This window comes from Achromobacter semiaridum, assembly GCF_053543755.1.
This window is the reverse complement of the sequence record NZ_JBLVOL010000137.1, coordinates 105,764-151,611: the sequence shown is the minus strand read 5'-3', so window position 1 is coordinate 151,611 and position 45,848 is coordinate 105,764. Positions and strand designations below refer to the sequence as shown.

Below are 45,848 nucleotides of genomic sequence, written 5' to 3'. Positions count from 1 at the left end.
CCCCCCCGCGGCTCATCTACAATCCGGTTCGCCATGAACGACATCATCCAAACCATTGCGGTCTACGCGATACCGGTCATCTTCGCCATCACGCTGCACGAGGCCGCGCACGGTTACGTGGCCCGCATGTTCGGCGACCCCACGGCCTATGAAGCCGGCCGTGTCAGCCTGAATCCCGCCCGGCATATCGACCCGATCGGCACGCTGCTGGTCCCGATGGCAATTCTTCTGGCGTCCAAACTGCTGGGCAGCCCCGGCATGTTGTTCGGCTGGGCCAAGCCCGTGCCGGTGGACTTCGGCCGCCTGCGCCGTCCCAAGCGCGACATGCTCTGGGTGGCGCTGGCCGGTCCCGCCGCCAACCTTTTCATGGCGATTTTGTGGGCCTTTTCGCTGCGCCTGATGCTGGAATCCGGCATGCAGGAATCGTTCTGGTTCCAGATGGGCGTGGCGGGCGTGAACATCAATCTGGTGCTGATGGCGCTGAACCTGCTGCCCATCTTGCCGCTGGATGGGGGACGCATCCTGTTCAGCCTGTTGCCGAACCGTCTGGCCTGGCAATACTCAAAAATAGAGCCGTATGGGCTGGTCATCGTGATCGTCTTGCTGGTCACGGATGTGCTGTGGCTTTTGATGCGCCCGGTGTATGAACTTGGAACGACTATCGTCCAGTGGTTTCTGTAGGATTTCATCCAATATCCGTTAAACTCAGCGGTTTCTTTGATTCTGGCCCTGGGGCATCCTGCCACGGGGCGTTGGAGCCCTACATCTATGGCATCCCCTGCATCCGCCGCAGGCGTTAATTTCCAGGGCAGCTTGGTGGCCCTGGTCACTCCCATGCAGCCCGACGGCAGCCTGGACTACGCTGCCTACCGGTCATTGATCGACTGGCACGTCCAGGAAGGAACCGACGCGCTCGTGGTGGTGGGCACCACCGGGGAGTCGCCCACGGTCTCCATGGAAGAACACGCGGAACTGATTCGCGTAGCGGTGGAACATGCCGCGGGCCGCATCCCGGTCATCGCCGGCGTGGGCGCCAACTCCACGGACGAAGCCATCCACCTGACGAACCACGCCAAGGCCGTGGGCGCGCAGGCCGGCCTGTCGGTCGTTCCGTACTACAACAAACCCTCGCAAGAGGGTTTGTACCGTCACTTCCGCGCTATCGCGGAAGCCGTCGACCTGCCCACCATCCTGTACAACGTGCCCGGCCGCACCGTGGCCGACATGACCAATGAAACGGTGCTGCGCCTGGCGCAGGTGCCGGGCATCATCGGCATCAAGGACGCCACCGGCGACATCGCGCGCGGCGGTCTGCTGCTGCGTGAAGCGCCGGACACGTTCCAGGTTTTCAGCGGCGACGACCCCACTGCCGCCGCCCTGATTCTGTTGGGCGCGCGCGGCAATATCTCCGTGACCGCCAACGTGGCGCCCAAGCTCATGCGCGACCTCTGTGCCGCCGCATTGGCGGGCGACGTGCCCAAGGTGCGTGAACTTAATGCCTATCTGGCGCGTCTGAACAAGGCTTTGTTCGTTGAAGCCAATCCCATCCCCGTCAAGTGGGCGCTGGCCGAAATGGGCCGCAGCGCACTGGGCTACCGGCTTCCGCTGGTTGAACTGGGTACGCAGAACCACGAAGTCGTGCGTCGCGCGCTCCAGGAAACGGGTCTGCTCTAAATATCGTGAGGATACGTATGAACAAACGTCATGCCGGTTTGTCGGCATTGATGTCTCTGGTGTTATTGGCCGGCTGCAGCGAGGTCAATCAATTCCTGGGCAATGAAGAATCCGTCAACTACAAGAGCGCCGTCACCCAGCGTGGAGAGCCTCTGAGCATCCCGCCGGATCTGACTCAGGCCAATAGCGACCCGCGTTATCGCGCGCCCGCTTCGGGCTCGACGACGTACTCGCAGTTCCAGCAGCAGGGCCAGGCGCAAGCCACCGCGCCCAAGTCCAGCAACGTGCTGCCCGGCCGCCAGGACATGCGCGTCGAACGCGACGGCGATCTGCGCTGGCTCGTCGTTGACCGTGCCCCGGAAGACGTGTTCCCGCGCCTGGTCGACTTCTGGACCGAAAACGGCTTCACCGTGGCCAGCAACAACCCGTCTGCCGGCCTGATCGAAACCGACTGGGCGGAAAACCGCGCCAAGATTCCGGAAAGTTGGTTGCGCCAGGCATTGGGCGCTGTGCTGGAATCGGCCTGGGATAGCGGCGAACGTGAAAAATTCCGTACCCGCGTCGAACGCGTGAACGGCCACACCGAGGTCTACGTCAGCCACCGCCAGATGCTTGAAAAGCGCGTCGGTTCCGACGGCGGCCAGGTGCAGTGGCAGAACGGCAAGGAAGACCCGGGCCTGAACGCCGCCATGCTGGCGCGCATGATGGTCTACCTGGGTTCCGACGTGGACAACGCCCGCAAGCTGGTACAGCAGGCCGAAGCCTCGCCGCAAAAGCCGGCCGTGCAGGAAGACGTCCGTTCCCAAGGCGCCTCGTTGCTGGTGGCTGAATCGTTCGACCGCGCCTGGCGCCGTGTCGGCGTGGCCCTGGACGGCGGCGGCTTTGCCGTTGACGACCGCGACCGCTCCACGGGTGACTACTTCGTGCGCTACGTCGACACCGACACCGGCGAAAAGAACGAGCAGCCGGGCTTCTTCAGCCGCATGTTCTCGGGCGACAAGAAGGCCGGAGCACCGCAGTTCCGCATCCACCTGGCCGCCACGGGCGACCAGACCACGGTGACGGTGCTGGACGCCAACGGCGCGCGCGACAGCAGCGCCACCGCGCAGCGTCTGCTGAGCGTGCTGAAGGACAAGATGTAATAGCCGTTCTTGGCCGGCGCCCAGCGCGCCGGCCCGGATTGGTCAAGGCCCCCATATGGGGGCCTTTTCGTTGGGGCCGCCGCCCTGGCAGCGGGCGGGCGGATCAGCCCGGCTCATTGCGCGGGTGGGCAGGGCGGGCAGGGTGGGCATCGCCGCTGCGCAGGGCACTGCGCACCCCGCATCGCGCCCAGACGCAAAAAAGCCCCGGCAATTTCTTGCCAGGGCTTTTTCGCGTCTTCAGAGCGGGGGTTCGTCTCTGTTTTATTAAGACGCCGGGGTGGTCGAGCCGCCCGGGGTATTCGAACCGCCGCCAGGCGTGGTGCCAGGCGAAGTCGGGGCCGGCGACGTGGCCGGAGGCGTGGTCGAGGGGGCCGGCGTGCTGGCGCCAGGGGTGGTCGCGGGCGCCGCCGGGGCATCTTCCTTCTTGTTGCAAGCGCTGAGCGCAACGGCCAGCACCGAAGCAATAATCAAGGTTTTGCTCATCATTTTTGGACTCCTGTAGATGACGACTCTTGAAACCCCCTTAGGGGAAACCAGAACTCAGGCTACAGGAAGCCGACGCCGCAGCGCGTGTGAAAGTTAAAAAGGTCGCATCCCAACGGCAACAAACCTTTCAGCTTCGTGTTATGTCTTTCCTTATGTGTCCCCGCGCATGGATCTGATTGCGTTCTGTCCGACTCCGATACGCGGACGTGTCCGGATACTACGCCGGCTGGTAATGAATCCACCCCGAGTCCAGCCAGTCGGCCAGGCACGAACGTGCCTCTTCCGACAGCTTCGCGCAGGCGGGGTGGGCGCAGTCCAGGCTGCGGGCGTCGGCCAGCGTGCGCAGCGCGGTGTCGGCGGGCGTCATGGCGGTTTCACCGTTGATGAAAAGCTGCTTGCCGCGATACAGCATGCGGGTGCGGCGGTCCAGCACCAGGCGACCGGACGCGGGCCAGTCTTCTTCCAGATCAACCTCTACGTCCTCGGGCGCGTCAAATACGCTTTGGTTGTGTGGTTCGGTCAGCCAGCAACCCAGAAAGCGCGAGGCCAGCGCATCGTCAAAACGCAGTTTTTCCACGGTTTCCAAGGTGGCCGCCACCAGCGCATCCGGCAGCGCCGCCGGGGTGTCGACGGCGGGTTGCCCGGGGTCGCGATAGACGGCGGACAGCTTCGGGCCGGGCAGGGCGGGTTCGCCATAAGGGCCGCCCAGCAAGCCCACCCGCGCCATGACCTGGTCGGCGGCGGCTTCAAGCAGGCCGCGCGCCAGGATGGCTTGCGTGGGCGCCCGAAAGCCGATCGAAATCGTCATGCAGCCATCTCCCATGGCGACGCCGTCGTGCGCGGCCTGGGGCGGCAGGTACAGCATGTCGCCGGGCGCCAGCACCGCCTTGTCCTCGGGCTGGAAGTTGCTGAGGATCTTCAGCGGCAGGCCCGGTTCAAGCGACAGGTCTTTTTGCCGTCCATAGCGCCATTCGCGTTCGCCGGCCGCTTGCAGCAGGAACACGTCGTAGCTGTCGAAATGCGGCCCCACACCGCCGCCATGGCTGGCGATGCTGATCATCACGTCGTCCAGGCGGGCGTCGGGAATGAAGCGGAACAAGCCCATCAGTTCGGATGCGGCGTCGCTAAGCAGGTCCACGCTTTGCACCAGCAGCGTCCAATCGCCTTCGTTGTCTTTCGGCAGGCGCGCAAAGGGGCCGTTCTCCATTTGCCATTCGCCGTTTTCACGCCAGATCAGGCGCGATTCCACATCGTCGCGTCGCGCCAGCTTCTTGATGGCGGCGATGGTCAGCGGCGGCTGAAAGCCCGGGATGGCCTGACGGATCAGCAGCGGCTTGCGCTGCCAGTAGCGGCGCATGAAGTCGTTCGGGCTTTGGTCGCCTAACAGCGGCAGGGGTTGGTCAAGGTTCATTGCAGGTGCTTCTTCAGGCGGTAGAGGGCGTCCAGCGCTTCGCGCGGGGTGAGGCTGTCGGGGTCGATCGTGGCAAGTTCTTCGCGCAGCGCGTCCAGCGCCTCGAGGGCGTCGTCGCGATCGGCCTGGGCGTAGGCGTGCGCGTCGGCGTCCGCCGCCGCTGAAAACAAGCCCAGCTGGGGCGTGGGAGCGCCTTGTGCTTCCAGCCGTTCCAGTTCACGCGTGGCCTGGCGGATGACCGCGGCAGGCACGCCGGCGCGTTGCGCCACCTGGATACCGTAGCTGCGGCTGGCCGGGCCTTCGCGCACTTCGTGCAGGAACACGATTCCCGCGGCGGATTCGGCAGCGGCCAGATGCACGTTGGCCGATGCCGGCTGTTCGGCCGGCAGGCGCGTCAGTTCAAAGTAGTGGGTGGCGAACAGGGTCAGTGCGCGGTTGTGCGCCAGCAGGCGGCAGGCAATGGCCCAGGCCAGCGCCAGGCCGTCATAGGTGGACGTGCCGCGACCGATTTCGTCCATCAGCACCAGGCTGTTGGGCGTGCTGGCCGACAGGATGGCGGCGGCCTCGGTCATTTCCATCATGAAGGTCGAGCGCCCGCCCGCCAGGTCGTCGGCCGCGCCGATGCGGGTGAAGATGCGGTCGATCTTGCCGATGCGCGCCCGCGCGGCCGGCACGAAACTGCCGATGCGCGCCAACAGCACAATCAGCGCCACCTGCCGCATGTAGGTCGACTTACCGCCCATGTTCGGACCGGTGATCAGCAACATGCGACGCGCCGGGTCCAGCCGGCAGCCGTTGGGCGTGAAGCGTTCAATGGCGTGTTCCACCACCGGGTGGCGGCCGGCGTCGATGTCGATGTCGGCATTCTCGGACAGCTGGGGCGCGATCCAGTCGTGGCGGCGCGCGTGCTCGGCCAAGGCGGACAACGAGTCCAGCTCGGCCAGCGCGGCGGCGCAGTCCGACAACGGCCGCACGTGTTCGGCCAGCACGTCCAGCAATTGCTCGAACAGCCACTTTTCGCGCGCCAGCGACCGGTCTTGCGCGGACAGCACCTTGTCTTCCCACGTCTTGAGTTCGGGCGTGATGTAGCGTTCGGCGTTTTTCAGCGTCTGGCGGCGGCGGTAGTCTTCGGGCACCTTGGCGGTCTGGCCCTTGGTCACTTCAATATAGAAGCCGTGAACGCGGTTGAATTCCACGCGCAGGTTGCTGATGCCGGTGCGCTCGCGTTCGCGCGCTTCCAGTTGCAGCAGGAAATCGCCGCCATCGGCGGCCAGGCCGCGCAGTTCGTCAAGTTCGGCGTCAAACCCGGCGGCCAGCACACCGCCGTCGCGGATGGCGACAGCGGGTTCCGGCGCAATGGCGCGCACCAGCAACGCGGCCAGGGCAGGGTCCACGGACAGGTGCGAGATCAGTTCGCCCAGACGCGGCGACGCTGCCATGGGTTCGACCAGGTCGCGCCGCGCGGGCAGCGATTGCAGCGCATCGCGCAGGCTGGCCAGTTCGCGGGGGCGAACCGAGCGCAGCGCCAGGCGCGCCGCGATGCGTTCAATGTCGGGAAACGCATTCAGCGCGGCGCGCAGCGATTCCAGCACACTGGCGGACCCGAAGGTCTGCTCGACGTCCATGCGGCCGGCCAGCAGCGCCGAAATGGCCTGCTGGCGCGCCAGCGCCTGATCGTTTTCACGCAAGGGGTGATGCAGCCAGCGGCGCAGCAGCCGGCTGCCCATCGGCGTGCGGCACCCGTCCAGCAGCGAGAACAGCGTAGGCGCGTCTTCGCCGGACAGCGTTTGGGTCAGTTCCAGGTTGCGGCGGGTCACCGGGTCCAGCAACACGTACTGCCCCGGCCGTTCGGCGGACAGGCTTTGCACGTGGGCCAGCGCCTGCGATTGCGTGCGCGCCGCATAGCGCAGCAGGGCGCCGGCGGCGCAGATGCCCGCGGGCATGTCTTCGATATCGAAGCCCGCCAGGGTGTCGGTCTTGAAGTGCGCCAGCAGATGCGCGCGCGCGCCATCGTTTTCGAAATGCCAGTCCGGCACGCGTGAGCGCGCGCCATCAAACGGGAAGTCGAAGGCGGCGCTGTCGGCGCAGATGATCTCGGCCGGCGCAATGCGGTGCAGTTCGGATTCCAGCTGCGCGGGGGCGCATTCGGTAACGCGAAATTCGCCGCTGGCCAGGTTCAGCCACGCCAGGCCGGCGCGCGGCGCGCGGGCGTTGCCGGACACGAACACGGCAGCCAGCGCGCGATCCGCCTTGGCGGGCAGCAACGCGTCGTCGGTCAGCGTGCCGGGCGTAACGATGCGCACGATGCGGCGTTCGACGGGGCCCTTGGACGCGGCCGGGTCGCCGATCTGTTCGCAGATGGCGATGGATTCGCCCATGGCCACCAGCCGCGCCAGGTATTGCTCCATGGCGTGCACGGGCAGGCCTGCCATGGGAATCGGCGTGCCGTTGGACGACCCGCGCTTGGTCAGCGTAAGGTTCAGCAGGCGCGCGCCGCGCTCGGCGTCTTCGTAGAACATTTCATAGAAGTCCCCCATGCGGTAGAAGAGCAGCAAGGGGCCGGCCTCCGCTTTCAGGCGGAGGTATTGCTGCATCATGGGAGTGTGGCCCGCGTGGGCCTCGGCGGCGGTGAGTGGTGTTGCGGAATTCATGCCCGTGATTGTATCGGGGCGAGCGCGCGCGTGCGGTGGCAAGCAGGATGGATTTGCCGCGCCCGGCCGCCGACGGCACAATCGCAACGACGCGGTCTTGTGATGGCCGTGGGAGCCCCAGATGCCGGACCTGCCCTTTCCCGACCCCGCCTTACCCGATCCCGCTTTTCCCGACCCGCCGTTTCCCGACCCCATTAATGCGGCCGAACGCGTGACGATCTCCAGCGGGGCGCATCAGGCCGAGTTCGCGCCGGGTGGCGGCGGGCGGCTGACCCGCTTGTCCACGGGCTCACACGACTGGATCGTGCCGCTGACCGCCACGGAATGGGCGGCTGGCAAGTGGCCCCGCGCGGGCTCCTACCCCCTGGTTCCGTATTCCAATCGCATTCGCGACGGGGTGTTCACGTTCAACGGCGCGCGCCACGTGCTGCAATCCGTGCCCGGCCGCCCGCAAGCCATCCATGGTGCGGGCCTGTTTCAGCCCTGGCAGGTGCGCAATCACACGCCGGACAGCATCGACCTGGTGCTGGCTCAACCGGCGGGCGTGCTGGGCTGGCCCTGGCCGTTCGAATGCGTGCAGCGCTACCGGCTTGACGCGCGTGGCTTGCGCCTGTCACTAAGCGTGGTCAACCAGGGAGATTCCGCCATGCCTTGCGGCCTGGGTATCCACCCTTACTTCACCGCCGAGCGCGTGGCGCTGAACGCGCGGCGCCTGTGGCCCGCCGATGCCGACGGCTTACCAACGGGCAGCCGGGTCAAGCATGTGCGCGAAGTGCGCCGGTCGGCCGAGGGCTGCGATACCTATCTGTCGCAATGGGAGGGGCGCGCCACGCTGCACTGGCCGGACGGGCACGAACTGGCCCTGCATGCGGACCCGGCCTTTGCCCATGTCGTGGTCTACACCGCGCCGGGATCGCAATTTCTGTGCGTGGAACCCGTCACCAATGTGGCCGACGCGTTCAACCTGGCGGCGGCCGGTGAAACCCGCACGGGGATGCAGGTCCTGGAGCCGGGGGCGCGCTTTGCGGCCACGGCGCTGATGGCGCTGACGCCGCCTCGCGGCCAACGCTGAACGCCGCGCTTGGAAACGCCGGCTTCCTCCGGCGATAATCCGCCAACCCCAATCCAGGAGTCTCCTACGTGAAAAAGCTCAGCACCGAACAATTGCAGGCGGCGGCCGAAACGCTGCGCCGGGTGCAGGCCAAGCTGGCCCGTTCAGGCAGCCTGCCGCTGGAGCCCACGCTGTACGCCAGCGCAAAGGGCTTTCGCCGTAACGTGCCGGACTATCTGTGGAACTGGTTGTCGGGGCTGCTGGCGCCGCACAAGAGCCTGGCGTCGTGGATGGACACCCATCAGCCGGGGTGGCGTGACGGCAAGACGCCGGCCGCCGTGGTGTATGCCCGCACCGAGAAAGGCTGGTTCGATTGGCTGATCGCCGAACTGGAAGCGGAAATCAACGATCCGCATGCCCGCGCCAGGCGGGAAGGGCAAGCCTGAGCCAAGCAACTGGGTCCGGTCAAGCCGTTGCATCGGCCTTGCCGGGCCCATTCCTGTGATCGGCGACCATCTTCGTGTACACCGTGGCGCCCAATGATGCGCCATGCACGGCCAGGTGCGCGCCCAGCTGAATGACTTGCAGGATTTCCGCGCGCGTCACGCCTTGCGTCAGCGCATGCGGAATCAAGGCCTGCAATGCCGTGCGGTCGCCGTCCGTGAACGTGGCGTGCAGCGCAATGCGCACCAACAAGCGTTCGGCATGGCTAAGGCCACCTGCCGGCGCGCCGCCTTCCACAAAATCCAACAGCACGGCCACATAGCCCGGGTCCTGCGCCGCCATTCGCAACAGGCCGGCCGCCTGATCCGGCCATAGCGCCTGGATGCGGGCCACAAGCGGATCATCCGGCGGCAGGGCCGCCGACGGGGCGGCCTCATGCAGCACGTCCGCCGCTTGCAGCACGGCGCTCAGGCCTTGCAAGGTCACCAAGTGCAGCACATCAAAGACGTCCGCTTCACTGGCGCCTGCCGCAAGGGCCAGCTTCAGATGCGTCGTCAGGCCGGCTTCGTACAGGTGCGTGGGGGACGTGTCCAGCGCCACGTAGATCAGCTCGACCATGCGCGGCGTCAGCGGCCCGGTGCGCGCGGGATAGCCCGCGTATTCGGCGTAGGTCGACAAGAACGTGGGATTGGCGTGCAACAGCGTCTCGGTCCACGGCCGCCAGTAGCCGCGCGCGGCGATGAATCGGGCTTTGATCGCGGCCGGATCGTTCAGCGTGTGCATAGCGTTTGCCCTGTCAGGTATTGAGCTTCAGCCCCCGCGATGAAACGAAGTAGCGGGTTCAGCGCGGCGTCCGGGTTGGCGGCGTCCACTTCGACAGCATTGATGCGGCGCGCGCGCGGCCCCCATTCACAGGCCAACGTGGCGATCAGCATGCGCGCGGCGGCGTCGTCGCCCGCGTGTTCCCAGGCGCTCTGCGAGTTCGTATGGGAGTCCACCTGGGAGTTCGTTTGGAAATCCACTTGGAAGTCCGCCTGGGAATCCACTTGGAAATCCGCTTGGACGGCACGCGGCAGCAGCAGCGTCAGGCTGCCCGGCCCACTGCCGGCGCCATGGCGCTGCGCGGCCGCCAAAGTGGCCGCCAGCCGCCCGCCAGGCGGGCTGTGCAGCACAGACGTGTCGACGATGGCGGCGTAGCCGTCGCGCGTATCCGTGCTGCCCAGCCCGGGCCAGCCGCCGTGCACGGTTAACGACAAAGGCGCGTCGCAGGGCACGGCGGCGATGGCGTTCGGGGCAAAGGGTTGGCTGCCGCCAAAGACAGACGATCCGCCGTCCACGGACAGGCGGCTGCCGCTTAAGGGCGCGGCGTTTCGGCTGGCCAGAAACGCCAGTGCGCAAGCCAGCTCTTCGGGCTTGGCCAGGCGACCCAGGGGAATCTTCGCGACTGCGCGCACCGGGTCCAGGCGCCCGCTTGCGATCAGCCCGTCAACCAATTCCGTTTGCACGAATCCAGGGCACAAGACGCTGACGCGCAGATCTGGCCGCGCGCGCGCCCGCGCTTGCGTCTGCGCGATCAAGCCGGCTTTGCTGGGGCTGTACGCGCCGCGCAGCGGAATGGCATGCAGCCCCGCGCCCGACGCCACGTTGACGATGCGGGCGTGCGGTGCCAAGCGGCCCTGTAGCGCGCGCAGCAGGCGTGGCGGCGCATGCAGGTTCAGGTCTAGCAAGCGCTGCCAGTCGCGGTCATGTTGTTCGACGACGGGCAGGTTGCTGGCGTCCGTCATCCCCGCGTTGTTGATGATGGCGTCCAGCGTCGGCATGCCGTCGGCCAGCGCCAGAATCTGTTCGGGGTCCGTCAAGTCGACGACGCGGCCAAGATGTTCGAACTGGGCGGTGGCGGGCGCCTGGGACTGCGGCGCAGACCGGTCCGTGGCTCCGGCGCGCGAAGGCTTCGCGACCGGGGCGGCGATCCTGTCGGCATCGGCGTCCACGTTCAACTTCGTCGCAGCGCGCAACTCCGCCAGCAGGTCCTCCAGCGCCTTTGCATTGCGGTCCACCAGCACGCAACGGTGGCCTAGCCGGGCCAGCCGCCAGGCCGTGGCGCGGCCGATGCCGCTGGCGGCGCCGGTCAACAGAACCGTATCCATCAAAGCGTGGTGAACGTGATGCCGCCGTCCACCACCAGCGCCTGCGCCGTGATGAAGCGCGCTTCGTCGCTGGCCAGGAACGCGATGCCGCTGGCCACGTCTTCCACTGTGCCCAGCCGCCCCAACGGCGTGCTGGCGATGCGGCGCGCGTCGCGTTCGGCGTTGCGGTTGCGCTGCGTGCCTTCCGTTGGCACCGCCGATGGGCAGACCGCGTTGACGCGAATGCCGCGCCCGCCCAGCTCGGCGGCCGCCGCCCGGGTAATGCCCAGCACGCCCGCCTTGATGCCCGAATACACCATCGACGCCGGCGCCGATTTCAGCGCGGCGGTGGACGCCACATTGACGATCGCACCGCCGCGTTCCGGGTCCATCGCGTCGGCGGCGGCCTGGATGCCCCAGATCACCGCCTTGAAGCCGATGTCCAGCATGCGGTCCATCGTGTCGGCCTGGATCTCGGCGGCGCTTTGGTAGCGCACCCACGCCGCGTTGTTGACCAGGATGTCAAAGCGCGAACCGTACTCGGCCGCCTGCCGCACGGCCTGCGCAACGCCTTCGCGTGACGCCACGTTCTGCACCACCGCAAACGCCTTGCCGCCGCCGGCGGTGATGTCGGCGACGGCCGCGTCCACCAGTTCCTGCTTCAAGTCGTTGATGCCCACGATGGCGCCGCGCGCCGCCAGCACGCGCGCGGTGGCGCGGCCGATGCCGGCGCCTGCGCCGGTGACGAGCGCCACGCGCCCAGCCAGATCTTGTTGCATGGTTTCTTCCTACACCGATTCAATGAAATCGCGGCCCACGGCACGTGACACGCCGCCGAATGCCGCATCCAGTTTGCGCACCGCGCGCAGCGCGGGGTGCAAGGGTAGCTCCCAGGTAAAGCCCATGCCGCCGTGCAGGTGGATGGATTTTTCGATGACGAAGGCGGCGTTGGCGATGGCGCCCGCCAACGCCGGCCGGGTATCGCGATGCGCACCGAACTCTTCGGTGTGCATCGCGCGGCGGATCGCGGCGCTGGACACGTCTTGCAGCAAGCGCATGCGCGCCAGAAAATGGCGCACGGCCTGCTTGGCCGACAGCGGACGGCCGAATTGCACGCGGGTCGCCAGGTAGCCGGCGGCGGCTTGCAATGTCCCTTCGGCCGCGCCGTTGGCGTACTCGGCCAGCAGCAGTTGCGCGGACGCTTCCAGCGCGACCCGTGCCCGCGCGTCAAGCCGCGCCAGCACGGGTGCGCCGGCCAGCGCCAGCCAGATCTGCGGATGGTCCGGGTCCAGTTCCGCTTGCGGTTCTTGCGTGGCATCGCGCACGTCCAGCAGTGCCGCGCCGTCCCCATCGGCAACCAGCACCCAGTCGGCCGGGCCATGATCCAGACGCGCGCTACCTTGCTGGACGCTGCCTTGCCACGCGATGCCCGCCAACCGCTCGCCGGCCACCAGCACGGCGGCGTGCGGAGTGCCCGCCAGCGCCTTGGACAGCAACATCTGTTCGGCCAGCGGCAAGGGCAGTTGCAGCCGGCCTGCGGCCTGCGCAATCGGCAAGGCGAACGCCAGGTCCAGGCCCAGCCCGCCGTCGGCCTCGTCCGCCATCACGCCGCACAGACCGGCCTGCGCCAGCACGGCGGCCATCTCGTGCGGGTCCGTGCGCGACAGCGCATCCGTGATGGCCGCGTCGGCGGCCTGCGCAAACTCTTCGGGACGCAGTTCTTCGCTACTCATGTCAAATCCTTGGGCAGATTCATGACGCGCTGCGCGATCACATCCAGCTGCACTTCGGTGGTGCCCGCGTAGATCGTTTCAGCGCGCGCGAACAGATACGCGTTGGTAAAGGCCTTCTGCGCACGCCGCGCCAGGGGGCTGGAATGCGGCCCCACCTGCGACAGCAGCGATAGCGCCAGCGCGGCAAAGGCCTGATGGCATTCGGACCAATACAGCTTGGTCAGCGATCCGCGCGCACCGATGGATTCGCCGCGCAACATGCGGTCCACCGTCAGTTCGACCAGCCCCTTCAAGCCGTCAACCTGCGCGACCACGTCGCCCACGCGTTGCTGCACATAGCCGTCGTCCAACGATGGCGCAAGATGCGCGTCGGATTTGCACGCCGCGATCAACTGCCGCAGTTCGCATTCAAAGCGCCACGGCCGGTACATGCGATTGGTGGCGCGTTCGATGGACAGCACGCGGATGGCGGCGTTCCAGCCTTCATCCGGTGCGCCCAGACGCGCGCTGTCGGGCACCACCACGTCGTCGAAGAACACCTCGGCAAACGACTCCTTGCCGTCGATCGACTTGATCGGCACCACCCGGATGCCCGGCGTGTCCATCGGCACGGCAAACATCAGCAGCCCACGGTGCTTGTCCGCCACGGTGCCGGTGCGCGTCAGCAGCAGGCAGTAGTGCGCCTTGGCCGCGCCGCTGGTCCAGATCTTCTGGCCGTTGATGCGCCAGTGTCCGCCTTCCTGCACCGCCTTGGTACGCAAGCGCGCCAGGTCCGAGCCCGCGTCCGGTTCGGAAAAGCCCTGGCACCAGAATTGCCGCATCGTCAGGATTTCCGGCAAAAAGGCCTGCTTCTGCGCTTCGTCGCCAACGGCCATGATGATGGGGCCGGCCAGCTCCTTGCCGATGGAGCTGACGCTCTCCGGCATCGGCAGCGCGCCGATTTCCTTATTCACCGCCAGATGCTCGCGCAGCGTCAGGCCATGTCCGCCATAGGCTTCGGGCCAGGTCATGCCCGCCAAGCCGGCCTGATGCATGGCCGCTTCCCAGGCGCTGCTTTCGGCCAGCGTGGCGGCGCGCCACTCCAGGCTGTCCGCGCGCATGAAATCCGGCAGATTCGCGCGCAGCCAGTTGCGCGCGTGTTGCCGGTAGACCTCGACGCCCGAGGCGGGGTCGGGAACGATTACCTGTTGTTCAAATTGCATGCTTGTCCTTGCTGTACGGGCGCGGCTGCCGGGGTAGAGGCACGCGCGGCGCGCGGAATCATCAACGCGTCCAGCACCACCACGCCCCGGCCCTCGGGCCGTACCAGAATGGGGTTCATGTCGATGTCGGCGATGTCGTCGCGATGCCGGAATGCAAATTCCGACAAGCGGGCCACGCTGCGTGCGGCGGCGGCCACGTCGGCCTTGGGCTGTCCGCGCGCGCCGTCCAGAATCGGAAACATCTTTAACGACCGGATCATCGCCAGCGCTTCGTCTTCGGTGACGGGCGCGGTCTGCACTGCCACGTCGTTCAGCACTTCGGCAAAGATGCCGCCCATGCCCACCATGACAATCGGGCCGAACACCGGGTCTTGCGACACGCCCGCGATCATTTCCGTGCCACCGCGCAGCATCGGCGCCACCAGCACGCCGTCAATGCGGGCGCCGGGCGCGTGGCGCGCCACGTTGGCAAGAATGCGAACATGCGCCTCGCGCACGGCCTGCGCGTCGGCCAGATCCAACGCCACTCCGCCCGCCTCGGTCTTGTGCGCCACATCCTCCGACGCGATTTTCAGCACGACGGGGTAGCCGATGCTGTCGGCGGCGCGCACGGCGGCGTCGGCATCGGTGGCGATCAGTTCGCGCGGCACATCGATGCCGGCTTGGCCCAGCGCCTGCTTGGCGTGGAATTCACTCTTGAAGACGACGGGGTCGATGGGGGAAGGGGCGGGGGGCGCATTGTCGATGGCCGCAATCGAAGCGCCGTCGGGCGCTGCAAGCGGTGTTGCCGTCGTGTAACCCGCTCCAGCCGCACTGTCAGCGCCACCCTTCGCACGCAACTGCCCCAGCCGTGCCAGCCCCGCCAAGCCCGTGGCCGCTGCGTCAATGCTGGCGAACACGGGTATGCCCAGCGCATTGATCTGTTCGATCGCGTCCGCCGGCCCCTGGCTGATGATCATCAGCAGGCGCTGCGGATGGCTGGTGCGCACCTGCGCCAGCGCTTCCAGGTAGATGCCGCGCAACCGGGTGTTGTATAGCGACAGCGACATGAACAACACCAGCGAACTGTCGGACGGATCTTCCAGCAAGGCCGTCAGCATCTTCAACAGGATGTCCGGCCGGCTCGACATTTGCGCCGACGCGTCGACCGGGTTGCCGGTGCTGGCCGTGGGCACGGCGTCGTGGATGCGCTGTTGCGTCAGCGGCGCCAACGCGGGCAGCGTCATCCCGGCCTCGCTCATGGCGTCGGCCATCATGATGCCGAAGCCACCCGAAGCGGCCACCAGCGTCACCGCGTCGTTGCGGGGCAAGCGGTTCGGCATCAGCATCGACGCCGCGTGGCCGACGTCGATCAACGCTTCCACCGAGCGCACGCGCAGCACGCCGTAACGGCCGAAGACGGCGTCGATGACAGCGTCCGACCCGGTCAGCGCGCCGGTGTGTGACGCGGCCGCCTGCTGGCCTTTTTCGGTGGAGCCGATCTTCAACACGATGACCGGCTTGCCGCGCTGGCGCGCCAGGCGCAGCGCGCTGATCAGCTTGTCGGCATCGCGGCACGTCTCCATGCAGCACAGAATGATGTGCGTGTCGGGGTCGTCGGCCAGCGCGGCGATGCCGTCGGCCACGTCCACGTCGGCTTCGTTGCCGGTCGCAATGAAGCGGCTGACGCCCATGCCGCGCCGCGCCACGCTTTGCATGGTGTGGCTACCCACATTGCCCGACTGCGACACGATGCCTGCGTGCCCGACCGGCGGCATGTGTTCTTCCAGCGCGATCGAGAACGAGCCGATCAGGCGGTCGGCCACGTTGACCGCGCCCAGGCAGTTCGGCCCCAGCACGCGCATGCCGTATTCCCGGGCGATAGCGACAAGCTCGGCTTGCAGCGCGGCGCCGGCGGGGCCCGCTTCCGTGAAGCCGGCCGACAGCACGATGGCGGCCTTGGTGCCGCGCGCCGCGCAGTCGCGCAACGCGGCGGGCGTGGCGGCGGCGGGCACGGCCAGGATGGCCAGCTCGGGAGCGGAAGGCGTGTCGCGCACCGAGGCGTAGGCGGCCAAGCCCTGGATGAAACCGCCCTTGGGGTTGATGGGATACACGGCGCCGGCATAGCCGTGCTTGATCAGCATCTGCACGGGCCGCCCGCCGATCTTGGTGACGTCATCCGAGGCGCCCACGACGGCGATGCCGCTTGCCTTGAAAAACGGCGTCAGTCCGGCGCCCGCGCGCTGGGGGCTATGTCGTTGGGGGCTATGTTGCTGCGGGCTACGCGCTTGTTCGGTCAGCGCCATGTCAGCGGCCCTTGAACTGCGGCTGGCGCTTTTCCAGGAACGCCATGCGTGCCTCGCGGGCGTCTTCCGTCTTGGCCAGCGCCATCGTGAAGTCCTGCTCGAAACGGTAGGCATCGCGCTGCGGCATCAGGTCCACCATATTGGCGGCGCGCTTGGCGTATAGCACGGCCAGCGGCGCCTTGGACGCAATTTCGTGGGCCAGCGCCAACGCCGTCGGCAGCAACTGGTCGGGCGGCAGTACGTCTTCCAACACGTTGCGGCGCAGAAGGTCCTGCGCGCTAAGGCGTTGACCGGTAAAGAACATGCGGCGCAAGGTTGACCGGCCCACCAGCGTGCGCAACATGGACGCGCCGCCCGCCAGGCCCACGTTGATCTCGGGCATGCCGAAGGTGGCGTTGTCAGACGCGTACATGATGTCGCACGCGGCCATCAGCCCCAACCCCGCGCCCAGCGCCGCGCCGTTCACGGCGGCAATCACCGGCTTGGCGCATTCCTTGATGGCGTTGCCGGTTTCGCGGGTGATGCGGTTGTGCTCCAGAAAGTCGCCCGCGATGTCGGCGTTGGGTCGGTCTTTCAAATCCGCCCCGGCGCAAAACACCTTGCCTTGGCCCGTCAGCACGGCGCAACGTATGTCATCGCGCTCGGATATTTCGTCGAAGATGGCGACGATGCGGCGGCGCATGGCGCGGTTCAGCGCATTGACCGGCGGGCTGTTCAGCGTGACCAGCGCAACGCCTTCGTTGACTTCCAAAGTGACCGTGGCGTCGCTCATGCGGGCACCTTTTTGATGGGGGAAAAAGCGAGGGCGCGCAGGGCGCCGATGGCATGTTGCATGACGTGTCTCCATAAGTCCGATGGACCGGTCTTGCCCCGCTTTTAGCGCGGGACGGCCGGTTTTTTTTGGATTATATGGACGGGTATTGCGCAGGATTCAGGCCAAGAATGTTGGTTGTGTTCTGCACGAAAACGGCATATTCCCGCGCGGCTCAAGCCGATACCATGGTTTGGGAATTCGTCCGCCGGACGAGCAGAACAGGGGCGGTCGGCGCATGCAGATCGAACGTATCGGCACGGTTCGCGCGGCGCTGGGCGAATGCCCGGTGTGGGATGCGGCCGGAAATTGTTTGTGGATGCTGGATTGCCGCGGCGGGCAGCTGCTGAGGATTGATCCGGAAAGCGGCGCGACGCGCGAATGGCGCTTGCCCGCCCCGGTGGGCTCGTTCGCGCTGAACGGCGACGACAGCATCATCGTGGCGTTGAAAGAAACATTTGCGCTCGTCAGCCTGAACGACGGCGCGACGCACACGCTGGGGCGCATTGACGACAGCCACCCGAATCTGCGGCTGAACGACGGCGCGCCGCTGCCTGATGGCAGCTTCGTGGCCGGCACCATGCATGTCCATCGGCAAGAGGGCGAAGCGCCGCTGGGCGGCTTGTATCGCGTGGATACGGTCGGCAAGGTCAGCCGCATCGCGCAGGGCCTGGGCGTGGTGAACGGCCCCGTCATGCATCCGGACGGGCGGCATTTTCATGTATGCGATAGCGCGCAACGCAAGGGTTTTCGCTATCGCATGGATGAAGCCGGCCGGTTGTCTGCCCCCGAGGTCTACATCGATACCGATACGCTTGGCTCCGCCCCGGACGGCTGCTGCTTTGATCGCGAGGGCGGTTTGTGGACCGCGCTGGTGCATGCGGCAGCCATTGCGCGGTTCGATGCGACGGGCAGGCTGGATCGCCGCATCGACCTGCCGGTCGCGCATCCGGCATCCCTATGTTTCGGTGGCCCGGATCTGTCGGACATCTTCGTCACGACAATCAGCGACAGCGGTCGGTTGACGGCCACAGGCCCGCTGGACGGGGCCTTGCTGCGCATTCGGGAAGCGGGCGCTGTGGGTGCGCCGCGTGGGCAGTGCCGCATTCGTCCTTGATGTACTGCGCCTGATCAGGGGCTTTCGGCGGCGGCCATCTTGTTGTACGCGGTGAACCGCAGCGCCGAACCCGACACATGCGAGGCCACGAAATCCAGGAACAGCCGGATCTTCACGGGGATCATCGCCGTATCCAGAATGGTGGCGTACATGCCTTCTTCGAAGGTCGTGTTCGTGACGTGGTAATCGGGGAATAAACGCACCAGCGTGCCACGCGAAATATCGTTGTGCACGGTGTAGTCATCCAACAGCGCAATGCCTTCACCCAACAGCGCCAGTTCCAGCAGCGCGACGCCGTTGTTGGTCACGTGGCGCGGCTTGATCAGCACTTCCTCAATCGCTTCCTCTTGCTTGAAGCGCCAGCAATATTGATCGCCGGGCAGCAGATAGGCCAGGCAATCATGCCGCGCGATATCGGCGGGCCGGGCGGGCGCGGCGTGCTTGGCCAGGTAGGCGGGCGAGGCCACCAGAAAACGTTCGCTCTTGAACAGAATGCGGCGCTTCAAGCCCGCTTCCACGGGCGGAGAAATGCGGAAATCGATATCGAAGTTATTGCGGCGCAGGTCCGCCTTGGTTTCGGACAGCACCAGTTCAATATGAATGTCGGGGTACTGCTGGCGAAACGCGGCCACCAGCGGCGGCAGCACGCCCAGCCCGAACATCATGCGTGAATGCACCCGCAGGATGCCCTTGGGCGCGGCGCGGATTTCGGTGATATTGCGATGCGCCTCGTTGATGTTCCACAGAATGGACTCAAGCTGTTGCGCATATTCCTGGCCGGCTTCGGTCAGCACGACTTGCCGGGTCGAACGCAGCAGCAGCTTCACGTTCAACTCGTTTTCGAATTCGGTGATCATGCGGGATACCGACGTTGCCGACACCCCGAACTGCCGAGCCGTTTCAGAGAAACTCTCGGTCTTGGAGATCGACAGAAAGAGCTCCATCGCGCGCAGCCTGTCCATCATTCCTCCACTTTACGCAGCACAGAACGCCGCATTTCCTGTATTTCCCCGATGACTGCCGGCCTCTAGAATTTCCTCAGAACGTCAAGCAATCAATGAGGAGACATTATGGAATTCGGCGTGTTCATTCTGGCGCAGCAGCGAGGTTACCACCAGTCCTCAAAGCAAGTCATCAACAACTCCATCGAACAAACCGTGGTGGCGGAGCAGGCCGGTTTCGACGCCGCCTGGTACGCCGAACACCACTTCAACAACTACTCGTTGTCGCCCTCGCCGCTGATGACGGTGGCGCACGCGGCGGCCAAGACGCAGCGCATACGCCTGGGCACGGCGGTGTGCATTCTGCCGCTGTACCACCCTGCGCGCTTCCTGGCTGAAGTGGGTTTCGTGGACACCGTCTCCAATGGCCGCCTGGACCTGGGCGTGGGTTCGGGCTATCAGGAATTCGAATTCGAACGCTTCGGCGTGCAGATCGCGGATTCGGGGGCAATCTTCAATGAATTTCTTGACGTCATCCCCAAGGGCCTCACGCAGAAGATCTTTGAACACGATGGCGAGTTCCTGAAGATTCCGCCCAGCTCGATCGCGGTGCGCTGCCTGCAAGACCCGATGCCGCCGCTGTGGATCACGTCGGGCAATCCGGTGACGCTGGGCCGTGGCGTGCGCGAAAACCATAACCTGTTCGTCACGGCGCTACTCAAGGGCAACGACGCCATAGCCGAACTGCGCGGCAGGCTGGAAAAAGTGGCCGAGGACAACGGCCGCGACCTGGACCGCGATGTGAAGTTCGGCTTTCTGCGCTGTGGCTACGCGTCGGACAACAAGGCAGAGATCGACGCGTACCTGGACTGCGCGCGCTTTCAACGCCGCATTTCCGAAAGCCTGAAATTCCGCCGCGCGCAAAGCGACGATGGCTACATGGTCAAGGAAGTGCCGTCTGAAAACGACCCCACGTTCGAGCAGCTGCGCAAGAACCTGCCGGTGGGCTCGGTCAATGAAGTGATCGACAAGATGCTGGAAGAGATCAGCATCCTGCGGCCCAAGCACATTGCGTTGCAGACGCAGCTGGGCGACTTCGATCAGAAGACGATGCTCAAGCAGATCGAGCTTTGGGGCGACAAGATCATTCCGGCCATCCGCAAGGAAGTCGGCAGCACGACGGCCGTGGCCTGAAGGGGTGCAAGATGCAGATCTATCTGAGCAACGCGGGGGCGATCACGCTGCGGCATCCGTCGGACTTCCGGCGGCTGGACGTGCTGGCCGACCCGCAGCCGCGTGAACGCCTGGAACACGCCATCGCTCGCGTCGGGCGGCGCGAAGACGAGCGCCATGTGCGCCTGTCGCCATCCGTGCTGCGATTTTTGTCGCAGCATGCGGGCGATCCGAAATGGGAAGCGGATTTTTCCGCCATGGTCGATTACGCGGCCAGGCACGGATGGGTCGACGAACGCGGCGACATTCGCGCGCACATGGTGGTCAACGAGCATGACCAGGTGGTGTCGGTTGACGACTTCAAGGCAGCGATGCGTTCGCTGCCGGCCGGCATCAGCGCGGTCACCACGGGTGAAGGCGAACAGGTGGCCGGCATGATCGTGTCCAGCCTGACGTCGATATCGGCTGACCCGCCGATGGTCGGCTTCTTTGTCCAGCAGACCTCGTCGGCGCGCGAGCCCTTGCTGCGCCACGGCCGCTTCGTGGCCAACGTGTTGGGCGAAGGGCACGAGGCCGTCATGCAGGCGTTTCTGGGGCAGCCCCAAGGCATGGCGCGCTTTGCGCAAGGCGGCTGGGCGATGAACGAGCAGGGCACGCCGGTGCTGCCCGATGCGCTGGCCAGCATCGAATGCGATATCGTCTGCACCGAAGTGCTGGGCACGCATGACTTGATCGTGGGCAAGATCCGCAAGACGACCTGCCGCGAAGCGCGGCCCGTGATCAACTTCAAGTCCGCCACGCATCGCATCGCGCCCGTCCGGCTTCAATAGACGGGGGCCGCGCCCGGCAAAATGCCCGCCATGTCGGCGGGCATTTCTTGCTGCGGTTGAAACGCAGGATGCCGCCGGACACGCGGCGGCAAGCCTCTGATCAATCCAGCACGATATGGTTTTCCTGGATGACGCGGCCCCAGTATTGGCGGTCCGCTTCCAGTTGTGCGTCCAGCGCTTGCGGGCCGCCGGCCTTTTCGGTCTGCCCATTGGCCACCAGCATCTGGCGAAAGCTCTCGGCCTGAACCGTCTTGATCGCCGCGGCGGAATAGGCCTGGATCAAGTCAGCGGGCGTGCCCTTGGGCGCGTGCAGCGCGGTCCAGTAGCTGGCCTTCAACTGCGGATAGCCCAGCTCGACCACCGACGGCACATCGGGTAGGGCAGGGTCGCGCTGGTCGGTCGTCAGCGCCAGGATCTTCACCGCGCCCGCCTTCTGGTGATCGGCCAGCGCGATGGGCGTCATGTACGACAGGTCGTTGCGGCCGGTGATCAGGTCGATCAGGCTGGTCGGGGTGCTCTTGTAGGGCACGGCGGTCAGCGGGATGCCCAGCGTCTTGGCCAGGATCAAGCCGTACAGGTCGGTGACGCTGCCCGGCCCCAGCGAGCCATAGGTCAGCGCGCGGTTTTCCTTCTTGGCGTAGGCGACCAGGTCGGCAATGGAATTCACCCCGATCGTTGCCGGTACCGTGATGGTCAACGGGCCGTCGAACATCATGGCCACGGACGCGAAGCTGTCAAACCGGTATTGCAGGTTGGGGCGCAGCAAGACGTTCAGCGACACCGGGCCCGAGCCGCCCATCAGCAACATGTTGCCGTCGGCCGGCGCGCGCGCGACTTGCGCCGCGCCGATGATGCCGTTGGCGCCGGGCTTGTTTTCCACGATGAAGGGCACGCCCAGCTGCGCGCTCATGCCTTCGGCCAGCAGCCGGGCGAAGTTGTCGTTAGGGCCGCCGGCGGCGTAGGGCACGATCAGGGTCACGGGCTTGGGGGCGGCGCGCAGCGGCCGGGCAAGCATCATGAGGGTGCCGGCCGCGATGAAATCGCGGCGCGTGAGCTTGAACATTGTCTCTCTCCTTGATCCCGCCGCCGTGCATGTCCGTGCCTTCTGTGGGCCGGGTCAGCGTGTTGTCAGCGTGGCGACAGGGCGGCGGGCGGCGCTGGGCCGCCCGCCTGGGGTTGTCACAGGAGTCGATGATAATTTTTATCGGACTTCCCGATTACCCCATCTTTGCGCAGAACAGTTCTGCGAAGGCCGTCAGAAACCTTCCAGGACGACCTTGCCCTGCGCCTTGCCGCTTTCGATGAAAGCATGGGCGCGGCGCAGATTCTCGGCGTTGATCTTGCCGTAGTGCTCGCCCAGCGTCGTGCGCAGCGTGCCGTCGTCGATCAGGCGGGCCGCCTGGTTCAGCAATTCGTGCTGCGCGATCATGTCGGGCGTGTTGTGCAGCGAACGCGCAAACATGAACTCCCAATGCAGCGACGCCGATTTGCCTTTGAGCAGGCGCACGTCGATGGCGCTGGGGTCATCGATCAGCGCAATCTTGCCTTGAGGGGCGATGGCTTCGGCCAGTTGGGCAAAGTGCTTGTCGCTATGGGTCAGGCCGGCGATGTGGCTGACCTGCGGCACGCCGATGCGCTTGAGCTCTTGCGCCAGCGGCTTGCTGTGATCGATGACGTGATGCGCGCCCAGTTCGCGCACCCATGCCTGCGTCTCGGGCCGCGAGGCGGTGCCGATCACCGTCAGCCCCGTGAGCTGCCGTGCCAGTTGCACCAGGATGGATCCGACGCCACCCGCCGCGCCCACCACCAGCAGGCTGCCCTGGCTGGGCGCGGCGTTGTCCAGCACGCGCAGCCGGTCAAACAGCAGTTCCCAGGCGGTGATGGTCGTCAAGGGCAACGCCGCGGCTTGCGCAAAGTCCAGGCTCTTGGGCATGTGGCCGACGATGCGCTCGTCCACCACGTGGCGCTGGCTGTTGGCGCCGGGGCGGTTGATGGCGCCGGCGTACCAGACACGGTCGCCCGGCTTGAACAGGCTGACCTTGGCGCCCACGGCGCGCACGACGCCGGCGGCGTCCCAGCCGATGATCTCGGGCTTGCCGTCCTTGGGCGCCCGGTTGGCGCGGATCTTCACGTCAACGGGGTTGACCGAAATGGCGTGTACGTCCACCAGCAGGTCGTGGTCGCCGGGGGTGGGCTCGTCGATGGTGATGTCTTGCAGGGCGTCGGCATTGTCGGCCGGCAGGTTCTTGAAGTACGCAATGGCTTTCATATCAGTGGCTCGGGTTTGCTTGGGTGATGGGGTGAGATCAGAGGATGGAGCGGACCACGCCGCCGTCCACGCGCAGCGCCGCGCCGTTGGTGGCGCTGGCCTGCGTAGAGCACGCGTAGACGACCATGTTGGCTACTTCGTCCACGGTCGCCAGGCGGCGCAGCAGTGACGTGGGGCGGTGCTGGGCGATGAAGTCGCGTTCCATCTCGTCTTGCGACACGCCTTGTTCCTTGGCCATTTCAGCGAAGAAGTCAGACACGCCTTCCGAGCGCGTCGGGCCCGGCAGCACGGCGTTCACGGTGACGCCGGTGCCGGCGGTCAGTTCGGCCAGGCCACGGGAAACGGCCAGCATCGCCGTCTTGCTGACGCCGTAATGGATCATTTCCGCCGGAATCTGCACGGCCGATTCGCTGGAAATGAAGACGATGCGGCCCCAGTTGGCCGCGATCATGCGCGGCAGGTAGTAGCGTGATAGCCGGATGCCGCTCATGACGTTGGTGTCCAGCATGTGCTGCCAGTCGTCATCCGTGATTTCGGTGAACGACTTGGGGGCGAAGAAGCCGGCGTTGTTCACCAGGATGTCCACGTCGGGGTGCGCCGCCACGATGGACGCGGCGCCGTCGGCGGTGGCCAGGTCGGCCTGCACGGTCGTGACCTTGGCCGCGGGAAATTTCCGCGCAATCGCGGCAGCCGCCTGTGCCAGCTTGTCGGCGCTGCGGCCGTGCAGCACCACTTGGGCGCCGGCCTCGGCCAGGCCGAACGCAATCGCCAGGCCGATGCCACCGGATGATCCGGTCACCAGCGCCTTTTTGCCATTCAGTTCGATATTCATGTGTCAGCTCCAGAAAGATCAGGACGGGCTTGAAAACGAAACCATGATTACCCAGTTCGCAGGCATGAAAAACCGGCTAGCATCGCACTCAGTTTCAATAATTTTTTGAAAATGAGTCAACCATGGTGCGGTTTGAAGACTTGCGGATCTTCGTGGCCTCGGCCGATCACGGCAGCTTTTCCGGCGCCGCGCGCGAGCTGGACGTGTCTCCGGCCGTGGCCAGCGCGGCGCTGAAGCGGCTGGAGCAGACGTTGGACGCGCGCCTGTTCGTGCGGTCCACGCGCAGCCTGCGGCTGACGGCGGACGGCGAGCGTTATCTGGAATACGCACGCTCGGCCATCGCTACGCTGGAAGCGGGCAAGAACGCGATGGCGCGCGACAAGACGGCAATATCCGGCACGCTGTCTGTGTCGATCCCGTCCGACTTGGGTCGCCACGTGCTGCTGCCCTGGTTGGATGACTTCCAGAGCCAGCATCCCCGCGTGAGCTTTCAGGTGCGCATCAGCGACCGCCTGGCCGACCTGTACCGCCAGCCGGTGGACATCGCCATCCGCTACGGCAAGCCCGGCGATTCCGCCTTGGTGGCGCTGCCGCTGGCCGAACAGAACAGCCGCGTCGTCTGCGCCTCACCCGCGTATCTGGCGCGGCACGGCGTGCCGCAGAAACCGGAAGACCTGCGCAACCACAACTGCCTGTCGTTCGTGCTGGGCGAAACGCTGCACGACCGCTGGGCGTTCGACCACGAAGGCACGGCGCTGACGGTGCCGATCAAGGGCGACCGCGTGGGCGATGACGGCGACCTGGTGCGCCGCTGGGCGTTAGCGGGCAAGGGCGTGGCGTACAAATCGCGCTATGACGTGCTGCGCGATCTGCGCGCCGGACGCTTGGTGGCGCTGCTGCCGGACTACGCCACCGAACCCTCACCGCTGTACCTGCTGTGCGTGCACCGCATGTTGCTGTCCCCGGCGGTCAAGCGCTTGCGCGAATTCCTGCAAGAGCGCTTTCGGCAATTCGACGCGGGGCAGGGCGACGCGGGGTAGCTCGACGCGGGGTAGCCCGCCGTGGGGTAGTCCGACGTGGGCTGGACAACGCGGATTGCGGCGACAGAGCCCGCGGGTCTAATGCGCCGCGCGGTGGTGCGACCCCGATGCGGCCTTGTTTCTGGCCCGCGTCTGCGCCGCCTTCTTCGCGGCGGCGGAACGGCCGGCCGCGCCCTTTGTTGCCGCTGCCTTCTTCGCCGCTGCCGAGCGGTCAGCCGCCGTGCGGCGGCCCGCCGTCTTGCTGGCGTGGTGTGACAACGCCGAACGCGATGCGGGCTTGGTGCTTTCCTTCTTCAAGGCCTTGGTCGTTGCGCGGGAACGCGTGGACGACTTGGCATGCCCGTCGTGTGCGGCCTCGATATCCTTTTTGGCCCGATGCTTGGTGGCGGGGCTGGCCTTCTTCGACGGCGTGGCCTTCACGCCCGCGCGGCGCGCCTTGGACAGTCCGATGGCAATGGCTTGCTTGGTGGAACGTACGCCGTGCTTGCCTTCGCGCACGTGCTCGATTTCCTCGCGGACGAACTCTCCGGCCTGCGTGGATGCGGCCTTGCCTTCTCGCTTGTCTTGCTTCGCGCGTTCCAGGGTTTTCCGTTCAGGCATGGTGATCTCCTTGCTGGGTTGCGGGAGCGGGCTTCGTCGCCAGTCGAGACCACGCGACGGAACTCGTAACACCACGATAGCGCCACGGCGGTATCCTGTGTGTTCGAATGGATTGCCGGTCGTAAGCGCCGGAACACGGCCGACAGACCGTCGATTCACGACTCACCCCCTTAGCGGAGACGAGCTATGTCGAATCATGTCTACAAGCAAATCGAACTGGTGGGCTCTTCCACCACCTCAACCGATGACGCGATCGCCAAGGCGATCGAGCGCGCGTCCGAAACCCTACGCAATCTGGACTGGTTTGAAGTCACTGAAGTGCGCGGCCATATCAAGGACGGCAAGGTGGCCCATTGGCAGGTCGGTTTGAAAATCGGCATGCGTCTCGAAGGAGACGAGTAATCCGCGCGCTGGTCGTTCATTGACCAGCGCCTGCAAGTGCTTGTTGGATAAGGAGTTTTTGGGCTTGTTATCCGACTGTTCATAGGCTTGTCCACATTCCATGGGGACAAGCCTTTTCTTTTATCCCCAGGTTGGGCGGCGTCGTACGCGGGACGACCCACGTCGCGTCGGCCGGATCGTGCTTGGGCGTTTATTGCCCGCTGCTCTCAAGTGCTTGCCCTGTAAGCGTTTTTAGCGACTACCCGCATACTGTCCTCAGCCTTATCCACATTTGCCGGGGACAACTCGGTACCCGCTTAGTCACCATTGGGCCTTTATTGACCACCCGTTGCAGGTTATTGATATGCATGGGCTTTTCGTACCTGCCCTCAAACTGTCCTCATGCTTTTCCACAGAATGCTGGGACAAGACGCGCACCGTGCTCCCGCCTTGAGGACCGCTGTTCGGACATACAGCTTTTTCGGGGATAACTTCGCCCAAACTCATCCAAAAGGACGATTGCGCATTGTTTGATCAGCACGCGCAAGTGCTTGGCGGGGCAGGGGATTTTGACTGTGCCCCAATACTGTCCTCAGCCTTCTCCACAGATGGCGGGGATAAGTATTTATGGCGTCGAGGGCGCGGGCGTTGTTTCGTGTGGCAAACCCGCGGTCAAGCCGGGGCCGTCCGCGATTCCACGTCCATCGCAGGCGGCCATTCGACCTTCGGCGCCAGACGAAGCGCCAGGTTGTGGGACGGCACTTCGTTAGGGTCGTTGAATTCTCGTACGGGTGGCACGGCGTCGACCCCGTACTGCATGTAGGCGCGCACGTAATCCCAGGAACTGCCTTCGTCCTGGTAGACGCTTAAGGGAAACCGGTCGATGACTTGATTGGTGCCCGGCTTGACGACGGCCACGGATACGCCCCACGAAATCATCAAGCCGCCTTGCCCGGTGGCCCCCCGTTGCCGCCAGACTTCGGCACGCAGGTCGGCCCAATCGTAGGATTTCGTGGTGACCTGCCATTTCGCGAATGGATTCCACCAGACGTGTTCGAAGCTGTATACGTATACGGTTCGGCGTAAACGGTTAAAACGGACCGGCTCGTCGCGGGGGATGGCAGTGTCTATGCGTATGCAGAGGTATGCCATGGCCGCCATAAAGGGGTAAATAGCCAGCATCTCGGCCGTGGCTGCCAAGCCGAGCTCCCATTGGCTGCTTAGATCGCCAAAATTGAACACTAAGAACAGCAGGAAGACCAAAGGAAATAATGCCAAAAACAGCATTAGTCCGCGCATTTTCGTGGCACGACGAGACACTTCCAAGTACGTGTCGTTGAGCGCATTTAGCGTCGGTAAAGGGTCTGACCTTATCGCGGGTCGTTCACTATCGGTCGGCATCGCCAAATCGCGCTGCCATCCTCGTGTAGGGGCGTCCAATATGGATCTTTTATTTGTCATATCTCTTGGGATGTGTGCTCTGGATTGCCAACGGAGACAGTTTTGTATGTCAGAGCAACCGGCTAGCGCATCGCAGTTACCACCAGCTCTGCAAAAAGGTCGGTTTTCGTCTTGTCGGGCCAGTACATTGCGCGCACGGTTGCCGATTCAATGTCGCGTTCCAAAAAAGCAAGGGTGAGCGTGCCGGTGATCGTGGATTCCGCTTGAGTTGGCTTGCGCGTCGCGTTGGCGTCGACCGTGTAGCTCGCGGGTCGCCGGTCGTGCGACAAATGAGCCAATGGCGGAGCGTTGTGTTGGTCCACTACTGCAAAGTGTTGTCCCTTGTAGTCCTTTAGACTCACGTACATGGCATATGCACCTTGTTCGCTATCCCACTGTGGGAAATCGATGCGGTAGACGAATGCTTGAGACCAAATCGGCTCTACGCTTCGGATGTCGAGCGTCGGCTGAGGATTGCTGAGAAATTTTGCCGTTATGCCCATTCCGAGAATGGCTGCATTCAGCGCGCCAATGGCCGTTTCGCTATCCATGATGGCCGCGTTGGATTTGGCTATGGCATCTTCGAGATTTCGGTGCTTTGGTACATGCATGGCGGTCATTGCGCTGTTCCACCAAACCTGTGGTTTTTCGTTGTGTACGCCGAAATAGCAGCGCCTGCTCCATTGCTCTAATGGTGTGGCCTCAAGCTCCTTGGCGGTACTTGATGCGGCGTAAGCGACGAGGCCGAATACGATCGCTAAACCCAAAGGGCCCGTCAGCGAAGTCAATCCGAAGATAGCGGCTGCGCTCCCAGTCAAGCCGCTCGCTAGCGCAAGCCCTCCGGCCCATCCATGTCGCATTGCTGCGGGGGTGTCGCCCGCGCGGCCATTCCTATACGCGGCAAAGAAATACTGCACTCCTTCTACCACGCCCGACAGCGCGCTCGTGGCTCCGCCAAAACGAATCAGGCCCTTACTAAGCGTCAATGCTTTCACCGCGTGCGGCTTGGCGATAGCGGCTTTTTCCATTGCCTGCGTGACACCTCTGAATCCCACGCCGGCGGCTTCGATGCCGACACCGATAACGCCCATCGCGCTTGCGGCTACGCCCGCGAGGGCTTCTGGGTATCGGTCGCCCAGCCTGTGTTCAAGCTCTTGCAAACTGCGTGTTAGCCCGTCCTGTTGAAAGAACAACGCGCCCATGGACAACGCCACGTCCATGTTCGCCATCCCGCGTATTCCCACAAAAGCCGTATGTGCTCGTAGCTTTGCATCCGCAGCCGTGGTTCGTAGTCGCCCGACTATCGCGTGTGCCTTAGGTTCCAAACTTCCAAGGCCCACCACCACGCTGCGCCAGCCAGTGTCCATGGCGTCTGCGCCAGCGTCCGACACGGCAATTAGCTTTTCTTTCAACCCTTCGGCGGTATCCGCCACCCAGAACGTGGCTTTGAATATGTGGTTCTGAGCCGGGCCGGGCAAGGTCAGCATGCCGCTGAATATCAGCGCCCGGGCCTTCTTGCCGGTCTCCTTCGCGGCCTTGTCGTATTGCTGGCGAATTTGTTGAGTGAGTAATTCCCGATACTCGCCCAGTGTCAGTTCAATCTGAACCCGTAGTAGCTGGGTGCGCTCGTATAGCAGCAGGGCGGCTTGATGAACTGTCGTCGCGACGGGCAGAAGCCGTTCTTGCGCTCGCGCTTCCAGCACCGTCATCGCGTTAATCATCGCGCCTTGCAGTTGGCCCGCCGCGTCCCTTACGGTGCTGCGTAGATACATCTCACCTTCTTGCGAGGCCATCACGTCTTTGATGGCGGCATATAGCTTGCCGGAATCATTGGCCTTGAAGCCTTCCGTAAAAGTGGGACGCAGGCCTTCAAGCAGGCGGGCGTTCTTGGCTAGTAGCGCCTGGTACAGAATGCTGTCGGGGTTTTCCAGCAAGGCCTTCCACAGCTGCTGCGTGGGGCCAAGATCTCCGCCATCAACCGGGGCCGCTTCGCTGGGGCCGCCGTCCAGGCATGCCGCCACCATCTTGGTGTACGCCGCCGCCGAGTGCGGATCGGTAGCCGAGTAGTCGTACCGTGCGATGCGCAGCCAAGCCAGAGATTGCAGCCATGCGACATAGCGGGCCGCCATCGTATCTATCAATCCTTGCCGACGCTGCCATTCCTTATCGTGCATGTCCTGAAACTGCTTGCGACGCGGCTCGCTGTAGCGTTGTTCCAGGCGTTGGTGATAATCAGCCGTGATGCGCCTGGCCGCGATTTCCGTTTCGCGGGGGACATCCACCGGCGGTAAATGGGAACGCGTGCCCAGCACGGGATGGTCATTGTGTTGTCGGCGGTATTCGATCTGTTTTTCGACTTCCTGTACCGCTTGCGTGCGTGCCCAGGTCTTCTCCAATTCTCTGATCTGCACCAGCGCCGCCGATGTGAACAGTAGATACTGCCGTTCGGCATTGCCCGCCCACGCGAGCCGGTCGTTAATCAGCAAATGGCGTTGTTGATTGAATTCCAACACCACGCCCACCGGATCGGGCAACGCCAATACCGGCACACCTTGCGGCAGGCCTTGCGTCTTTGCGATGTCGTCGACGTAATCATTCAACGGCACAAACCTGGGGGTACGTGTACGCACGGCATGTCGGCTGCCGAAATCTTCCCCGTCGTAACGGTATTCCCACACGTGATCGATCAGAAACCCATCCGCGAATTTCAACCCGTGCAATACCGTTTGCGGCGTGTCACGCAACGCCGTCAGATCCACTTTCAAGAACCGCGCGGATGGCGCCGTCTGCGCCTTGTAGGCATCCAACACCGGCTCAGGCCACCGATCTTGCGAGAACGCGATCCACGCTTCCTTGTAGACCGCGGTGTCGACGTGTATGAACGAAGCGCGCACGTCGTGCCCTACACCCGTGCAAGCCTTGGACAACGGGCGGGGCGTGCCCTCGGGCATTCGGTACGGGTCATATTGGCGCATGTGCCCGTCGGCGGTGACTTGGTACGCGTGCCAGATTTCCTGATCCAGCAGCACATACACAAACCCTTCGCGCAGTACGCGATAGTTGCCCGGCTGCATATCGATGCGTACGCGGTCTTGTTCGGGATCGAAGGGGGACGGCCCCTGCGGCAATGCGGCCTCGCGCAGCAACAGGATCGGCATCCCGCTGCGCTCGCACGCGCGGCAAGTACCGACCGGCACCGCCATGGTTTCCAATACCGCCAGCCGCGCCTGATAGGCGAACGAACCCGCATGCGAACCCATGATGCAACTCCCCGTAAATGCCAACACGTCACGACCGCAATGCCGTCGGCATGCCGTCAAGCGTTCGGATCGGCGCGCGGCACGTTCGACAGGTACGCGCTCGCGCTGGTCCGATATCGGAGCAATGCAACATCCGTGCCATGAAACCGAATCTTGAAAATAGACGCGCGATATCAATGGCTTGCGGTGAAATTGGCGGACTTGTAGTGGCATGCGGTCGGTGCCATGCCCGGAAAACGCCCGTTTTTCACGAGAAATCGAGCCAGAGTTGACTCGATTAAAAATAACCTGCGTCTTATCAACGACTTATAGCGGGCCAGATTTGGCTCGATCGGGTCAAATCTGGCTCATCCAGTCATGCCCCAGCGCCAGTCCGACAAACGCGGCGCAAAAAAAAGCCCCCCGACGTGTCAGGGGGCTTGATCGCCCGGAGGTAGATCGGGCGATCGGCGCCGGTGGGCGTGGCCCTGCCGGCTGCGGCGGCAATCAGCTGTTCAGTTTCTTGACCCAGTCCACGTAGCGGTCGACCCAGCCTTGCAGGAACTTGCGGGTGCCTTCGTTGGTGATCGTGTATTGGTCGTCGATCAGGCCTTCGGAATATTGCAGGAACACTTCCGGGGTGGTCAGCGCGTTGGCGCCTTCGGCGGCCAGGATGTTGCGCAGGTGTTGCTGCATCATCGCGGTGCCGGCGGCGCTGGGCGATGCGCCGACGATGCCGACGGCCTTGCCGGGCCAGGAGTTCTGGCCCCAGGGGCGCGAACCCCAGTCAATGCCGTTCTTGATCGCGGCGGGCACCGAGCGGTTGTGTTCGGGAGACACGAAAAGAATGCCCTGCGCGTCGGCGATCTGCTGCTTGAGCTTGGCGGCGGGGGCGGGCAGATTGTTTTCGTTGTCCTGGTTGTACAGCGGGATGTCGCCCAGGCTGACGTAATCGAACTTGAAGTCCGCGGGAACCAGCTTTTCCAGCGCACGAGCCAATCGCAAATTGATCGAGGCGGCACGCAGGCTGCCGACGAAAACTGCAATTTTGTAGGTGCTCATGGGCAAATGCTCCAACGGGAAAGGGAAAAGCCAGTGTAGACCTGCTTGGCGACGCGCTCAATCATTGTCGCGTTATGTCTTAATGCGAGCGGTGCCGTCCTGCGGCAGAGCAGGCCAGCGGCTTGGCCGCGCGCGCCATGTCCGTGACAGCGCCGCGGCCGCGCGTCGCCCGTCAACGTGTCACACCATCAGGCTGACATGCGCCGACACCACGCGCCACCCCGCGGGCGTGCGCATCCAGGTCTGGCTTTGGCGGCCGATGCGGTCGCTGCCCTGGCGTTGAAATTCGATGTTGGTGGTGGCGAAGTCCGTGCCGTACGTGGTGATGGCGGTGCGCAGGACGCGCCGCGCCAGGCCTTGCGGCGAGCGCCCGGCGCGGAATTCGCGGATGGCCTCATAGCCATACAGATTTTCGCCGGCGCCGTAGCGCAACGTGTGCGGGCTGTTCCAGAACAGCGTGTCCAGCTCCTGAACGTCGTTGGTCACCAGCGCGGTTTCATAGCGCTCGAAGGCGGCCGTGACTTCGGCGACGACGTCGGGCAAATTGATGTCCATCTCTGTTTCTCCGCATGCACCGGCTTGGTGCGTTGAGTAGGGGTAATCACCAATATGGTGTGTGTTGCGGTGCGCAATTTTGGACGTGCAGCGCGTCGATGTCGTTCACGCCAGGGGAATGCTGCACCGCAAGGCTGGCACGGGGATTGCTAGGGTTAACACTGCATAACAAGCTACACCGTTGCCCAGGAGTTCCGTCATGTCCAGTTCCGCTGTTTCCGCCCCGGTCACCATGCTGGTCACGCGTCATATCGCACCCGAACGCTATAGCGATTTTCTGTCCTGGATGCGCCAGGGCGAAATCCTGGCGGCGGGGTTTCCCGGCTTTTTGGGATCGGGTGTGCTGCAACCGCCCGAAGGGGGCGACCAATACCAGATCGTGCTGCGCTTCACGGACGAGGCGAGCTTGTTGCGGTGGGAAAAATCCTTGCCGCGCCGCATGTGGCTGGAGCGCGGGGCGAACCTGGTGCGGGCCAGCCATGAACACCGCGTCAAGGGCACGGACGGCTGGTTTGCGCCGAAGGCTGCCAGCGCGCCGCCGCGCTGGAAGCAGGCGGTGAGCATCTGGCTGGCGTACTTCCCGGTGTTGTTGGTGTTCTCGATGCTGGTCAGCGAGCATCTGAGCGTGCTGCCCGTGTTCTGGCGCGTTTTGATCACAAGCGTGATATTGACGCCCATCATGGTGTTCATCTGCATTCCGGTAATTTCGCGGGTGCTGCAACGGTGGTTGCGGGCGGGATGATGCCGCACACCCGTCAGGCCGCCTTGGCGTGACGGGTGGAATACAAGCGGTGCAGGGTGATTTTGCGCACCGCGCTTTGGCTGTCGCTGATGTGCGCTTGCAGCAGCTGTGCGGCGGCAGCGCCGTCGCGGGCCAACACGGCGCGCAGGATGGCGCCATGTTCTTCGTAGGTGTTGTCGATACGGTCTTGCAGCGTGAAATCCAGCCGTCGCACGATGCGGATGCGCTCGGTGGCTGCGCGATGCACGCGTGCAATCTCCGGGTTGCCGGCGGCCGCCACCAAGTCGATATGAAAGCGTTCGTCCAGGTCGGCCAGCCATTCGCCATCGCTGGACCGATCACCGGGCGCGACCAGCCAGGTGTCGGCCAGTGATTGCAGCGCGCGCAGCGGATCGGGGCCTTGGCCTGGCACACACAGCGCATGGACGGCAGCGGTTTCCAGCACGCTGCGCAGTTCGTAGAAGTGGTCCAGCGTGTTGAAGTCCAGCGGCTTGACCAGCCAGCCGTTGCGTTGCCGGACTTCCAGATAGCCTTCGCGCTCCAGCCGGAACAGCGCTTCGCGCACCGGCGTGCGGCTTACTTGCAGCCGGTCCGCGATTTCGGTTTCGGTAAAGCGGTCGCCCGGCGCCAGCCGGAAATCAAGGATGTCCCGTTTTAATGCACCGTAGGCGGTGTCGGCCAGGGTGCGGGGCATGTCGATGGCGGCGAATGCGGATTCCATAACGGGCCTTGGATGTTGAGGGGTGTGGCGGTCGGACGGTGGCGGAAAGAGATAAAAAGAAAGCTCAGACCGGATGCACGCGCGCGGCGCCGGCCTGTTCCAGCGCGTAGGCGGCGGCCAGGCAATCAGCTTCGCGCCAGGGCGCGCCGATCAATTGCACGCCCAGTGGCAAGTGGCCGTCGTGTTCGGTCTCGGGCCACGTCGGCGCGGTGCAGACGGGCAGGCCGATACATGAGATGGGTTGCGTCAGCAGCCCCATGCTGGCTCGCGCGGGCAGTTCTTTACCGGCCAGCGTCAGCCAGTCGGTGCCTATCGGCGTGGCGGACACGGGCGTGGCGGGCGCGATCAGCACGTCGTACTGGTCGAACAGCGCCATGGCCTCGCGGTAGACGCGGTGGCGAATGCGTTGCGCCTGCTGCACCCAGGCGGCGGGCACCAGGCTGCCGGCGACCAGGCGGTCGCGCGAATAGGGTTCGTAGTAGTCGTAGTGCGTGACCAGCTTGCGCCGATGCAACGCGCCGCCTTCGGCCGCCGTGATGATGAAGGCGGCGGCGCGCGCTTGCGTGGCGCCGGGCATGTCGACGACGGCGGTGGCGTCCAGCGCGCGCGCGGCGATCTCGACGGCGCGGCGGGCTTGCGGGCCGGCCCAGTCGGCAAAGTAGCCGCCCAGCACGGCCACGCGCAATTTGCGCGCGCCAGAGGCTAGCGTGGGCAACACGGAGTCCACGGCATGTTGGGCGCAGGCAGCGTCGTCCGGGTCGGGGCCTTGCAACGCATCGTAGGCGGCGGCCAGGTCGCTGGCGCTGGCGGCGAAGGGGCCCAGGTGGTCCAGGCTGCCGACAAAGGGAAAAGACCCCGTGCGCGGCAGGCGGCCATAGGTCGGCTTCAAGCCGAAGACGCCGCACAGCGACGCCGGCACGCGGATGGACCCGTTGGTGTCCGAGCCCAGGGTCAACGGCACCAGCCCGCCCGCCACGGCGGCCGCGCTGCCGCCCGATGATCCGCCCGCGATACGGCTGGTGTCGTGCGGGTTGCGGCATGGGCCGTAGTGGGTGTTTTCGGTGGTGAAGCCGTAGGCGTGTTCGTCCATGTTCAGGGCGCCAATCAGCACGGCGCCGGCGTCCCGCATGCGCGCGACCAGACGCCCGTCTTGCGCGGCGGGCGGATTGGCGGCGTTGACGCGGCCGCCTGCCAAGGTCACTTCATCAGCAATGTCGAACAGGTTCTTGACGGCATAGGGCACGCCTGCCAATGGCGGCAGTGCCTCCCCACGCGCGCGGCGCGCATCGATGGCGGCGGCTTCCTGGCGGGCGCGCGCCTCGGTCACGGCGGTAAAGCAGTTGTACGCGGGGTCACGTTCGCGCACGCGGGCCAAGGTGGCGTCCAGCACGGCCAGCGCGCTGCGCTCGCCGCTGGCGACCTGGCGGGCGATGTCGATGGCGGGGCCGCTCACGGACGGAACACCGATGCGGATTCCAGTTCGACGGGCAGCGGCTCGTCGATGAAGCTGGCCGCAATGTCGTGGATGCGCGCGAACTGCTGCACGACTTCGGCCGTGGCCGCTTCGCGCAGGGCGTAGCCCGACAGCGCCAAGGCGCTGCGCACGTATTGATCGATGGTTTCCTGGGTCATGGCGGATTCTCCCGATAGACGCGTTGATTGCTTGCCTGAGACACCGAGTCGGTGGATTGCCTACCTGCGCACTTCGCGCTGGAAAATCTCCAGACTCAGTTTCTTCATTTGAATAAAGCTGGGCTCGGACAGTGTTTCCACCGTGCGTGGGCGGGCATCCGTGTAGTCCAGGATCTCGGCCACGCGGGTGGGGCGCTTGGTCAGCAGCAGCACCTGGTCGGCCAGGTACACGGCTTCTTCCAGATCGTGCGACACCAGCAACATGGTGGTGCCCGTTTGCAAAAACACCTCTTGCAGCTTTTCGCGGATGAACAGCGTCATCTCGAAGTCCAGCGCGGAGAAGGGTTCGTCCAGGAACAGCACCTCGGGTCCGGGCGCCAGCGCGCGCATGATGGAGGCCGTCTGCTGCTGCCCGCCACTGAGTTCATACGGATAGCGCTTCAGGTCGAACTTGACGTCGAACGAGGCGACCAGCTCTTCCACGCGCGCATCCACTTCGGCCTTGCTGCGGCCTTCCAGCCGCAGCGGGTAGGCAATGTTGTCAATCGTGCGCAGCCACGGGAACATGGCTTCGCGGTAGTTCTGGAACACATAGCCGATCTTGGTTTGCGCCAGGGATTTGCCGTCGAACAGGATCTCGCCGGCATCAATGGGAATAAGGCCCGCGATCATGTTGATCAGTGTGGACTTGCCGCAGCCGTTGGGGCCGAAGACGGAGACGATCTTGCCCTTGGGGATGTCCAGGTTGAAGTCTTCGTACAGCGGCCAGCCCGCGAAATACTTGGTCAGGCCACGAATGGTGATGTGCGTGCCCAGGGGGCCGGGCGCAAACGGCGCGGCGGCGGGGGCGGGGGCGATGATGGGGTTGATGACGGTGGACATTTATCGGCCGCTCCAATGGACCACGCGCTTTTCCAGCACAAGAAAAATAATGTTCAGCACATAGCCCAGCGCGCCGGCCGCCAGGATCGCCGCGTACATCTCGCGCACGTTCAGCACTTGCTGCGCGTTGATGATGCGATTGCCCAGGCCGCTGTCGGACCCAATGAACATTTCCGCCACGATCACGATCACCAGCGCCATCGATACGCCGCTGCGCAGGCCGACAAACGTGGGTTGCAGGCTTTCCCAGATCAGCACGTCCTTGAAGATCTGCCAGCGCGATGCGCCCATCACGCGGGCCGCCATCACACGCTGCTTGCGGGCATTGATGACGCCATAGGCGCTGTTGAACAGAATCACCAGCACGGCGGCAAACGCGGCGATGGCGATCTTGTTCATGTCGGTAACGCCAAAGATCATCAGGAACAGCGGGATCAGCGCGGACGACGGCGTCGACCGAAAGAAGTCCACCAGGAACTCCACGCTGCGATACGCCTTTTCATTGCTGCCCAGCAGCACGCCCAAAGGCACGCCGATGACGCCGGCGATCACGAAGGCTTGCAGCGTGCGGTTCAACGATGACAGGAAATCCCACAGCAGCGGCCCGCCGGCCAGGCCCTTGACCAGGGCCACGATGGTGGCGCTGGGCGTGGGCAGCAGCACGGGGCTGACCAGTTGCAGCCGCACCACCAGGTCCCAGATCACGAACAGAGCCAGGGGCCCGATCAGGGGCAGGAAGCGTGCGCCATTGAACTTGCGCGGTGGCTGCCTGGTGGGGGCGGAGGGGGCGGCCATGGCGGTCGGTGCCTTTGTCGCGGTCGTGGTCGCGCTTGCGGGCACGCTTGAGGTTGCGGAAGTCGCGGTCGTGGCTGTCATGGGTCAGCCCTTGTAAAGCATGGTCGACACGTCGACCTTTTGCGCGAAGATGCCCTTCTCGGTAAACAGGTCGAAGAACTTCTGGAAGTACTGGATGTCGCTGGGCGTGAACTCGTTGTAGAGCGTGTAGGCCGCCAATGGCACTTCTTCGGTCATGGGGCCTTCGATGGCGGTGTAGCCCTTCATGAAGGGGCGCGCCTCGGCCGGCTTGGTGCGGATCAGTTCGATGCCGCGCGCATAGGCCGCGATGAATTTCTTGCTTTCTTCCGGGTGCTTTTTCAGGAACGCGGTGGTCAGCGAGGCCGACCCGCCAAACCACGGCGCCATCGGATCGCCCAGCACGTACTTGGCGATCACGCCCGTTTCCAGCACGCGCGTGGTGCCGTTCAAGCGGCCCACCGTGCCCGTGGGTTCCAGCGTGTAGCACGCATCCAACTGGCCGGCGGCAACCGCGGCCACGTGCTGGCTGATCGCCAACTCGACCACGGTTGCTCCGGTTGCGCCGGCGCGCTCCAGTACTGCTTTGGCCAGCGTGGCGTTCTGGATGCCGGGTCCAGATCCGACCTTTTTCCCCTTGAGGTCTGCTATGGATTTGATGGGACTGTCTTTCGCGACGATGAACTCATCCAGCACGTTCTTGGCGTTGCTGGGATTGGACGCAAAAATCTTGAACAGGCCAGGCGAGGCGATCTCGCCGATGGCCAGGTTGGCCGAGCCCGTGCCGTTGGCGCTGCCGTCCGCGCGGCCGGCCAGCATGGCTTCCATGACCTGCTGCGCGCCCGCGAACTTCAGCGGTTCGACGTTCAGGCCCGCTTCCTTGAAATAGCCTTTTTCCACGGCCGCGTAGAACGGCAGGCCGGCCGCCACGGGCCAGAAGCCGATGCGGATCACCGGGCCCGATTGGGCGCGGACCAGCGCGGGCGCAGCCAGCGTCGCGGCGCCCAGGGCCGCGCCCTGGATCAGACGGCGGCGGGTGGCGTTGAAGGCGAAAGGCGCATTGCGGTTGATCATGAAGGCTCCTGGAGGGCTTGCAGTGAAAGGTGTTGCGACGCTTGCCTTGTAGACAAGCTTGCATACCAGTCATCAAGCAAAACCCGTGCCAGGTTTGCCAGGGTGGGGTTAGCCCTGGGAGACGCGTGCGGCGGCCTCGCGCTGGTGCCTCGGGTGAACCATTTTGGTGCATGACGCACCACTGAAGGGGACAGGTCGGACGTCGGGCGGGGCGTCAGCAGGCTTGCGGACTCGGCGGCGTCAGCCCACCAGGCGGTTGGCCAGGGGTTCAGCGCGCGCCCAACGGTGCAGGTTGTCGACGAACAGGCCGCGCACGCGCGCGCGATTGCCGTCCGAGAAGCCCGCGCTGTGCGGCGTCACGATGACGTTGTCCAACCCCCATAGCGGGGATGCCGGCGGCAGGGGCTCTTGCTGGAATACGTCCAGGAACGCGCCGCCCAGGCGGCCTGCCGACAAAGCGTCGATCAACGCGGCTTCGTCAATGACGTGGCCGCGCGCCACGTTGACGACCGACGCGTGCGTGGGCAAGGCGGCCAAAGCCTGCTGGTCGATCAGCCCACGCGTGGCCGGTGTCAGCGGGCAGGCAAGCAGCAGCCAGTCGGCCTGGGGCAGCAGGCTGCGCAGGTTGGCATAGGTAACGCTGTGGCGCGCTTGCGGCACGGGCGTGGCGGAATGGCGCACGACGGACAGCGTCAGGCCCAACGCGCCCAGCAGCGCGCCGATGCGTTGGCCGATGCCGCCCCAGCCGACGACCACCGCGTGTTGCCCGGCCAGATCGCGTGGCGTGCGTTCGCCCAACAGAGGCCGCCACGCGCGTTCGCGTTGGTCGGCGGCCAGCAGGGGCAGGCGGCGCGCCAGGGCCAGCACGCCACCGATCGCGGTTTGCGCAACCACCGCGTCGGTCGCGCCTTGTGACGTGGTGATGGCGACGCCGCGTGCGTGCAGTTGCTGATAGATGTCGCGGTCCGCGCCGGCCGAATGCACATGGACCCATTGCAGGTCAGGCGCGGACAACAGCGCGTCGTAGTAGCGCGCCGTGTCGGGCGTGATCTGGAACTTGGTGGACGCGCCCGTGATGTCGCGCGAAATGAACGCGACGCGCGCGTTGCACGGCTCGCCGGCTTGCGGGTGGCACAGCGCGATGCGCGGTGCGTCCCGGCTTGCCAGCGCCTGGCGCAGCGCGTCGGCCTCGGCGGGCGAACAAAGGATGCGGATCTCGTCTTGCGGCATGGATGGCTCGGGGGTGATCCAGAGGGCGGCGGCTTAGTTGGCGGCGGGTTGGAATTTGCGCACCAGCGCCGCCCACTTGTCGTGCTCCGCACGGATGAAGGTGGAAAACTGCGCGGGCGTGCCGCCTACGGGCTCGGCGCCTTCATGCAGCATCTGCGCCTTCAGCGAGGGCAGGGCGGCGTTGACTTCGCGGTTGATCACGGTAATGACCTCGGGCGGCGTGCCTTTCGGGCCGAAGAAGCCAAACCAAGATCCGGCGTCAAAGCCCGGATAACCGGACTCGGCAATGGTGGGCAATTCGGGCAGGGTTGCCGACCGTTGCAGCGTGCTGACGGCCAGCGGGCGCAGCTTGCCCGCGCGTATCTGCCCGATCACCGACGGAATCGTGGCGAACATGAAGTCGATGCGTCCGGCCAGCAAGTCGTTGACCGCGTCGGCCCCTTTGTACGGCACGTGCGTGGCTTGCACCCCCAACTGGTCCATCAACATGTAGCTGGACAGGTGCGACGACGTGCCCACGCCGGTGGAACTGTAGTTCAGGTGCTGCGCCTTTTTGACGTAAGCAAGAAAACTCTTGATGTCCTTGGCGGGCGATGACGGCGGCACGACCAGCACGTTCGGCACGGTGGCGATCTGCACCATAGGCACCAAGTCGGTCAACGGGTCGAACGACAGTTTGGCCAGCGATGCATTGACCGCGATGGGGCCGACGGAATTGACAATCAGCGTATGCCCGTCGGGCGCGGCGCGCACCACGAATTCCGTGCCGATGTTGCCGCCCGCGCCCGGTTTGTTTTCCACCACGAAAGGTTGGTCCAGCTTCTTGGACAGCGCGTTGGACATGCTGCGCGTCAGCGTGTCGGTGGTGCCGCCGGCAGTGAACGCCACGATCACCTTCACGGGCTTGTCGGGGTAGTCGGCGGCCATGGCGGCTGGGGCGGTACAGGCGCAGGCCGCCGCTGCGGCGGCGAGCAGGGCTCGGGCAGTGTTCATCGTTGTCTCCGTCCGTGGTTGTCGTTTGGATAAGTCGGCGCCGTGCCGCCACGTCGGCCGGCGCCTTTGGGATGCAGGACTCCAATACAGGAATCCAATGCAGGTATCCGTCGCCGGTCGGGGCGCCGGGGTCAATCCCGAAAGCCGGGGTCGATGCGGTCCAGTTTGCGCAGCAGGGCCGGCCATTCCATGACGCCGTAAGGGCGCCGCGTGCCGGGCTGATAGTTGTTCCAGGTTTCTTCCAGCACGGCGGGGCTGACCTGGCGCAGCGGCGAGCCCGTGGCCATGGCCGCCAATTGGGCACGGCAAGCCAGCTCCAGCCGGTGCATCCAGTTGAAGGCCTCGCCCACCGTGCGTCCCACCGTCAGCGCGCCATGGTTGCGCAGGATCAGCGCTTCGCCCTGGCCCAGGTCCTGCAACAGCGATTGCTGCTCGTGCAGGTCCAGCACCACGCCCTGGTAGTCGTGATAGCCGATCTTCAAAAAGCGCATGGCCGTCTGCGTCAGCGGCAGCAGCCCGCAGTCCAGCGAGGCCACGGCCATCGACGCCCAGCTGTGTGTGTGGATGACGCAGTCCACGTCATGGCGGGCGGCGTGCACCGCGCTGTGGATCACGTAGCCCGCCTTGTTGATGCCGTAGTTCATGTCGCCAAAGTCCGGCTTGGCCAGGATGGTGCCGTCCAGGTCCACCTTGATCAGGCTGGACGCCGTGATCTCTTCGTACATCATCCCGTAGGGGTTGATAAGGAACGCGTTGTCTTCGCCCGGCACGCGGGCCGAGATATGGTTGGCCATCATGTCGGCCATGCCGTAAAGCTCGACCAGCCGGTAACAGGCGGCCAGGTCGACACGGGCCTGCCATTCCTGGTCGGAACAGTGCGGCCGCATGGAGGCGATGGGAAGCGTGCCCGGGCGTCGGGAATCAGTGGTCATCAGCTTTGCAGGGGTCCGTTGCCGCGGCACCATGCCACGGCGTTCACGAATGCAATGTATGCGTGGGACCCGGCGCGGCCTAGCCCTGCGGCCGGCATGGGGGCATCACGAATCCAGAAGGGTGGCGCCCGGCCAGCCGCCGTGGCGTACTTGCGCGCGCATCACGTCCACCAGCACGACGCGCGCGGCCAGCGCGGCGGGCGACAGTTCTTCGTCGTTGATGCAGTAGACGGCGTTGCGGCGGTACAGGTACGGGTCGTCGATGGGGTGCATGTTCAACAGCCCGGCCTCGGCCCGCGCCACGGCGGCGCCCGGTTGGATGGTGGCGATGGGGTTGGCCTGCACCAGGTCCATCAGCGTGGTCAGCCCGTCCACTTCCACGGCCACCCAGGGCTCGATGCCTACCCGTTCGAAGGCGGCTTCGACCCAGGCGCGCAGGCCATGGGCCTTGCTGGTCACGGCCAGCGGCAGGCCGGCCAGCTGGTCGATGGTGGCGGGTTCGCCGTCGGGCAGGGCAAACACGCCACGCGGGGCCAGCAGGAACAATTTTTCGTCCAGCACCGGGATCGCGCTGCGGCCCTGGCTGCTGTCATTCTGGAACAGCACCGCCAGGTCCAGCCGCCGGTTGTTGAGCTGCTCGCCCAGGTTGCCCGACAGGCCCTCGACCAGATGCAGCCGCACGTTGGGGTAGCGTTCGACCATGGCTGCGTAGAACGGCCGCGCCAGCATGGACGCCGTGGTGGGCGCAAAGCCCACGCTGACCATGCCCGACAGGCGCGCCTCGCGCGCGGCCGCCACGGCGTGTTCCGCATGCCGCAACGTCAGCCGCGCTTGCCGCAGGAACGCGGTGCCGGCGGCGGTGGGCACCACGCCGGTATGCGTGCGCATCAGCAAGCGCGTCGCCAATTCGCTTTCCAGGCGGCTGATCTGCTGGCTTAGCGCCGAGGCCACCACGCCCAGATCGCGCGCCGCGCGGCCGATGCTGCCCAGTTCGGCAACGCGCACGAAGTAGCGGAGTTGACGCAGTTCCATGGTCTTCAAAACGGGGACGGTAATAGCGCGATAGTAGCGGCCCGCCTGATAGGCGCGCGCTTTTTTTAAGCGGATTCCGTTCAAAAAAATGTCAGGTATCTGACTTGGCGCTGAACATCAAACGAAAATTGTTTACACTCGCATCCACAAAATTGAAGTCGGAACGGCCCGCCGCGGGGGCGGACACCGTTCGAGTCACGGGAGAAAGTCGATGCGCAAGTTGTTGTTGGGTGCGGTGTTGGCCGCAGCGGTATTCGGGGGGACGGCCCATGCGGCCGCGGAACCGCGTGCTGTCGTCGCCACCTATTCGGATCTGGCGCTGGCGGGCTATGAAGATTCGCTGACCGCCGCCAAGACGCTGCGCTCCGCCATCAACGCGCTGATCGCCAAGCCCGGCCCCGACACGCTGAAGGCTGCGCGCGAAGCGTGGCTGGCCGCGCGCGTGCCGTACCAGCAGACCGAGGCGTATCGGTTTGGCAACCCCATCGTTGACGACTGGGAAGGCCGCGTGAACGCCTGGCCGCTGGACGAAGGCCTGATCGACTATGTGGATGCCTCGTACGGCACCGACAACGACGAAAACGCCTACTACGCCGTCAACGTCATCGCCAACTCAAAGATCTCGGTGGGCGGCAAAACGGTGGACGTCAGCAAGATCACGCCTCAACTGCTGTCTGAAGTGCTGCACGAAGCCGACGGCAACGAAGCCAACGTGGCCACCGGCTATCACGCCATTGAATTTCTGCTGTGGGGCCAGGACCTGAACGGCACCGGCCCGGCGCCGGCAGACCGCAAGGGCACGCCGCAAGAACGCCATTCCGGCAACCGCCCGCATACCGACTTCGACACCAAGCAATGCACGGGCGGCCACTGCGAACGCCGCGTGCAATTCCTGAAGGCCGTGACGGACCTGCTGGTAACGGACCTGGAAGAAATGGTCGGCAACTGGAAGAAGGACGGCGCCGCGCGCAAGGCCGTCGAAGAAGACCCCAAGGCGGGCTTGATCGCCATGCTGACGGGTTTGGGCAGCTTGTCGTACGGCGAACTGGCCGGCGAACGCATGAAGCTGGGCCTGATGCTGCATGACCCCGAAGAAGAGCACGATTGCTTCTCGGACAACACCCACAATTCGCATTACTACGACCAGATCGGCATTCGTAACGTCTACCTGGGCACCTACACCCGCATCGACGGCAAGCAGGTCACGGGCGCCAGCCTGTCTGAATTGGTCAAGGCGCGCGACCCCAAGCTAGACGCCGAAGTGCGCGCCAAGCTGGACGCCACCGTGGCCGCCATGCAAGCCATGAAGACGCGCGCCGAAACGGTTGAAACCTACGACCAGATGATTGCGGACGGCAATAAGGAAGGCAACGCCGTGGTGCAGGCCGCCATCGACCGCCTGGTCGACCAGACCCGCAGCCTGGAACGCGTGATTACTTTGCTTGAACTGGGCAAGGTTGCCATCGAAGGTTCCGACAGCCTGGATAAACCCGACGCCGTATTCAAGTGAAACTCGCTCTAGCCGCCGTACTGGCGGCGTCGGCCTGCGCCGGCGCCGCCGTTGCCACTGAAGTCCCTGCCGGGCGTGACGACTTAACGCCCGAAGACCAAAAACGCGTCACCGCCATCACCGCGCCCACGCGCGATTTCTCCAAGGTCGAAACCTTCGAGACCATGCAGGCCGGGGCGGCCACCACCAACAAACTGATCAACGCCGACATTTTTTCCCAGCCCTCGGCCAACATGAGCTTCGAGGGCCGCCAGGAATTCCAGGTGGGCAACGGCCTGTTCCGCAAGGACTGGGTGTCGGCGCCGGCATCGACGCAGGCCTCCGACGGCCTGGGGCCGCTGTTCAACGCGCGCTCGTGCCAGGCCTGTCACACGAAAGACGGGCGCGGCACCGTGCCGGGCTTTGATCCCTTGGAACGCACCGACGCCGTGGCGCTATTGTTGCGCCTGGCCGTGCCGCGCGGCCCGGACCGTGGCCATCCGAAGCTGGCGCCCGGCGAATTGGCCGAGCTGCCCGAACCCGTTTACGGCGTGCAATTGCAGAACTTCGCGGTGGCGGGCCTGCCGGCCGAAGGCCGCATGGAAATCGAATACGAGCCCATCGCGGTGGCGCTGAACGGCGGCGAGACCGCCACGTTGATGAAGCCCACGTATCGCATCGAGAACCCGGGTTATGGCCCCCTGCGCGCCGACACGCAGATTTCGCCCCGCCTGGCGCCGCCCATGATCGGGTTGGGCCTGCTGGAATCCATACACGAAGCCGACATCCTGGCCAACGTGGGCGCGGACAAGCGCGACGGCATCGTCGGCAAGCCGAATTGGGTGACCGACGCGCGCACCGGCAAGCGTGTGCTGGGCCGCTTCAATCTAAAGGCCGGCCAGCCCACCGTTGAACAGCAGAGCGCTGCCGCGTTTTCCAACGACATGGGCCTGTCCACGCCACTGTTCCCCAAGCATTCGGGCGATTGCACGCCCGCGCAGAAGCAGTGCCTGGACATGCCGCACGGCGCGCAGCCGCGCTTTGGTCCGGAAGAAGTGCCGGCCAAGCTGATGGACTTCGTGACGATCTATTCCACCAACTTGGCGGTGCCGCAGCGCCGCGACGCCGACGACGCGCGCGTGCTGGCCGGCAAGAAGCTGTTCTACGAAGCCAACTGCGTGGCGTGTCACGTGCCCAAGTATGTGACCAGCCGCAATGCCAAGCAGCCGGAACACCGGTTCCAACTGATCTGGCCGTATACCGACATGCTGGTGCACGACATGGGCGACGATCTGGCCGACGGCGTGTCCGACGGCCAGGCCACCGGCCGCGAGTGGCGCACGCCGCCGCTGTGGGGCATCGGCCTGACCAAGACTGTGAACCCCACGGCGACGTGGCTGCACGACGGGCGCGCCCGGACGCTGCTGGAAGCAGTGCTGTGGCATGGCGGCGCGGGCAAACCCGCGCGCGATCGCGTCGTGGCGATGACGCCGGACGAACGCTCTGATCTGATTCGTTTCCTGGAGTCGTTGTAATGAGATCCATGACGCAAGCGGGCGGTAAGGCTGCGCAGGGCGGGGCGTTCGCGTGGAACGGTCCGCTGATGAAGGTCATCCCGCTGAAGGGGTCCGCGCTGGGCACTTTCGAGCTGACGGCGACCGCGTTGCATGCCGCCGCACCGAAGGTCACTGCGTTGAAGTCCTTTGCATTGAAATGTTCGGCATTGAAGGCCACCCTGGCTGCGGCGATGCTGGCCGTGCCGCTGGCCGCGCAGGCGCAATTACCCGCCGATCTGGGCGAGCGGCTGGCGCGC

43 protein-coding genes are annotated in these 45,848 nt (G+C 65.0%); 14 read left to right on the top strand and 29 right to left on the bottom strand.

The features are described from left to right. Window positions 1-33 precede the first annotated feature (33 nt). The 3 genes from ACNPP0_RS29115 (at window position 34) to ACNPP0_RS29105 (ending at window position 2,816) form a co-directional block, all read left to right on the top strand. Window positions 34-681, top strand: a complete 648-nt coding sequence (locus ACNPP0_RS29115; protein WP_046805957.1) for a site-2 protease family protein — start codon at window positions 34-36, stop codon at window positions 679-681. A gap of 87 nt (window positions 682-768) precedes the next feature. Next, complete coding sequence (dapA, locus tag ACNPP0_RS29110) at window positions 769-1,674, top strand: 4-hydroxy-tetrahydrodipicolinate synthase (protein ID WP_046805956.1); 906 nt, start codon at window positions 769-771, stop codon at window positions 1,672-1,674. A 17-nt stretch (window positions 1,675-1,691) separates the two neighbouring features. After that, the gene (locus ACNPP0_RS29105; protein WP_332611827.1) at window positions 1,692-2,816 is read left to right on the top strand and encodes an outer membrane protein assembly factor BamC; all 1,125 of its coding nucleotides are present in this window, start codon (window positions 1,692-1,694) and stop codon (window positions 2,814-2,816) included. Window positions 2,817-3,080: 264 nt separating this feature from the next. On the opposite strand, the gene ACNPP0_RS29100 is transcribed toward ACNPP0_RS29105, so the two are convergent. The 3 genes from ACNPP0_RS29100 to mutS form a co-directional block, all read right to left on the bottom strand. Further along, the gene (locus ACNPP0_RS29100) at window positions 3,081-3,302 is read right to left on the bottom strand and encodes an endopeptidase (RefSeq protein WP_082134552.1); all 222 of its coding nucleotides are present in this window, start codon (window positions 3,300-3,302) and stop codon (window positions 3,081-3,083) included. Window positions 3,303-3,519: 217 nt separating this feature from the next. Further along, the gene (locus ACNPP0_RS29095) at window positions 3,520-4,713 is read right to left on the bottom strand and encodes a ribosomal protein uL16 3-hydroxylase (protein ID WP_448707838.1); all 1,194 of its coding nucleotides are present in this window, start codon (window positions 4,711-4,713) and stop codon (window positions 3,520-3,522) included. Continuing rightward, window positions 4,710-7,364 carry a DNA mismatch repair protein MutS gene (gene mutS / locus ACNPP0_RS29090; protein ID WP_448707837.1) on the bottom strand — a complete coding sequence of 885 codons (2,655 nt, stop codon included), beginning with the start codon at window positions 7,362-7,364 and terminating at the stop codon, window positions 4,710-4,712. The genes ACNPP0_RS29095 and mutS overlap by 4 nt, the downstream gene beginning before the upstream one ends. Before the next feature lie 121 nt (window positions 7,365-7,485). Between mutS and ACNPP0_RS29085 the strand changes: the two genes are divergently transcribed. Together ACNPP0_RS29085 and ACNPP0_RS29080 are read left to right on the top strand one after the other, a co-directional pair. Continuing rightward, the gene (locus ACNPP0_RS29085; protein ID WP_448707836.1) at window positions 7,486-8,436 is read left to right on the top strand and encodes an aldose epimerase family protein; all 951 of its coding nucleotides are present in this window, start codon (window positions 7,486-7,488) and stop codon (window positions 8,434-8,436) included. Window positions 8,437-8,504: 68 nt separating this feature from the next. Then, on the top strand, window positions 8,505-8,861 hold the full coding sequence (locus ACNPP0_RS29080; RefSeq protein WP_332611833.1) for a hypothetical protein: 357 nt from the start codon (window positions 8,505-8,507) through the stop codon (window positions 8,859-8,861). Window positions 8,862-8,880: 19 nt separating this feature from the next. Here ACNPP0_RS29080 and ACNPP0_RS29075 read toward each other — a convergent pair whose 3' ends face one another. Genes ACNPP0_RS29075 through ACNPP0_RS29045 form a run of 7 tightly spaced genes read right to left on the bottom strand, consistent with a single transcriptional unit; the run spans window position 8,881 to window position 16,977 of the window. Next, window positions 8,881-9,642, bottom strand: a complete 762-nt coding sequence (locus ACNPP0_RS29075) for a carboxymuconolactone decarboxylase family protein (RefSeq protein WP_448707835.1) — start codon at window positions 9,640-9,642, stop codon at window positions 8,881-8,883. Continuing rightward, on the bottom strand, window positions 9,630-11,006 hold the full coding sequence (locus ACNPP0_RS29070) for an SDR family NAD(P)-dependent oxidoreductase (RefSeq protein ID WP_448707834.1): 1,377 nt from the start codon (window positions 11,004-11,006) through the stop codon (window positions 9,630-9,632). Before ACNPP0_RS29070 ends, ACNPP0_RS29075 begins: the two co-directional genes overlap by 13 nt. Beyond that, window positions 11,006-11,764 carry an SDR family NAD(P)-dependent oxidoreductase gene (locus ACNPP0_RS29065; protein WP_448707833.1) on the bottom strand — a complete coding sequence of 253 codons (759 nt, stop codon included), beginning with the start codon at window positions 11,762-11,764 and terminating at the stop codon, window positions 11,006-11,008. The genes ACNPP0_RS29070 and ACNPP0_RS29065 overlap by 1 nt, the downstream gene beginning before the upstream one ends. Before the next feature lie 9 nt (window positions 11,765-11,773). Then, window positions 11,774-12,718: an acyl-CoA dehydrogenase family protein gene (locus tag ACNPP0_RS29060; protein ID WP_448707832.1), complete on the bottom strand. Its 945-nt coding sequence runs from the start codon at window positions 12,716-12,718 to the stop codon at window positions 11,774-11,776. Beyond that, the gene (locus ACNPP0_RS29055) at window positions 12,715-13,920 is read right to left on the bottom strand and encodes an acyl-CoA dehydrogenase family protein (RefSeq protein WP_448707831.1); all 1,206 of its coding nucleotides are present in this window, start codon (window positions 13,918-13,920) and stop codon (window positions 12,715-12,717) included. Before ACNPP0_RS29055 ends, ACNPP0_RS29060 begins: the two co-directional genes overlap by 4 nt. Further along, window positions 13,899-16,205, bottom strand: a complete 2,307-nt coding sequence (locus tag ACNPP0_RS29050) for an acetate--CoA ligase family protein (protein ID WP_448707830.1) — start codon at window positions 16,203-16,205, stop codon at window positions 13,899-13,901. The genes ACNPP0_RS29055 and ACNPP0_RS29050 overlap by 22 nt, the downstream gene beginning before the upstream one ends. 1 nt (window position 16,206) lies before the next feature. Further along, the gene (locus ACNPP0_RS29045) at window positions 16,207-16,977 is read right to left on the bottom strand and encodes an enoyl-CoA hydratase/isomerase family protein (protein ID WP_448707829.1); all 771 of its coding nucleotides are present in this window, start codon (window positions 16,975-16,977) and stop codon (window positions 16,207-16,209) included. 277 nt (window positions 16,978-17,254) lie between these two features. Here ACNPP0_RS29045 and ACNPP0_RS29040 point away from each other — a divergent pair, with 277 nt between their 5' ends. Continuing rightward, the gene (locus tag ACNPP0_RS29040) at window positions 17,255-18,133 is read left to right on the top strand and encodes an SMP-30/gluconolactonase/LRE family protein (protein WP_448707828.1); all 879 of its coding nucleotides are present in this window, start codon (window positions 17,255-17,257) and stop codon (window positions 18,131-18,133) included. 14 nt (window positions 18,134-18,147) lie between these two features. Here the strand turns inward: ACNPP0_RS29040 and ACNPP0_RS29035 are convergent, their stop codons facing one another. Then, on the bottom strand, window positions 18,148-19,095 hold the full coding sequence (locus ACNPP0_RS29035; protein ID WP_448707827.1) for a LysR family transcriptional regulator: 948 nt from the start codon (window positions 19,093-19,095) through the stop codon (window positions 18,148-18,150). Window positions 19,096-19,203: 108 nt separating this feature from the next. Here ACNPP0_RS29035 and ACNPP0_RS29030 point away from each other — a divergent pair, with 108 nt between their 5' ends. Together ACNPP0_RS29030 and ACNPP0_RS29025 are read left to right on the top strand one after the other, a co-directional pair. Continuing rightward, window positions 19,204-20,268 (top strand): LLM class flavin-dependent oxidoreductase, encoded by a 1,065-nt coding sequence (locus ACNPP0_RS29030; protein WP_448707826.1) that lies wholly within the window; start codon window positions 19,204-19,206, stop codon window positions 20,266-20,268. A gap of 11 nt (window positions 20,269-20,279) precedes the next feature. Next, window positions 20,280-21,077, top strand: coding sequence for a flavin reductase family protein (locus ACNPP0_RS29025; RefSeq protein WP_448707825.1), 798 nt, complete (start codon window positions 20,280-20,282; stop codon window positions 21,075-21,077). Between the two features lie 100 nt (window positions 21,078-21,177). On the opposite strand, the gene ACNPP0_RS29020 is transcribed toward ACNPP0_RS29025, so the two are convergent. The 3 genes from ACNPP0_RS29020 to ACNPP0_RS29010 all read right to left on the bottom strand — a co-directional run bounded on the left by ACNPP0_RS29020 (window position 21,178) and on the right by ACNPP0_RS29010 (window position 24,178). Beyond that, the gene (locus ACNPP0_RS29020) at window positions 21,178-22,140 is read right to left on the bottom strand and encodes a tripartite tricarboxylate transporter substrate binding protein (RefSeq protein WP_448707824.1); all 963 of its coding nucleotides are present in this window, start codon (window positions 22,138-22,140) and stop codon (window positions 21,178-21,180) included. A 192-nt stretch (window positions 22,141-22,332) separates the two neighbouring features. Next, window positions 22,333-23,346: a zinc-binding alcohol dehydrogenase family protein gene (locus ACNPP0_RS29015; protein WP_332611853.1), complete on the bottom strand. Its 1,014-nt coding sequence runs from the start codon at window positions 23,344-23,346 to the stop codon at window positions 22,333-22,335. 37 nt (window positions 23,347-23,383) lie between these two features. Continuing rightward, the gene (locus ACNPP0_RS29010; protein WP_448707823.1) at window positions 23,384-24,178 is read right to left on the bottom strand and encodes an SDR family NAD(P)-dependent oxidoreductase; all 795 of its coding nucleotides are present in this window, start codon (window positions 24,176-24,178) and stop codon (window positions 23,384-23,386) included. A gap of 122 nt (window positions 24,179-24,300) precedes the next feature. On the opposite strand from ACNPP0_RS29010, the gene ACNPP0_RS29005 reads away from it, so the two are divergent. Beyond that, window positions 24,301-25,218: a LysR family transcriptional regulator gene (locus tag ACNPP0_RS29005; protein ID WP_448707822.1), complete on the top strand. Its 918-nt coding sequence runs from the start codon at window positions 24,301-24,303 to the stop codon at window positions 25,216-25,218. 78 nt (window positions 25,219-25,296) lie between these two features. Here ACNPP0_RS29005 and ACNPP0_RS29000 read toward each other — a convergent pair whose 3' ends face one another. Beyond that, window positions 25,297-25,818, bottom strand: coding sequence for a DUF6496 domain-containing protein (locus ACNPP0_RS29000; RefSeq protein ID WP_332611857.1), 522 nt, complete (start codon window positions 25,816-25,818; stop codon window positions 25,297-25,299). 186 nt (window positions 25,819-26,004) lie between these two features. Between ACNPP0_RS29000 and ACNPP0_RS28995 the strand changes: the two genes are divergently transcribed. Beyond that, the gene (locus ACNPP0_RS28995) at window positions 26,005-26,220 is read left to right on the top strand and encodes a dodecin (protein ID WP_050449258.1); all 216 of its coding nucleotides are present in this window, start codon (window positions 26,005-26,007) and stop codon (window positions 26,218-26,220) included. 651 nt (window positions 26,221-26,871) lie between these two features. On the opposite strand, the gene ACNPP0_RS28990 is transcribed toward ACNPP0_RS28995, so the two are convergent. The 4 genes from ACNPP0_RS28990 to hpxZ all read right to left on the bottom strand — a co-directional run bounded on the left by ACNPP0_RS28990 (window position 26,872) and on the right by hpxZ (window position 32,495). Further along, on the bottom strand, window positions 26,872-27,519 hold the full coding sequence (locus ACNPP0_RS28990; RefSeq protein WP_448707906.1) for a DUF6708 domain-containing protein: 648 nt from the start codon (window positions 27,517-27,519) through the stop codon (window positions 26,872-26,874). Between the two features lie 203 nt (window positions 27,520-27,722). Then, the gene (locus ACNPP0_RS28985; RefSeq protein WP_448707821.1) at window positions 27,723-30,899 is read right to left on the bottom strand and encodes a T6SS effector BTH_I2691 family protein; all 3,177 of its coding nucleotides are present in this window, start codon (window positions 30,897-30,899) and stop codon (window positions 27,723-27,725) included. A 486-nt stretch (window positions 30,900-31,385) separates the two neighbouring features. After that, on the bottom strand, window positions 31,386-31,940 hold the full coding sequence (locus tag ACNPP0_RS28980) for an NADPH-dependent FMN reductase (protein ID WP_332611862.1): 555 nt from the start codon (window positions 31,938-31,940) through the stop codon (window positions 31,386-31,388). A gap of 180 nt (window positions 31,941-32,120) precedes the next feature. Beyond that, window positions 32,121-32,495, bottom strand: a complete 375-nt coding sequence (hpxZ, locus tag ACNPP0_RS28975; protein ID WP_332611863.1) for an oxalurate catabolism protein HpxZ — start codon at window positions 32,493-32,495, stop codon at window positions 32,121-32,123. A 199-nt stretch (window positions 32,496-32,694) separates the two neighbouring features. Here hpxZ and ACNPP0_RS28970 point away from each other — a divergent pair, with 199 nt between their 5' ends. Continuing rightward, window positions 32,695-33,237: an antibiotic biosynthesis monooxygenase gene (locus ACNPP0_RS28970; RefSeq protein WP_332611864.1), complete on the top strand. Its 543-nt coding sequence runs from the start codon at window positions 32,695-32,697 to the stop codon at window positions 33,235-33,237. Between the two features lie 13 nt (window positions 33,238-33,250). Here the strand turns inward: ACNPP0_RS28970 and ACNPP0_RS28965 are convergent, their stop codons facing one another. The 10 genes from ACNPP0_RS28965 to ACNPP0_RS28920 form a co-directional block, all read right to left on the bottom strand. After that, a complete protein-coding gene (locus ACNPP0_RS28965; protein WP_332611865.1) occupies window positions 33,251-33,958 on the bottom strand; it encodes a GntR family transcriptional regulator in 708 nt (235 codons plus the stop codon). A gap of 64 nt (window positions 33,959-34,022) precedes the next feature. Then, window positions 34,023-35,411: an AtzE family amidohydrolase gene (locus ACNPP0_RS28960; RefSeq protein ID WP_448707820.1), complete on the bottom strand. Its 1,389-nt coding sequence runs from the start codon at window positions 35,409-35,411 to the stop codon at window positions 34,023-34,025. After that, complete coding sequence (locus ACNPP0_RS28955) at window positions 35,408-35,590, bottom strand: DUF4089 domain-containing protein (RefSeq protein ID WP_332611867.1); 183 nt, start codon at window positions 35,588-35,590, stop codon at window positions 35,408-35,410. Before ACNPP0_RS28955 ends, ACNPP0_RS28960 begins: the two co-directional genes overlap by 4 nt. A 60-nt stretch (window positions 35,591-35,650) precedes the next feature. Further along, window positions 35,651-36,472: an ABC transporter ATP-binding protein gene (locus ACNPP0_RS28950; RefSeq protein WP_332611868.1), complete on the bottom strand. Its 822-nt coding sequence runs from the start codon at window positions 36,470-36,472 to the stop codon at window positions 35,651-35,653. Beyond that, the gene (locus ACNPP0_RS28945; RefSeq protein WP_448707819.1) at window positions 36,473-37,267 is read right to left on the bottom strand and encodes an ABC transporter permease; all 795 of its coding nucleotides are present in this window, start codon (window positions 37,265-37,267) and stop codon (window positions 36,473-36,475) included. Between the two features lie 84 nt (window positions 37,268-37,351). Beyond that, complete coding sequence (locus ACNPP0_RS28940; RefSeq protein WP_046804176.1) at window positions 37,352-38,359, bottom strand: ABC transporter substrate-binding protein; 1,008 nt, start codon at window positions 38,357-38,359, stop codon at window positions 37,352-37,354. A gap of 240 nt (window positions 38,360-38,599) precedes the next feature. After that, window positions 38,600-39,589, bottom strand: a complete 990-nt coding sequence (locus ACNPP0_RS28935) for an NAD(P)-dependent oxidoreductase (protein ID WP_448707818.1) — start codon at window positions 39,587-39,589, stop codon at window positions 38,600-38,602. A gap of 33 nt (window positions 39,590-39,622) precedes the next feature. Beyond that, a complete protein-coding gene (locus ACNPP0_RS28930) occupies window positions 39,623-40,582 on the bottom strand; it encodes a Bug family tripartite tricarboxylate transporter substrate binding protein (protein ID WP_332611871.1) in 960 nt (319 codons plus the stop codon). A gap of 131 nt (window positions 40,583-40,713) precedes the next feature. Beyond that, the gene (locus tag ACNPP0_RS28925) at window positions 40,714-41,514 is read right to left on the bottom strand and encodes a class II aldolase/adducin family protein (RefSeq protein WP_332611872.1); all 801 of its coding nucleotides are present in this window, start codon (window positions 41,512-41,514) and stop codon (window positions 40,714-40,716) included. Between the two features lie 105 nt (window positions 41,515-41,619). Next, a complete protein-coding gene (locus tag ACNPP0_RS28920) occupies window positions 41,620-42,546 on the bottom strand; it encodes a LysR family transcriptional regulator (RefSeq protein ID WP_448707817.1) in 927 nt (308 codons plus the stop codon). 211 nt (window positions 42,547-42,757) lie between these two features. Here ACNPP0_RS28920 and ACNPP0_RS28915 point away from each other — a divergent pair, with 211 nt between their 5' ends. From ACNPP0_RS28915 to ACNPP0_RS28905, 3 genes are all read left to right on the top strand, one after another. Next, window positions 42,758-44,056, top strand: a complete 1,299-nt coding sequence (locus tag ACNPP0_RS28915) for an imelysin family protein (protein WP_448707816.1) — start codon at window positions 42,758-42,760, stop codon at window positions 44,054-44,056. Beyond that, window positions 44,053-45,570 (top strand): di-heme oxidoreductase family protein, encoded by a 1,518-nt coding sequence (locus tag ACNPP0_RS28910; RefSeq protein WP_448707815.1) that lies wholly within the window; start codon window positions 44,053-44,055, stop codon window positions 45,568-45,570. Before ACNPP0_RS28915 ends, ACNPP0_RS28910 begins: the two co-directional genes overlap by 4 nt. Beyond that, the coding region (locus tag ACNPP0_RS28905) for a hypothetical protein (RefSeq protein ID WP_448707814.1) at window positions 45,570-45,848 on the top strand (279 nt) is incomplete at its 3' end. The genes ACNPP0_RS28910 and ACNPP0_RS28905, both read left to right, overlap by 1 nt.

Excerpts from the sequence above, each read along its gene's own strand:
- ACNPP0_RS29020 (WP_448707824.1), bottom strand. The coding sequence starts at position 22,140 with ATGTTCAAGCTCACGCGCCGCGATTTCATCGCGGCCGGCACCCTCATG.
- ACNPP0_RS28955 (WP_332611867.1), bottom strand. The coding sequence starts at position 35,590 with ATGACCCAGGAAACCATCGATCAATACGTGCGCAGCGCCTTGGCGCTG.
- ACNPP0_RS29025 (WP_448707825.1), top strand. The coding sequence starts at position 20,280 with ATGCAGATCTATCTGAGCAACGCGGGGGCGATCACGCTGCGGCATCCG.
- ACNPP0_RS29035 (WP_448707827.1), bottom strand. The coding sequence starts at position 19,095 with ATGGACAGGCTGCGCGCGATGGAGCTCTTTCTGTCGATCTCCAAGACC.
- ACNPP0_RS29010 (WP_448707823.1), bottom strand. The coding sequence starts at position 24,178 with ATGAATATCGAACTGAATGGCAAAAAGGCGCTGGTGACCGGATCATCC.
- ACNPP0_RS29095 (WP_448707838.1), bottom strand. The coding sequence starts at position 4,713 with ATGAACCTTGACCAACCCCTGCCGCTGTTAGGCGACCAAAGCCCGAAC.
- ACNPP0_RS28965 (WP_332611865.1), bottom strand. The coding sequence starts at position 33,958 with ATGGAATCCGCATTCGCCGCCATCGACATGCCCCGCACCCTGGCCGAC.
- ACNPP0_RS29075 (WP_448707835.1), bottom strand. The coding sequence starts at position 9,642 with ATGCACACGCTGAACGATCCGGCCGCGATCAAAGCCCGATTCATCGCC.
- mutS (WP_448707837.1), bottom strand. The coding sequence starts at position 7,364 with ATGAATTCCGCAACACCACTCACCGCCGCCGAGGCCCACGCGGGCCAC.
- ACNPP0_RS29040 (WP_448707828.1), top strand. The coding sequence starts at position 17,255 with ATGCAGATCGAACGTATCGGCACGGTTCGCGCGGCGCTGGGCGAATGC.
- ACNPP0_RS29015 (WP_332611853.1), bottom strand. The coding sequence starts at position 23,346 with ATGAAAGCCATTGCGTACTTCAAGAACCTGCCGGCCGACAATGCCGAC.
- ACNPP0_RS28970 (WP_332611864.1), top strand. The coding sequence starts at position 32,695 with ATGTCCAGTTCCGCTGTTTCCGCCCCGGTCACCATGCTGGTCACGCGT.
- ACNPP0_RS28915 (WP_448707816.1), top strand. The coding sequence starts at position 42,758 with ATGCGCAAGTTGTTGTTGGGTGCGGTGTTGGCCGCAGCGGTATTCGGG.
- ACNPP0_RS29000 (WP_332611857.1), bottom strand. The coding sequence starts at position 25,818 with ATGCCTGAACGGAAAACCCTGGAACGCGCGAAGCAAGACAAGCGAGAA.
- ACNPP0_RS28980 (WP_332611862.1), bottom strand. The coding sequence starts at position 31,940 with ATGAGCACCTACAAAATTGCAGTTTTCGTCGGCAGCCTGCGTGCCGCC.
- ACNPP0_RS29105 (WP_332611827.1), top strand. The coding sequence starts at position 1,692 with ATGAACAAACGTCATGCCGGTTTGTCGGCATTGATGTCTCTGGTGTTA.
- ACNPP0_RS29045 (WP_448707829.1), bottom strand. The coding sequence starts at position 16,977 with ATGAGCGACGCCACGGTCACTTTGGAAGTCAACGAAGGCGTTGCGCTG.
- ACNPP0_RS28940 (WP_046804176.1), bottom strand. The coding sequence starts at position 38,359 with ATGATCAACCGCAATGCGCCTTTCGCCTTCAACGCCACCCGCCGCCGT.
- ACNPP0_RS29060 (WP_448707832.1), bottom strand. The coding sequence starts at position 12,718 with ATGAGTAGCGAAGAACTGCGTCCCGAAGAGTTTGCGCAGGCCGCCGAC.
- ACNPP0_RS29070 (WP_448707834.1), bottom strand. The coding sequence starts at position 11,006 with ATGGATACGGTTCTGTTGACCGGCGCCGCCAGCGGCATCGGCCGCGCC.
- ACNPP0_RS28945 (WP_448707819.1), bottom strand. The coding sequence starts at position 37,267 with ATGGCCGCCCCCTCCGCCCCCACCAGGCAGCCACCGCGCAAGTTCAAT.
- ACNPP0_RS28935 (WP_448707818.1), bottom strand. The coding sequence starts at position 39,589 with ATGCCGCAAGACGAGATCCGCATCCTTTGTTCGCCCGCCGAGGCCGAC.
- ACNPP0_RS29115 (WP_046805957.1), top strand. The coding sequence starts at position 34 with ATGAACGACATCATCCAAACCATTGCGGTCTACGCGATACCGGTCATC.
- ACNPP0_RS29100 (WP_082134552.1), bottom strand. The coding sequence starts at position 3,302 with ATGATGAGCAAAACCTTGATTATTGCTTCGGTGCTGGCCGTTGCGCTC.
- ACNPP0_RS29055 (WP_448707831.1), bottom strand. The coding sequence starts at position 13,920 with ATGCAATTTGAACAACAGGTAATCGTTCCCGACCCCGCCTCGGGCGTC.
- dapA (WP_046805956.1), top strand. The coding sequence starts at position 769 with ATGGCATCCCCTGCATCCGCCGCAGGCGTTAATTTCCAGGGCAGCTTG.
- ACNPP0_RS29085 (WP_448707836.1), top strand. The coding sequence starts at position 7,486 with ATGCCGGACCTGCCCTTTCCCGACCCCGCCTTACCCGATCCCGCTTTT.
- ACNPP0_RS29005 (WP_448707822.1), top strand. The coding sequence starts at position 24,301 with ATGGTGCGGTTTGAAGACTTGCGGATCTTCGTGGCCTCGGCCGATCAC.
- ACNPP0_RS28920 (WP_448707817.1), bottom strand. The coding sequence starts at position 42,546 with ATGGAACTGCGTCAACTCCGCTACTTCGTGCGCGTTGCCGAACTGGGC.
- ACNPP0_RS28930 (WP_332611871.1), bottom strand. The coding sequence starts at position 40,582 with ATGAACACTGCCCGAGCCCTGCTCGCCGCCGCAGCGGCGGCCTGCGCC.
- ACNPP0_RS29030 (WP_448707826.1), top strand. The coding sequence starts at position 19,204 with ATGGAATTCGGCGTGTTCATTCTGGCGCAGCAGCGAGGTTACCACCAG.
- hpxZ (WP_332611863.1), bottom strand. The coding sequence starts at position 32,495 with ATGGACATCAATTTGCCCGACGTCGTCGCCGAAGTCACGGCCGCCTTC.
- ACNPP0_RS28995 (WP_050449258.1), top strand. The coding sequence starts at position 26,005 with ATGTCGAATCATGTCTACAAGCAAATCGAACTGGTGGGCTCTTCCACC.
- ACNPP0_RS29065 (WP_448707833.1), bottom strand. The coding sequence starts at position 11,764 with ATGCAACAAGATCTGGCTGGGCGCGTGGCGCTCGTCACCGGCGCAGGC.
- ACNPP0_RS29050 (WP_448707830.1), bottom strand. The coding sequence starts at position 16,205 with ATGGCGCTGACCGAACAAGCGCGTAGCCCGCAGCAACATAGCCCCCAA.
- ACNPP0_RS28985 (WP_448707821.1), bottom strand. The coding sequence starts at position 30,899 with ATGGGTTCGCATGCGGGTTCGTTCGCCTATCAGGCGCGGCTGGCGGTA.
- ACNPP0_RS28925 (WP_332611872.1), bottom strand. The coding sequence starts at position 41,514 with ATGACCACTGATTCCCGACGCCCGGGCACGCTTCCCATCGCCTCCATG.
- ACNPP0_RS28950 (WP_332611868.1), bottom strand. The coding sequence starts at position 36,472 with ATGTCCACCGTCATCAACCCCATCATCGCCCCCGCCCCCGCCGCCGCG.